The sequence below is a fragment of the Paenibacillus pini JCM 16418 genome (assembly GCF_000576305.1).
GTDB classification, from domain to species: Bacteria; Bacillota; Bacilli; order Paenibacillales; family Paenibacillaceae; genus Paenibacillus_AQ; species Paenibacillus_AQ pini.
In genome coordinates this window covers 1-57,671 of the sequence record NZ_BAVZ01000018.1, presented here as the reverse complement: position 1 = coordinate 57,671, position 57,671 = coordinate 1, and the positions used below count along the sequence as shown (strand labels likewise).

At 43.9% G+C, this 57,671-nt stretch carries 45 protein-coding genes and 2 pseudogenes (1 of these 47 running past the window's edge); 16 read left to right on the top strand and 31 right to left on the bottom strand.

The annotated features are described in order from the left end of the window. The 5 genes from JCM16418_RS19235 to cidR all read right to left on the bottom strand — a co-directional run. Window positions 1-1,091 carry the 5' portion of a 5'-nucleotidase C-terminal domain-containing protein gene (locus JCM16418_RS19235; RefSeq protein ID WP_036652317.1) on the bottom strand. Its footprint begins 1,219 nt before the window's first position, so the window shows 1,091 of its 2,310 coding nt (coding positions 1-1,091); its start codon is at window positions 1,089-1,091; its stop codon lies off the left edge, out of view. Window positions 1,092-1,412: 321 nt separating this feature from the next. After that, window positions 1,413-3,272 carry an ABC transporter ATP-binding protein gene (locus JCM16418_RS19230; protein WP_036652265.1) on the bottom strand — a complete coding sequence of 620 codons (1,860 nt, stop codon included), beginning with the start codon at window positions 3,270-3,272 and terminating at the stop codon, window positions 1,413-1,415. Beyond that, complete coding sequence (locus JCM16418_RS19225; RefSeq protein WP_036652263.1) at window positions 3,269-4,996, bottom strand: ABC transporter ATP-binding protein; 1,728 nt, start codon at window positions 4,994-4,996, stop codon at window positions 3,269-3,271. The genes JCM16418_RS19230 and JCM16418_RS19225 overlap by 4 nt, the downstream gene beginning before the upstream one ends. Beyond that, a complete protein-coding gene (locus JCM16418_RS19220; protein ID WP_081765511.1) occupies window positions 4,993-5,547 on the bottom strand; it encodes a MarR family winged helix-turn-helix transcriptional regulator in 555 nt (184 codons plus the stop codon). Before JCM16418_RS19220 ends, JCM16418_RS19225 begins: the two co-directional genes overlap by 4 nt. Before the next feature lie 90 nt (window positions 5,548-5,637). Further along, window positions 5,638-6,543 (bottom strand): cidABC operon transcriptional activator CidR, encoded by a 906-nt coding sequence (gene cidR / locus JCM16418_RS19215; protein WP_036652262.1) that lies wholly within the window; start codon window positions 6,541-6,543, stop codon window positions 5,638-5,640. Window positions 6,544-6,657: 114 nt separating this feature from the next. On the opposite strand from cidR, the gene JCM16418_RS19210 reads away from it, so the two are divergent. Together JCM16418_RS19210 and JCM16418_RS19205 are read left to right on the top strand one after the other, a co-directional pair. After that, window positions 6,658-7,029: a CidA/LrgA family holin-like protein gene (locus tag JCM16418_RS19210; RefSeq protein WP_036652260.1), complete on the top strand. Its 372-nt coding sequence runs from the start codon at window positions 6,658-6,660 to the stop codon at window positions 7,027-7,029. Beyond that, window positions 7,029-7,709, top strand: coding sequence for a CidB/LrgB family autolysis modulator (locus JCM16418_RS19205; RefSeq protein WP_036652258.1), 681 nt, complete (start codon window positions 7,029-7,031; stop codon window positions 7,707-7,709). Before JCM16418_RS19210 ends, JCM16418_RS19205 begins: the two co-directional genes overlap by 1 nt. Window positions 7,710-7,726: 17 nt before the next feature. Here the strand turns inward: JCM16418_RS19205 and JCM16418_RS19200 are convergent, their stop codons facing one another. Beyond that, the gene (locus JCM16418_RS19200; protein WP_036652255.1) at window positions 7,727-8,710 is read right to left on the bottom strand and encodes a Gfo/Idh/MocA family protein; all 984 of its coding nucleotides are present in this window, start codon (window positions 8,708-8,710) and stop codon (window positions 7,727-7,729) included. A gap of 68 nt (window positions 8,711-8,778) precedes the next feature. Next, the gene (locus tag JCM16418_RS19195; RefSeq protein ID WP_052020551.1) at window positions 8,779-11,127 is read right to left on the bottom strand and encodes an ATP-dependent DNA helicase; all 2,349 of its coding nucleotides are present in this window, start codon (window positions 11,125-11,127) and stop codon (window positions 8,779-8,781) included. 251 nt (window positions 11,128-11,378) lie between these two features. Between JCM16418_RS19195 and gdhA the strand changes: the two genes are divergently transcribed. Next, a complete protein-coding gene (gdhA, locus tag JCM16418_RS19190; RefSeq protein WP_036652250.1) occupies window positions 11,379-12,758 on the top strand; it encodes an NADP-specific glutamate dehydrogenase in 1,380 nt (459 codons plus the stop codon). 215 nt (window positions 12,759-12,973) lie between these two features. After that, window positions 12,974-14,839, top strand: coding sequence for an LTA synthase family protein (locus JCM16418_RS19185; RefSeq protein ID WP_036652248.1), 1,866 nt, complete (start codon window positions 12,974-12,976; stop codon window positions 14,837-14,839). 84 nt (window positions 14,840-14,923) lie between these two features. Here the strand turns inward: JCM16418_RS19185 and JCM16418_RS19180 are convergent, their stop codons facing one another. Both JCM16418_RS19180 and JCM16418_RS19175 read right to left on the bottom strand, forming a co-directional pair. Then, entirely contained in the window at window positions 14,924-15,850 is a 927-nt protein-coding gene (locus JCM16418_RS19180) for an alpha/beta hydrolase (protein WP_036652244.1), read from the bottom strand. A gap of 101 nt (window positions 15,851-15,951) precedes the next feature. Beyond that, entirely contained in the window at window positions 15,952-17,151 is a 1,200-nt protein-coding gene (locus tag JCM16418_RS19175; protein WP_242403915.1) for an alkaline phosphatase, read from the bottom strand. A 259-nt stretch (window positions 17,152-17,410) separates the two neighbouring features. On the opposite strand from JCM16418_RS19175, the gene fumC reads away from it, so the two are divergent. Next, window positions 17,411-18,802, top strand: coding sequence for a class II fumarate hydratase (gene fumC / locus JCM16418_RS19170; RefSeq protein WP_036652239.1), 1,392 nt, complete (start codon window positions 17,411-17,413; stop codon window positions 18,800-18,802). 290 nt (window positions 18,803-19,092) lie between these two features. Continuing rightward, on the top strand, window positions 19,093-19,908 hold the full coding sequence (locus tag JCM16418_RS19165; protein WP_036652236.1) for a metal-dependent hydrolase: 816 nt from the start codon (window positions 19,093-19,095) through the stop codon (window positions 19,906-19,908). Between the two features lie 108 nt (window positions 19,909-20,016). Here JCM16418_RS19165 and JCM16418_RS25340 read toward each other — a convergent pair whose 3' ends face one another. The 7 genes from JCM16418_RS25340 to JCM16418_RS19135 form a co-directional block, all read right to left on the bottom strand. Further along, window positions 20,017-20,172 carry a hypothetical protein gene (locus tag JCM16418_RS25340; RefSeq protein ID WP_162832483.1) on the bottom strand — a complete coding sequence of 52 codons (156 nt, stop codon included), beginning with the start codon at window positions 20,170-20,172 and terminating at the stop codon, window positions 20,017-20,019. 63 nt (window positions 20,173-20,235) lie between these two features. Next, window positions 20,236-21,477, bottom strand: coding sequence for an MFS transporter (locus tag JCM16418_RS19160; RefSeq protein ID WP_081765510.1), 1,242 nt, complete (start codon window positions 21,475-21,477; stop codon window positions 20,236-20,238). 52 nt (window positions 21,478-21,529) lie between these two features. Continuing rightward, entirely contained in the window at window positions 21,530-22,123 is a 594-nt protein-coding gene (locus JCM16418_RS19155; RefSeq protein WP_036652233.1) for a TetR/AcrR family transcriptional regulator, read from the bottom strand. 230 nt (window positions 22,124-22,353) lie between these two features. Continuing rightward, window positions 22,354-24,111, bottom strand: a complete 1,758-nt coding sequence (gene cydC / locus JCM16418_RS19150) for a thiol reductant ABC exporter subunit CydC (RefSeq protein WP_036652230.1) — start codon at window positions 24,109-24,111, stop codon at window positions 22,354-22,356. Beyond that, entirely contained in the window at window positions 24,108-25,853 is a 1,746-nt protein-coding gene (gene cydD, locus JCM16418_RS19145; protein WP_036652227.1) for a thiol reductant ABC exporter subunit CydD, read from the bottom strand. The genes cydC and cydD overlap by 4 nt, the downstream gene beginning before the upstream one ends. After that, on the bottom strand, window positions 25,853-26,872 hold the full coding sequence (gene cydB / locus JCM16418_RS19140; protein ID WP_036652310.1) for a cytochrome d ubiquinol oxidase subunit II: 1,020 nt from the start codon (window positions 26,870-26,872) through the stop codon (window positions 25,853-25,855). The genes cydD and cydB overlap by 1 nt, the downstream gene beginning before the upstream one ends. Beyond that, window positions 26,859-28,262 (bottom strand): cytochrome ubiquinol oxidase subunit I, encoded by a 1,404-nt coding sequence (locus JCM16418_RS19135; RefSeq protein ID WP_036652224.1) that lies wholly within the window; start codon window positions 28,260-28,262, stop codon window positions 26,859-26,861. The genes cydB and JCM16418_RS19135 overlap by 14 nt, the downstream gene beginning before the upstream one ends. A gap of 424 nt (window positions 28,263-28,686) precedes the next feature. Here JCM16418_RS19135 and JCM16418_RS19130 point away from each other — a divergent pair, with 424 nt between their 5' ends. Then, window positions 28,687-30,387: a methyl-accepting chemotaxis protein gene (locus tag JCM16418_RS19130; RefSeq protein ID WP_036652221.1), complete on the top strand. Its 1,701-nt coding sequence runs from the start codon at window positions 28,687-28,689 to the stop codon at window positions 30,385-30,387. A 130-nt stretch (window positions 30,388-30,517) separates the two neighbouring features. On the opposite strand, the gene JCM16418_RS19125 is transcribed toward JCM16418_RS19130, so the two are convergent. The 5 genes and pseudogenes from JCM16418_RS19125 to JCM16418_RS26970 form a co-directional block, all read right to left on the bottom strand. Continuing rightward, window positions 30,518-31,012, bottom strand: coding sequence for a hypothetical protein (locus tag JCM16418_RS19125; RefSeq protein WP_036652218.1), 495 nt, complete (start codon window positions 31,010-31,012; stop codon window positions 30,518-30,520). A 158-nt stretch (window positions 31,013-31,170) separates the two neighbouring features. Continuing rightward, window positions 31,171-31,434: a hypothetical protein gene (locus JCM16418_RS19120; RefSeq protein WP_036652216.1), complete on the bottom strand. Its 264-nt coding sequence runs from the start codon at window positions 31,432-31,434 to the stop codon at window positions 31,171-31,173. Window positions 31,435-31,458: 24 nt separating this feature from the next. After that, window positions 31,459-33,105: a hypothetical protein gene (locus JCM16418_RS19115; RefSeq protein WP_036652214.1), complete on the bottom strand. Its 1,647-nt coding sequence runs from the start codon at window positions 33,103-33,105 to the stop codon at window positions 31,459-31,461. 3 nt (window positions 33,106-33,108) lie between these two features. After that, entirely contained in the window at window positions 33,109-33,888 is a 780-nt protein-coding gene (locus tag JCM16418_RS19110; RefSeq protein WP_036652308.1) for an ABC transporter ATP-binding protein, read from the bottom strand. 173 nt (window positions 33,889-34,061) lie between these two features. Beyond that, window positions 34,062-34,741, bottom strand: a pseudogene (locus JCM16418_RS26970) (YheC/YheD family protein). A gap of 234 nt (window positions 34,742-34,975) precedes the next feature. On the opposite strand from JCM16418_RS26970, the gene JCM16418_RS19100 reads away from it, so the two are divergent. From JCM16418_RS19100 to JCM16418_RS19090, 4 genes are all read left to right on the top strand, one after another. Continuing rightward, the gene (locus JCM16418_RS19100) at window positions 34,976-36,121 is read left to right on the top strand and encodes a glycosyltransferase family 4 protein (protein ID WP_306304811.1); all 1,146 of its coding nucleotides are present in this window, start codon (window positions 34,976-34,978) and stop codon (window positions 36,119-36,121) included. 144 nt (window positions 36,122-36,265) lie between these two features. Beyond that, window positions 36,266-36,403, top strand: a complete 138-nt coding sequence (locus JCM16418_RS24425; RefSeq protein ID WP_081765509.1) for a DUF4023 domain-containing protein — start codon at window positions 36,266-36,268, stop codon at window positions 36,401-36,403. A 350-nt stretch (window positions 36,404-36,753) separates the two neighbouring features. Next, window positions 36,754-37,269 carry a DedA family protein gene (locus tag JCM16418_RS26965; RefSeq protein WP_148298867.1) on the top strand — a complete coding sequence of 172 codons (516 nt, stop codon included), beginning with the start codon at window positions 36,754-36,756 and terminating at the stop codon, window positions 37,267-37,269. 139 nt (window positions 37,270-37,408) lie between these two features. After that, entirely contained in the window at window positions 37,409-38,272 is an 864-nt protein-coding gene (locus JCM16418_RS19090) for an AraC family transcriptional regulator (protein WP_036652211.1), read from the top strand. A 95-nt stretch (window positions 38,273-38,367) separates the two neighbouring features. Here JCM16418_RS19090 and JCM16418_RS24420 read toward each other — a convergent pair whose 3' ends face one another. From JCM16418_RS24420 to JCM16418_RS19060, 5 genes and pseudogenes are all read right to left on the bottom strand, one after another. Continuing rightward, entirely contained in the window at window positions 38,368-42,783 is a 4,416-nt protein-coding gene (locus tag JCM16418_RS24420) for an S-layer homology domain-containing protein (RefSeq protein ID WP_148298866.1), read from the bottom strand. Between the two features lie 185 nt (window positions 42,784-42,968). Continuing rightward, window positions 42,969-44,779, bottom strand: a pseudogene (locus JCM16418_RS19075) (ABC transporter ATP-binding protein). Between the two features lie 72 nt (window positions 44,780-44,851). Then, entirely contained in the window at window positions 44,852-46,630 is a 1,779-nt protein-coding gene (locus JCM16418_RS19070; RefSeq protein WP_036652209.1) for an ABC transporter ATP-binding protein, read from the bottom strand. 261 nt (window positions 46,631-46,891) lie between these two features. Next, window positions 46,892-47,893 (bottom strand): glycosyltransferase, encoded by a 1,002-nt coding sequence (locus JCM16418_RS19065; protein WP_036652301.1) that lies wholly within the window; start codon window positions 47,891-47,893, stop codon window positions 46,892-46,894. 42 nt (window positions 47,894-47,935) lie between these two features. Then, a complete protein-coding gene (locus JCM16418_RS19060) occupies window positions 47,936-49,603 on the bottom strand; it encodes a PucR family transcriptional regulator (protein WP_036652207.1) in 1,668 nt (555 codons plus the stop codon). Window positions 49,604-49,843: 240 nt separating this feature from the next. Here JCM16418_RS19060 and ald point away from each other — a divergent pair, with 240 nt between their 5' ends. After that, the gene (gene ald, locus JCM16418_RS19055) at window positions 49,844-50,971 is read left to right on the top strand and encodes an alanine dehydrogenase (protein WP_036652205.1); all 1,128 of its coding nucleotides are present in this window, start codon (window positions 49,844-49,846) and stop codon (window positions 50,969-50,971) included. Between the two features lie 90 nt (window positions 50,972-51,061). Here the strand turns inward: ald and JCM16418_RS19050 are convergent, their stop codons facing one another. Further along, window positions 51,062-51,976 (bottom strand): LysR family transcriptional regulator, encoded by a 915-nt coding sequence (locus tag JCM16418_RS19050; RefSeq protein WP_052020549.1) that lies wholly within the window; start codon window positions 51,974-51,976, stop codon window positions 51,062-51,064. Between the two features lie 178 nt (window positions 51,977-52,154). Here JCM16418_RS19050 and JCM16418_RS19045 point away from each other — a divergent pair, with 178 nt between their 5' ends. Together JCM16418_RS19045 and JCM16418_RS25265 are read left to right on the top strand one after the other, a co-directional pair. Continuing rightward, window positions 52,155-53,390, top strand: a complete 1,236-nt coding sequence (locus JCM16418_RS19045) for an amidohydrolase (RefSeq protein WP_036652203.1) — start codon at window positions 52,155-52,157, stop codon at window positions 53,388-53,390. Between the two features lie 263 nt (window positions 53,391-53,653). Then, window positions 53,654-53,914, top strand: a complete 261-nt coding sequence (locus tag JCM16418_RS25265) for a hypothetical protein (protein WP_162472263.1) — start codon at window positions 53,654-53,656, stop codon at window positions 53,912-53,914. Between the two features lie 23 nt (window positions 53,915-53,937). Here JCM16418_RS25265 and JCM16418_RS19035 read toward each other — a convergent pair whose 3' ends face one another. The 4 genes from JCM16418_RS19035 to def all read right to left on the bottom strand — a co-directional run bounded on the left by JCM16418_RS19035 (window position 53,938) and on the right by def (window position 56,099). Beyond that, window positions 53,938-54,663 (bottom strand): GNAT family N-acetyltransferase, encoded by a 726-nt coding sequence (locus JCM16418_RS19035; RefSeq protein ID WP_242403907.1) that lies wholly within the window; start codon window positions 54,661-54,663, stop codon window positions 53,938-53,940. A 51-nt stretch (window positions 54,664-54,714) separates the two neighbouring features. After that, window positions 54,715-54,939 (bottom strand): cold-shock protein, encoded by a 225-nt coding sequence (locus JCM16418_RS19030; RefSeq protein WP_036652201.1) that lies wholly within the window; start codon window positions 54,937-54,939, stop codon window positions 54,715-54,717. Between the two features lie 102 nt (window positions 54,940-55,041). Beyond that, window positions 55,042-55,551, bottom strand: coding sequence for a hypothetical protein (locus JCM16418_RS19025; protein ID WP_148298865.1), 510 nt, complete (start codon window positions 55,549-55,551; stop codon window positions 55,042-55,044). Window positions 55,552-55,565: 14 nt separating this feature from the next. Beyond that, window positions 55,566-56,099: a peptide deformylase gene (def, locus tag JCM16418_RS19020; RefSeq protein WP_036652198.1), complete on the bottom strand. Its 534-nt coding sequence runs from the start codon at window positions 56,097-56,099 to the stop codon at window positions 55,566-55,568. Window positions 56,100-56,387: 288 nt separating this feature from the next. On the opposite strand from def, the gene JCM16418_RS19015 reads away from it, so the two are divergent. Together JCM16418_RS19015 and JCM16418_RS19010 are read left to right on the top strand one after the other, a co-directional pair. Continuing rightward, window positions 56,388-57,212 (top strand): methyl-accepting chemotaxis protein, encoded by an 825-nt coding sequence (locus tag JCM16418_RS19015; RefSeq protein ID WP_036652196.1) that lies wholly within the window; start codon window positions 56,388-56,390, stop codon window positions 57,210-57,212. A gap of 131 nt (window positions 57,213-57,343) precedes the next feature. Then, window positions 57,344-57,671: lipoate--protein ligase family protein (locus JCM16418_RS19010; RefSeq protein WP_036652193.1), on the top strand; the 328-nt coding region annotated here is incomplete at its 3' end.

Below are 57,671 nucleotides of genomic sequence, written 5' to 3'. Positions count from 1 at the left end.
TGTACGGCTGGAACACCCTTCATTTCATTCGCTGGAACGAGATTATTTTTCCCTTTAAGCTCGCCCACAACGATGTTCGCATCTTTACGAGCAAACTCATGATATGGTTGTAACTCTTTCTCTAAATCAGCGTCAGAAACAGCAGGCGTTCCGTCTTTACCTTTAACTGGAATTGCTGTTGCTACTTTGTTCTTCAAGACCATCTTGCCATCTTGCTTCACAAAGGTAAGATCGATACGTGAAATATGCGTGCCGTACTTATCAGGTTCGCCAATCAGTACACCGTTCACGGTAGCACTAGTCACCAGCTTATGCATATGACCTGCGAAGATCGCAGTCAATTGTGGCACTGCATTCGCAATGTCAGATACACCTGTACCTGGAAGCGAGTTCTCGTTATCAAGACCCATATGCATCAATCCGATCATGACATCGGCTTTGCCGTCTAGCTCTTGAACTGCTTTCTTTGTCTCTTGAATTGGATCTTTCACAACCAGTCCTTTAAGATGGTCCGTATCCTTCTCAAAATCGGTGATGAGCGGCGTCGTCATACCGATAATCCCTACTTTAACGCCGGCTTTCTCAACAACTTTGGTAGCTGGGAGAAAACGTTCGCCATTTTCTTTATAAACATTACCTGCTAGCTTCGTCGAATTAAATTGTCCTGTTACCTTTTCAAAAATATCTAGTCCGAAGTTGAACTCATGGTTACCCATGGCCCAAGCATCATAACCGATTTCATTCATGGCCACCATCATCGGAGATTTAGGTTGATCATTGAACAATTCAGCTGAATTGTCTTGGATGACATCTCCTGCATCTAGCAAAATCGTATTCGGATTCTCAGCGCGTACTTTTTTGATTAACGTGTACAACTGCGTGAAGCTTCCGTTCGTGTTGGCAGTGTCCATCGCGTAGTCCCAAGGCATGAAACGGCCGTGTACATCCGAAGTCGCAAGAATCGTGATATGCGTCTCTTCTGGCTTCACTTCCTCTGCTTTCACATTCACAGGCTGAACAGTCAAGGCCGCCGAAACGGTTAGTGCCGCCGCTAAGGCAAAGCCTGTCAATTTCTTCAAACTTTTCTTCATCGTAGACATGAAATTTCCCCTTTATCATGTTGTGCAATTATCTAATGGCAATCATTGTTGTGAACGCTACCATCTAAAAAATGCCATTCGCCCATTGTAATCTATTATTTGCCAGTCGTAAACAAACAAATAACCAAACAAAGGAAAACAAAAGGAAAAACACATTCGTTCGAAATCCCTACCATTCATAGCATACTGAGCTCTATAATCGCAAAAAAAGGTTCCCCCTCGAATCGAGGAGGAACCTTCTTATCTCTTGCATGCCGCTCAAGTACTCACCAGTCATAAGCCCTGGGGTACCACTCCATCTTACATTGATGCTTATCCTGCATCCTGTACAATACCACCAGCGAACTGGCTGTTGTAAAGATCAGCATAGAAGCCACCCTGTGCGAGCAGTTCTTCATGGTTACCCTTCTCGATCACGCTACCATTGTTCATCACTAGAATCAGGTCAGCGTCACGGATGGTGGACAAGCGGTGGGCAATGACGAAGCTCGTTCTGCCCTGCATCAGATCATTCATTGCTTTCTGGATATACACTTCCGTCCGCGTATCAACGCTGCTTGTCGCCTCATCCAGAATCAGAATGGAAGGATCGGCTAGAATCGCACGCGCAATGGTGAGAAGCTGCTTTTGACCCTGCGAAATATTCGATGCCTCTTCGTTCAGTACGGTCGAATAGCCTTCCGGTAATGTTCGGATAAAGTGATCCGCATGCGCTGCTTTAGCAGCCTCAACGACATCCGCATCCGTCGCACCTGCACGTCCGTAAGCGATATTCTCCATAATGGTTCCATTAAAGAGCCAAGTATCTTGAAGAACCATGCCGAAGATATTACGCAAATTACCACGTTTCAAGTCCGTAATATTTACGCCATCAATCGTTATCGCTCCATCATTCAGTTCATAGAACCGCATTAACAAATTGATTAGCGTTGTCTTACCTGCACCGGTTGGACCCACAATAGCGATCGTCTGCCCCGGCTGCACGTCAATATTCATATCGTCAATCAGGATAGCGTCTTCCTTGTATCCGAACTTGACGTTCTCAAAGCGAACTGCGCCCTTCGGATCTTCAAGAACCACAGCATTCGTAGTCTCAGGCACTTCTTCCTGCTCATCCAATAGTTCAAATACACGCTCAGCCGATGCAATCGTCGATTGAATGATATTTGCGATATTTGCGGTTTGCATGATTGGTTGCGTAAACTGACGAGCATACTGAATGAAGGCTTGCACGTCACCAATTGTAATCGTCTTCTGTGTTACAAAAATACCTCCAACCACACAGACTAGCACGTAACCAATATTTCCGATAAAGGACATCATTGGCATGATAATACCCGAGATAAACTGAGCTCTCCAACCAGAGTTATACAGTTTATCGTTGATCTCATTAAAAGCCGCCATCGATTCGTCCTCACGGCCGAATGCTTTAACAATCTTATGACCTGTGTACATTTCTTCCACATGACCATTGAGCTCACCTAATGATTTCTGCTGGCCCATGAAATGCTTCTGCGAACGCGAAGCAACCAATTTAATGACGATAAAGCTTAGTGGCAGCGTCACAATAAGGATCAATGTGAGCCACGGGCTGATCGTAAGCATCATAATAATGATACCAACGAGTGTCACAATGGATGTAATCAGCTGTGTAATACTTTGCTGCAACGTTGTACTAATATTGTCCACGTCATTCGTAGCGCGGCTCAAAATTTCACCGTGGGTACGGGAATCAAAATATTTCAGTGGCAGACGTGACAACTTATGATTGATTTGTTGACGCATATCGTATACGACTTTTTGTGCTACTCCAGCCATCAGGTACTGCTGGATATAACCGAATATAGCACTGAAAAGATATAACCCGATCAGTATTAATAAGATTTGAGTAATATAATTAAAATCAATGGATGTTTTGGCCATCACACCTTCAAACAGCTTGGTGGTTGCCTTACCTAAAATCTTAGGACTGACAATACTAAACACCGTACTTAGAATAGCCATGAGAAAAATAATACTTAGCTGAACTCTACGTGGTTTTAGATATCCGAGCAACCGCCGCAGGGAGCCTTTGAAGTCTTTGGCCTTCTCCGCAGGCATCATTTGACCGGGATGGCCACCGGGATGGCGCGGTCCGCCCGCTGGTTTATGACTCTTCTGTTCTTCGCTCATGCGCTCTCCTCCTCTGATAGCTGTGAGGATACAATCTCACGGTACACATCACATGTGTCCATTAGCTCGTGGTGATTGCCAATGCCCGCAATCTTTCCTTCTTCCAGCACAATGATTCGATCTGCATTCATAACCGTGCTGACCCGCTGCGCTACAATGAGGACGGTAGATTGCTCGGTTACATCTTTAAGCGCGGTACGAAGCTTAGAATCCGTCTTGAAGTCCAGCGCAGAGAAGCTGTCATCAAAAACGTAGATTTCTGGATTACGTACCAAGGCGCGGGCAATGGACAAGCGCTGCTTCTGTCCACCCGATACATTGTTACCACCCTGAGCAATCTTGGACTCATATCCATCCTTCATGGTGGCAATAAATTCAGCAGCCTGAGCAATTTCAGCTGCCTTGCGAACCTCTTCGTCCGTTGCATCCTCTTTACCATAGCGGATGTTATCCATAATGGTTCCTGTGAATAGAACTGCCTTCTGTGGAACAAAACCAATTTTGGCTCGCAAAGTCTCTTGCGACATCTGCCTCACATCCACACCGTCAACCAGTACGCTGCCCTTCTCCACATCATAGAAGCGCGGAATCAGGCTAAGTAATGTTGACTTCCCTGAACCTGTACCACCGATGATTGCCGTTGTCTCGCCCGGCTCAGCATGGAATGAAATACCTGAGATTGCAGGATGTTCTGCACCTGGGTAGCTAAACGTAACATCACGGAATTCCAGAAAGCCACGTTCATGCTTGATCGTTTCGGTCTGCACCGGATCTGTAATTTGTGGTTCCATCGCAAGTACTTCATTAATACGAGCCGCAGAGGCCGCAGCCCGGGGAACCATAACGAAGATGATGGATACCATGACCAGTGAGAACATGATCTGCATGGCATATTGAATAAAGGCCATTAAATCACCGACCTGCATATGACCATTACTAATTCGAATACCGCCGAAATAAACAATAGCAATCGTTGCAAAGTTCATGACTAGCATCATAATAGGCATCATGGCAGCCATAATTTTATTTACCTTGATTGCCGTTTGTGTCAAATCAAAGTTAGCTTCATCAAAACGCTTCTGTTCATGTTCGATGCGGTTAAAGGAGCGAACAACCCGAATACCCGTCAAGTTCTCACGTAGTACGCGGTTTAATTTGTCCAACTTAACCTGCATTGCCTTGAACAGGGGTAAGCCCTTCGTTGCGATAATAGCAACGGCACCTACTAGTACAGGAATAACAACGACAATTACCAAAGATAGCTTAGCATCCTTGGATACCGCCATAATGATACCGCCAATACACATCATTGGAGCGCTGATCATCATGCGCAGCATCATCGTAAGTACTTGCTGAATTTGCGTAATATCATTCGTCGTACGTGTAATGAGCGATGCCGTGCCGAGCTTATCAAATTCCTGCAAAGAGAAATGCTGGACATGACTGAACACGCGGCTACGCAAATTTTTACCGAATCCACCTGCTACTTTGGAAGACAAGTAACTCGCAAAGATGGAACAGATCGCGCCGCCTAGTGCAAAGATCAGCATGAAACCACCAATTTTCCAGATATACGGAATATCTCCGTTAACAATACCATCATTGACGATATCAGCCATCAGCGTTGGAAGATACAGATCCGACATCGATTGCAAGAAAACAAGTATAAATACGAACACAATCAGTAGCCGGTAAGGCCGTAAATAACGAAACAATTTCATCATCTTCCATCACCTCCTGTACAGTTCAGATGATCCTCATTCAATTTGTCTTCATTTTCTTCATAATACATATAGGCTTTGGTCAATAGATTAGCAAGTTGGTTGCTATCCTCTTCTCCCATAAACTCAATGAGTCCATCAAAAGATTCCACCATGGCACCCATGACCTTTCGGATAATATGATCACCCTTTTCGGTCAAATTAACACGAACGGCTCTTCGGTCCTCATCGTCCATGGTGCGCTCGATCCATTCTTTGCTCTCGAGCGATTTAATCATTTGAGTCACCGTAGGTGAAGTCACACCCAGCATGGAACTAATTTCGGACACCTTCAAACCTGACGTTCCCTGTTTTTTCGATTTATTGACGATAAACATCAATCTCATTTCACTCATCTTCACACCTTCAATGATGCGTTGACGAAATCCCGCCTTATTAAAGCGCATGATGGCCATCATCAATTTCTTCGCTGTTGTTAATTCTTCTGCTTGTTGTCCATCTGCATCCACAAAGCATCTTGTATTTGGTATGGGCTGCTGATTCTTTTCTTTCATTCTGGATTGATCATCTCCATCCGATTGGTTAGGAAGCCAAATAAATAGGCAACCTATTAAATAGGCTACCTAATTATAAATCCAGACAAATTATGAAGTCAAATGACTACGCTTCGCCATTAGTACCCCTTGCGTAAAAGCAATCCATTCCCTTGCAGCAAAAGATAAATAGCGCTCCTTATGCCATATCACCCCGAGTTGCCACGGGATAGCGGGATCATCTAGCGGCAGTATGCGTATACGCGATTTATTCACTTCACGGCATATTGTCTCAGGCAGCAACGCAATCCCCAGATTAGCGGCTACCATGCCGCTGATCATATCCCACTGCGAGCTTTCATAGATCACATGCGGATGAAAGCCCTCCTTGGCACATTCCGATATAATGCGGCCATGCAGCGTGAAATCCTCCCGAAAGAGCACAAACTTCTCCTCAGCCAGTTCCCGTAACGGAACATTCTCCCGATTAGCCAAACGATGAGAATGATGTACAATCAACATCAAATTCTCCCTGACAAATGAAAACGAATGAAAGATCTGGTCATCCGTCGGCAATACGACCACGCCGATATCTAGTAGGCCATTGCCAACGTCCATCTCCACCTTTTTAGCCCCATCTTCGAAGATTTGCATCGTGACCTGAGGATACTTTTCTCGAAATTGACCGATGACCTCCGGAAAAAAACTGGAGCCCACCATAGGCGGAAGCCCTAAGCGAATATGACCTTTATGTAAATTTTTCAGATCGCCGAGTTCAGCCGATAAGTTCTGAAAGGATTTCACGATAGGCTGAGCTTGCTCAAAAATGATTTGCCCCGCATCGGTCAACACGATCTTTTTGTTTGAGCGATCAAAGAGAATGACACCCAGCTCCTCTTCAATGTTTTTGATCGTTTTGCTAATGGTGGGTTGAGTAATATATAGCGATTCTGCAGCTTTCGTAAAACTTTGAAGCCGAGCGACCTCCATAAAATATTGCAGATGCCTGATGTCCATGCTTACCCCTCCATACTATAGATAAATGGAATACAAACCATTCTATATATGCATTTTACCTATGAAAATAAATGATGTAAAATTTTCATTACTATGAAAGGGGCATGACAACACATGAATACGATGCTGAAAGGAACCCTTCAGGTTGCAGCTTTAATGGTCTTCTCTCTACTCATGAACAGGCTGGCTCTCCTTATACATTCGCCAATACCCGGCAGTATTATGGGAATCATACTTGTGTTTATCCTGCTTGAGACGCATGTCATCCGGCTAGAGTGGATTGAGCTTGGGGCGAGCTGGTTGCTCGCTGAACTGCTGCTATTCTTCATTCCGGCCGCTGTCGGTGTGATGAAGTTTATCCCGATGCTTGAAAGTGATGGGATACGTATCCTGATCGTCGTGATCTTTAGTACATTTATCGTCATGGCCAGCTCCGGACTCATTGCCAAACGCATTGCTAATAGAAAAGAACGGAAGGTGTCATGATGACAGGCCTCATTTGCTTGTTTCTTACGCTTGGAATCTACATGGCAACCAAACGAGTTTACGGTAAATATAACAAAGTTTACTTATCGCCACTGCTGATTACGCCACTTATTGTCGTCGCAGGTTTGATGCTAACGGACATTCCTTATGAATCCTATAATTCGGGTGGTAAATGGCTCAGCAGCTTATTACAACCGGCAACTATAGCATTTGCAGTTCCACTGTATAAAAACTACAAAATATTAAAAAAGCACGCTTACGAAATTTTCGTCAGCGTACTTACAGGATCTTGTATTGCTATGATCTCATCTGCTTTTTTGGCACAACGTCTGCACTTAAGTTCGGCACTCGTCACAAGCCTTGTTCCGCGCTCCGTCACCACACCGATCGCAATGAACGTATCAGAAATCATTGGCGGTGTTCCTAATATGACAGCCGTATTCGTTATTATAACTGGACTTCTAGGTTCGATGATTGGACCACTGGTGATGCGTTTATTCCGAATCGAAAACGAGGTCGCGCGTGGCATCCTATTCGGCACCAGTTCCCATGGTACAGGGACATCGAAAGCTTTTGAATTGAGCTCTATGACCGGAACCATTTCCAGTATTTCTATGATCTTGGCTGCATTATTCACCCTTGGTGTAGCTCCACTGATGATGAACTTGATATTCCATTAGTTCTAATAATCCAAATGTTATATCGTAAGGACTGCAACCGGCATTCCTCGAGTGGCCGATTCAAGCGCAGCACAAGTGACTTGCTGTGTTTTGAACGCATCTGCATAATCTGAACGAATGAGGCTCTTATCTCCTGTGCGCAGCGCATGAATAAACGCCTCATTTTCTTGTATATAAGGTTGATTATTCGCCGTATAGTTCGTTTGTATTCCCGATGCTTGAACGCTAAGTCGCTGTGGACTCCAATCCAGAATCCCCTGATTCGTATAGAAGGATAGGCCAGTCTCGCTGATGTCACTATCGCCTGGTAAGACGCATGTGTTCGAAATATTGGCGATTAAGCCGCTTCGCATCTTAAGTGTTATCGTACCTACATCCGCCACTTCCACGTTGGGTTCAAGCTCATGCTTTACCCGCTTACCATACAACGCATACACCTCATCGACTTCTCCAGCGACATAACGAAGCAAATCAACGACATGTGTCGTCTGTTCAATACATTGCCCACCTGAACCATTTTGCTGTCTCCACCAAGCAACACCGGGCATACTCCCCATCCATTTACCAAGTGCCATGCCAACCTTATGCGTATTAACCATCGCTTTTAATCGGTCTACCGTTTGAGCATATCTAAAATGATATCCTACCGAAGTCAGTATCCCCGTAGCTTCAACTTGTTCAAGAATACGGCGCGGAAGCTCTGCATCTAACCCTAACGGTTTTTCAACGAGAAAAGGGATTCCGCGGCGAATTAGCTCCAATTCGATTTCACCGTGAGACATCGGCGGCACGCAGATGTACACTGCGTCTAGACGCTCTGAATCGAGCATATCCTTCAAATGTCCATATCCCTTAGCTTCATAGTCTTGCGCCATGTGCTCGGCTTTAGAAAGACTTGTACCACAAACAGCCTGAAGCTTGACGCCGTTCATACCCTTAATAATATCGGCATGAACACGGCTAAACCAACCCGTACCGATGATGCCAATGTGCAAAGTCATGAGCATGATCCCACCTCTGAGTGTTTTTTAATTCACTATGCAATATAACGAATCATAACACTTATCAGCTATTTTGAGCGGTTAACAACATAACCTTTCCACTCTTCAGGTAGAAGTCCAAGATATTGGCGCTGTAGGAAGCGGTCATCAATTAGCACCAACACTCCCTCATCTTGTTCCGAGCGGATCAGCCTGCCTCCAGCCTGAAGGACTTTGTTCATACCCGGGTACACATAGGCATAGTCATACCCATTCTTACCCGCCCCATTGAAATAATCCTTAATCAGATTGCGCTCCAGCCCCAGTTGCGGTAGTCCAACTCCAACTACAGCTACACCGTTTAATCGATCTCCTTGCAGGTCAATTCCTTCAGAGAAAATACCGCCCAACACCGCAAAACCTACGAGTGTCTGCTTATTATCAGCCTTGAAGGCCGCTAAAAACCGTTCTCGTTCTTCTTCAGCCATACCTGTATCCTGCACGATGGTGTTCACCTGTGGATACAATTCAGTAAATGGTTCATACACCGCTCGCAAGTACTGATAGGATGGGAAGAAGATCATATAATTACCGCGCCGCTCCTGGATAAGCTCATATAATAGCTCAGTCAGACGATCACGCGTATCCTCTCGGTCACGGTACCGAGTGGACAAAGATTCGATCCGAACATCTAGCTGTTCCTGACGGAAAGGTGAAGGAACCGTAATACTGTAATCCTCCTCACTAGCCCCGAGCATATCCCGGTAATAAGAAAGGGGCGAAAGGGTAGCTGAGAAGAATACCGCTGTGCGAAAACCTTTATCTGCTTTGGCAAGCAAGGCAGAGGGATCTAAACAGAACATTTTGATATAGACGTCATTTCGTTGTACTTCTGCATAGGTAATGTATTGCTCATCATACAACTTAGATGTACGGATGAAATTCTGAGCAGCAAAATAAGTCTCCAGCAGTACTTGTCCCTCCGCTTGGACTCGTCCGGACAATAGCTCCTGCTCTGCCTCACTTACAAACTTTTCAAGCAGTAGTACTAACTCCTCTGGTGACTCCCGTTCAATCTGTTGCCGTTGTTCACCGCAGGCTTTACGTAGAGCGATGAAATATTGATTCACTGCGTCAGACGCTGCTTGTAATCCAGAATTCACACCTTTATACTCACGTTTAAGCTGTAGAAATGCCTGCTTACTTATTCCAGCGGAGAACATTTCCCGTCCACGGTCGACCAAATTATGAGCCTCATCCACGAGTAGTACCGTTCGTTTCTTCTGCTCCTCAAATAAACGTTTAAGTGATACACGCGGATCATATATATAGTTATAATCACAAATAATAACGTCTGCTGCATATGCCGCATCCAGCGAAAATTCAAACGGACAAACGCGGTGCTTTTGGGCATATTGAGTGATGACCGTTCGGTCCATTACCGTTTCATGTGATAAGATATCAATAATTGCTCCGCTAATACGGTCGTAATACCCTTCTCTCAAAGGGCAGTCTTCACGGGTACAGTGATTCTCCTCTTGGAAACAAACCTTATCCTTGGCTGTAATCGTAACCGTCTGTATCCGCAATCCATTAGACTGCATGAGGGCGAATGCCTGCTCCGCAGCCGTACGTGTAATTGTTTTGGCTGTGAGGTAAAAGATTTGCTGTAGCAGCCCCTCTCCTATCGCCTTCACAGATGGGAATAGAGTAGATAGTGTCTTACCGATGCCGGTCGGAGCCTTAGCGAACAGCTTCTTCTTTTCCTTCACCGCCCCATATACCGCACCAGCAAGCTTCCTCTGCCCCTCACGATAGGTGGCAAAGGGAAATTCTAATGCACGTATGCTTTCATCCCTTACAACGGCGTTGTGAAGCCGTAAGGATGCATAAGGGGCATACTGTTCCAGGATCTCCATCACAAATGCCTCAAGTTCAGCTAGCTTAAGCGTACGACGGAACTGCTGCTGTTCACCTGTTGTCGTTCCAACGTAGGTCAGCTGTACATGCATTTGCTCTAGCGCTTGATCCTTGGCATACATATATGCATAGACCTGCGCCTGTGCCCAGTGAACAGCTCGTCCACCCTCTGCCTTCACTTCAGCCAGTGAAACCGTGGATTTAATCTCATCAATCATCCATCCGTCATCTGTCTTGATTAATCCATCGCATCTGCCATCGATGTGGTACACAATGCTACAATAAGGAATGTCCATGCTCAGATATACTTCTTTTTGATCTTCATCTGCATACAGCTTCTGCACCTGCTGATGAATTCTCGTGCCTTCCTGCATGGACGCGTTGGTCCGGAATCCCGTTTCAATACTGCCACTACGGAAAACATATTCAACTAGCGGTCTAACCGGTATTCTAACCTGATTCTGCTTAACAAGGTCTGACAATAAGATCACCCGTTCCCTTTGTATCTTTGATGTCATCTTAACACGCTTAAGGTAAACTACACTAATTTAACCCTTATTTATCCAGTAACATGTCCAATTTGTTGCAAAAACCGTACATTTCATTCATTACCATGCCTATTTAAAGTATTAAAGGGTTGAAGAAAGAGATCGATCTCGTGTATAATTCTTGATTAAATACAGCTTCATGCTTACAGAATGCGTAAGCCTTTCATTTCAAATGCTTCAGCATTCTGTAAGTTTGAAACTAGGAATGGGGAGATAATCCAATGACATTTTTGCATGTAGAACTACCTGCCGAGAAGAAAGCCAAGACTTATGTAAACGAAGTTTTTGAAACTGTATGCAGACGTAACCCTAACGAGAGCGAATTTCACCAAGCAGTCAAAGAGATCCTCGATTCCCTGGTGCCCGTAATCGCTAAGCATCCGAAGTACATGGAGAACAGCATCCTTGAAAGACTAGTTGAGCCTGAAAGACTCATTATGTTCCGAGTACCATGGGTAGACGATCAAGGAACTGTGCGTGTTAACCGCGGCTACCGTGTACAGTTCAACAGCGCAATTGGCCCATACAAGGGCGGTCTTCGCTTTCACCCCTCCGTTAACTCCAGCATTATTAAATTTCTTGGATTTGAACAAATCCTTAAAAACTCACTTACTGGCCAGCCTATCGGTGGCGGTAAAGGTGGATCTGACTTTGATCCTAAAGGAAAAACAGACGGCGAGGTTATGCGTTTCACGCAAAGCTTCATGACGGAGCTATACAAATACATTGGTCCTGATACAGACGTTCCTGCAGGCGATATTGGCGTAGGCGCACGTGAAATTGGCTACCTCTTTGGTCAATATAAACGTATCCGCGGCGGTAATGAAGCTGGCGTTCTAACAGGTAAAGGCATTGGCTACGGCGGAAGCTTGGCACGCCCTGAAGCTACTGGCTACGGAACTGTATATTTTGTAAACGAGATGTTGAAAGCTAAAGGCGAGAGCATGTCTGGCAGCACGGTAGTCGTATCCGGTTCGGGTAACGTAGCTATCTATGCGATCCAAAAGGCAACTCAATTTGGCGCTAAAGTTGTCGCTTGTAGTGATTCCAACGGTTATATCTATGATCCAGAAGGCATCGATTACGAGACCGTTAAACAACTCAAAGAAGTTGAACGCAAACGGATTAGTGAATATGTAAATGAACATCCAAATGCAAAATATATCGAAGGTTGTTCAGATATTTGGACGATTCCTTGTGATATCGCACTTCCTTGCGCTACGCAAAATGAAATTGATGAAGATGCAGCGAAGTTGCTTGTTAAGAATGGCGTAAAAGCTGTTGCTGAAGGTGCTAACATGCCTTCTACACTCGCAGCCATCGACGTCTTCCTAGAAAACAATGTCCTCTTCGGACCTGCTAAAGCAGCTAATGCGGGCGGAGTAGCCGTATCCGCACTGGAAATGTCCCAGAACAGCACACGTTCTGCATGGAGCTTCGATGAAGTGGATTCTAAGCTTCACCAAATTATGATCGACATCTATGAGAACAGTGCCCAAGCGGCTGCTGAATTCGGCTATGAAGGCAATCTCGTTGTAGGTGCTAACATTGCTGGTTTCGTTAAAGTAGCAGATGCTATGATCGCACATGGTGTCATCTAAATTCCAATATAACAAGCAATCCCCAGGCTATATAAAGCCTGGGGATTTTTTTCGGCTTCCCATATCCTCCGAATATCTTCTAACAAGGCTATTTATCTGCTTAGGCACGAATTCCATACTTTTTTGACTTCTCTAATATAGCGGGGCATACTTATTTAAAGAGCATGTTCACCCTATACATGATTCGTTTTTCTACATATGGAGGGAAGGTCAATATGTTGTCATGGTCCTCTTGTAAAAGCTTCATTCAGAAGCCCTTTGTTCTATTTACCCTGCTTTTATTGTTAAAAGGTTATCTAGCCTGGGCTGTAACGTTCGGTGACTGGTTTCCATGGAAGATACTTCTTACTGAAGTTCCTTTTATCTGGTTGCTATTCAGCATCATTGAATGGTTTGCTTCGAAACGTAAGCTCATGTCATACACGATTGTAAATTTACTCATTACGGCCATTTTCTTTGCTGTGATTATGTATTTCAAGTATTACGGTGTCATCGTCACCTATCATGCACTAGAACAGGTAAATCAAGTGACCGCCGTCCGTAACAGTGTTTTCTCACTGATGGATCCATACTATTTACTGATCTTTGTCGATATTATTGTGCTATTCTATCTGCAGATACGTAAACGCAGAGCATATGATTGGAAAAGGAAGATCGCAGCCTACAAAGGTAAACGCGCTGTCGTGTTAGTACTGTTCATTCTGTGCTTGTCCGTCTGCCTATTTAATATTATGCCGAACAGAGCCAGCATGAATGAAATTAAGAAGTCCCAACAGATGGGCATTCTTAATTATGAGGTTTACACCATATTTTCCAAAAATAAAGCACAGATCACTCCGCTACAACATATATCGCAAGCATCTATTAACGAGCTCAAAGGAATTCAAGAACCTGCACTGCCTCTCAGATTCGGGGCCGCTAAAGGTAAGAATGTGATTATTATTCAGCTGGAATCATTCCAGAACTTTTTGATTAACCTCAAATTAGATGGTAAAGAAATGACGCCAAATATGAACAAACTCGCAGCGGATTATGCTTATTTCCCACATTTTTATCAACAAGTTGGACAAGGAAATACCTCTGATGCTGAATATGTGGTGAATACATCGACTTACGTTCCTCGAATAGGAGCTGCGACACAGTCTTACGTAGACAAGGCACTACCCAGCCTGCCGAAACTTATGAAGAATAACGGTTATACAACAGCAACATTCCATACCAACGACGTTGAGTTCTGGAATCGCAAAGAGCTATACTCAGCGCTCGGTTTTGATAAATACTATGATAAGATGTTTTTTGGAAGTGAAGATACGCTTTTCTTCGGTTCATCCGATGAAATCTTGTACGCCAAGACAGCCGAGCAGCTACAGGTGATGGATCAGGCTAGCAAACCCTTTTATACTCAAATTATTTCGATGTCAGCCCATCATCCCTTCACCATATCCGAGGATAAATACCATATGAAGCTTCCTACGCGCTATGAAGGTACGTTTGTGGGTAATTATATTCGCTCACAAAATTATGCGGACTATGCATTAGGACAATTTATAGATGACCTTAAGAAAAAAGGGCTGTGGGATCGTAGTTTGATCGTTATCTACGGGGATCATATGGGGCTACCTATTTACTCCTTGGATCATAAGGATAAGGCGTTAATGAAAGAAATTTACAGTCATGATTACACCTATACTGACATGATGAACGTTCCGTTAATCCTCGCAGGGAGCAGCATTACCCAGCCAGAAGTGTTGAAGCAGATTGGCGGTCAGGTTGATATTCTTCCGACCATTGCCAATCTAATTGGAGCTCCAATCACGAATCAAATCCATTTCGGGCAGGATCTGCTAAATCAGACGAAATATAATCTACTTCCGCAGCGTTATTACTTACCAACTGGTTCTTTCCTGAATAATAAGGCGTTATTCATGTCAGGTGCAGGGTTTGAGGATGGAACACAGTACCTATTGAATGGAATCAACTACGCAAACGCCAGACAAGCCATTACTGAATCGGAATACGATCGTGCACTCAAGCTACTCGGTCTATCCGATAGCTACGTGACACAGCTGCCTAACAAATAAATATATGCTGCACAAAAAACAGCCAAAGTAGGAGCTTATCCCTGCCTTGGCTGTTTTTTTGATTTCATTTTATGATAGAGCGCTCTAGGAAATATACTTGTTCAGAAAGCCACGCAGTTTATTTCCATAAGCCTCTTTATCCGTAAAATAGGCATTACCATGTAGTGCTCCTTTAACCACCAGCAGCTCCTTCTCCCCGGCTGCTGCCCCGTATAGCGTATGCACCATGGGATATGGAACAAATGTATCTTCATCACCATGGATGAACAGGATGGGTAAATGCGTCTTGGCTACTTGAGCTAATGCAGAGGCCTCGCCAAAGTAATAGCCTGCTTTGATTTTGCATACCAGACTCGTTACAGATAGCAGTGGAAAAGGCGGTAATTTATACATTTGCTTCAGTTGATGTGTCAGAATGTCCCTCGCCGATGTATAAGCACAGTCAGATACGACGCATTTTACCTGCTCGGGCAGACTCTCACCACTCGTCATAAGCACCGTAGCCCCGCCCATCGACACGCCTTGCAGCACAATCTGCACTTCCGGCCCATTCTTCTGAATGATGTACTGAATCCACTGCTTGTAATCCAGACGATCATGCCAACCGAAACCAATGTAACTCCCCTCACTATCCCCATGCCCACGATCATCCGGCATCAAAGCATTATAGCCCATGTCCTGATATAATTTAGCGAATGCCGCCATTTCTCTCCCAGCTCCACCGTATCCGTGAGCAAGAATAACGGTCTTCGTTGAGGGTTTCAAAGCTGGCACATAGTACGCCTTCAATAGAAGCCCATCATCTGATTTCATACTTACCACTTCCATCGGCTGATCCTTCAGCCAGCCTTCAGCTGACTCCCATGGATGTTCAATTTTAATCAAGTTCGGGTCAACCTCAAGGAAATCCTTTTTGCTCCTCCGAATCCCCACATTGTAGAAATATAAGCTGATTCCGAGCAGGAAAAGCGCGATGATGATCACACACACAATGATGATTACAGCCCACATCTTAGCGTCGTACCTCCAGTGCCTTTTAATATCATATGTCTAAAATAACATTGAGGAGGCGCGAAGACAAATGGGGCATATGAAAGCGCTCAAGGGACGTTTTATTTCTTGATCCCCCATAGCTGAAGAAGTGCATCATGCACATACGTATTCTCATAAATGCCATGGAATAATTCAGCTCCGCTGCCCATTGCAGTCAGTGGAATATCTACACCCGTATGACCCGAAGTCGTCCAGTCCACCATAAATTGATCCTTGGAGTTTGCAATGCTGAACGGTCCATCTTCCTTGGAAATACCATCGCCTGACTCATCCTTATCATCCACTTCTTCGATCGTAAAACCGCCTGTCTCATGATCAGCCAGTACTAGTACGAGCGTGTCAGGATGTTTCTTGGCAAACGCTTTAGCTACTCCGACTGCTTTATCAAGCTCCTGACCCGATTTAATCGTTAATTTGGCATTGTTTTGATGAGCCATCTCATCGGTTCCTTCTTCCTCAACCATAAGGAAAAACCCCTTTTTGTTACTTGAAAGTGTATCGATGGCTTTCTTCGTCATGTCTTGCAGCGACACGACCGGATTGTACAGGTCCCCTTCGCCTTCCGGCTTCTGCTGAAACATTTCCTCATTCGCGAACAGCCCCAGAATCTTGCCACCTTTGATTTTTTGAAGCTCCGTATTATTCGTAACATATTGATATCCCAGTTTCTTAGCCTTTTCCACTAAATTCCCTTGCGTCCCCTTACTCTCTTCCGTTGTATCCTCTGCAGGATGATCTGGATAAGCTCCCGGCTTTCCTGCCGGATACCAGAAGTCCTCGCCGCCGCCAAGCAGAACATCTACTTTCGTGTTCTCCAAATATTGTTTCGCAATATCACTCTGAGCAGAGCGATTCTCTACATGCGAGGCGAATACAGCTGGTGTAGCATCCGTAATTTGGCTTGTTGTCACAAGGCCTGTTGATTTACCCATGTCTCTGGCTATTTCGAGCACCGTCTTCACAGCTTTCTTATTAGCATCCATGCCTACTGCGCCGTTGTACGTCTTTACACCACTTGCAATGGCTGTTCCCGCGGCAGCCGAATCCGTAATCGGTGCTGTAGAATGAGTTCGAAGCAAGGCAGCATAAGGCATGTCATCCATCTGCAGTTTACCGTTCACACCAACCGTGTTCAGACGAATCGCATCGCGCTGTGCTATACCCATCCCATCACCAACAAATAGAATGACGTTCTTCGCTTTCGTGGACGTATGACTGTTCCCAGTATTCCCCTTAGCACTTACCATACCTGTAAACATAAGACTAACTACTGTACCTACACACAATGCAGCCTGTACCATACTCCGTTTGCTTCTTTTCATGAAATCTACCACCCTTCGGAATGAATTCTCATGCAGAGTATAGAGCCCAAGTATTAAGCTATCGACCGAAATTTGTAAATTCTATTTAAATGTATTTTCAACTCATAGGAAGATTATGATATATTTCATACTATAAAGACGCCATCTTATATCTATGAACAGTTCAATCTGAGCGTCAAATAAGGAGGAAATCTGAGTGGAATTCAGAATTGAGAAAGATACGATTGGTGAGATTCAAGTTCCTGCGGATAAGTTGTGGGCAGCCCAAACACAGCGTAGCTTCGAGAACTTCCCTATTGGTACGGAAAAAATGCCACTAGATTTGATCCGTATGTTTGCTATTTTGAAAAAGAGTGCTGCCCTTGCAAACCGCGAGCTAGGCAAACTGAACTCCGAAAAGGCGGACGCGATTGTCGCTGCTGCTGATGAAGTGATTGAAAGCAAGCTGGACGAGCACTTTCCACTAGCTGTATGGCAAACTGGAAGTGGTACGCAGTCGAATATGAACGTTAATGAGGTTATTGCGAACCGCGCCAACCAAATGCTTAAGGAGCAAGGTAGCGAGCAACGCATTCATCCGAATGACGATGTGAATAAATCACAAAGCTCCAACGATACGTTCCCAACAGCTATGCATATTGCGGCATTGATCGCTGTTGAGGATCATGTCCTACCTGCACTCGATCTGCTCAAAGAAACCTTCCGCGCGAAGAGCGAACAATTCATGGATATTATCAAAATCGGCAGAACACATCTTCAGGATGCCACACCTCTAACACTTGGCCAAGAAATCAGTGGCTGGCACCGTATGCTGGAGAAAACCGAGGGCATGATCCGTGCGAGTATTGAATCACTACGCGAGCTTGCCATTGGCGGAACCGCTGTAGGAACAGGCATTAATGCCCATCCTAAATTTGGTGATATGACGGCTGCAGAAATCAGCAAGCTGACAGGCAAAACATTCACATCCGCTTCGAACAAGTTCCATGCACTTACAAGCCACGATGAGCTGGTGTATGTTCATGGAGCCTTGAAGGCGCTTGCTGCTGATCTCATGAAGATCGCAAACGATGTGCGCTGGCTCGCAAGTGGACCACGCTGTGGTATCGGCGAGTTGATTATTCCTGCGAACGAGCCAGGCAGCTCGATCATGCCAGGTAAAGTAAACCCTACACAAAGTGAAGCTTTGACTATGGTTGTATGCCAAGTCATGGGTAATGATGCAGCAATCGGCTTTGCAGCCAGCCAAGGAAACTTCGAGCTGAACGTATTCAAGCCGGTTATCATCTATAACTTCTTACAAACGACACGCCTACTTGGCGATGCTATGCGTTCATTCAATGATAACTGTGCGATTGGCATCGAGCCAGACCGCGCAGCGATCCAAGCAAACCTACAAAAATCGCTGATGCTAGTCACAGCTCTTAACCCACACATCGGTTATGAGAACGCAGCTGCTGTAGCTAAAATGGCGCATAAAGAAGGACTTACACTGAAAGAAGCAGCGCTGAAGAGTGGCCTCCTGACTGAAGAGCAATTCGATGCCGTTGTTCGTCCAGAGCAAATGATTCATCCAACAGAAGACTAAGAATTCTTCCACATTCAAAGAGTGCACCATTCAATTTGGATTGGATAACTTCAAAGTTGTATAGGGAGAAAAAGGCTGGCGATATGTTTCTCGCCAGCCTTTTTCTCTGCTCAAATATATTAATACTACTCAAAATGAAGTTTAACTTTCTGTATTTTCAGTTTTATAGTAATTAGCACTAAAAACTAATAATATCCATTTTTTTAAGTATATAATTAATAAAGCAATATATTCTATGCGAATACGAAGGGAGCTAAACTGGCAATTTGTAATTAAAGGAGAATAAAACAATGATTAATGATATTTTGCATCACGCATTTATGGGCGCAGCTTTAGCTTTATTGATTAGTCCTAATAATAGAAAACTATTCTATTATATAATCGGTGCTTTCGCCGGCTTAGTTCCAGATGTAACTAAATTTATATTTCATGATCAATATTTACACTCACTTCTCATCGTTCCATTTATCTGCATAGGCTTAGCTTTTATTGTTAAATTAGTATATTCATCCGAGAAATACATACACCTATTATTGTTATTTTTGTTGCCTATGCTAGCACATCTGTTCATGGATTTTATAGATGACGGTAACCTTTTATTCTATCCGTTAAGCACAACAGACTTTAACTACAGTTTGTTAAATCGATCTACACCTGTGATTTGGGTCGTAATATTAGTTATATCTATCATAGGAATTATCATCAAAAAAGCAAAATTAATGAATAAGATCGCCTTAGCACTAATTGCTCTGTTTCTTATATTTCAATGCAGTTCAAAAATAATGATTTCTAAGGAACTTCATTCGGATTATCCGCTCGTAAATGCTAATTACTATGTAATCCCTGCAAGTCAATGGCCTTGGGAAGCGCACACATGGAGATATATGATCAACTCTGATCTTTTTAAAATTGACGGATTTGTTGAAAACTCTTTAACTCGAAAAGAAACATCATTTTATTTTACGCCGCAAATAAAATTGCAATACGAAGTAAAAAAGTGGGAACAGCACGGTAATGTCTACGAAATCTTGTGTTATGATCTTTTCAATAATAATAAAGAAGTTACGTTTCAATCAAAAGATAGAATAGTCTGGGTTCAAAAATAGTGTATATATTTACGATTATTGAGCCGATGGAGTATTAGTCTCATTCAAAAAGCAGCTCCTCCCTTTGTAGGGTCGGAGCTGCTTTTGATTTAGATCACGATTATATTACTACTGATCCTGTGACTGTTTCTGATTAAATGCTTCCTTCGCATCTTCAGCAACTTCTTTCGCAAATTCCGTATCTTGCTTATCTGGAACTGGCATTTTGTTCAGCTCCGTTGTTTGCACTTCATATTTGCTTGGTTCCTTAGCATCCTGACTCATTGCATTGCACCTCCTTCGGTTTCCTATATACCCAAATTATAGAATTTACCTAAATCAAGAAAATTATGCATTATTGGCTTGAGCAGAAGATTGCAGATCCGTGTTCTCTTGAGATAAGCGCTCATGTTCAGCGTAATATTTTGCGAATGTAATGGAATACAGCAACATATACAGCACGAGCAAGGAAGCTAGCACATTTAAAATAACAAGTGATGTGTTCAGATCAAAGAATCGCGATAACACACCAACACCTACGGTTGGGACAATAAATCCGGCGTAACCAGCCAAATACGTTGTTGATATCACCTGTGCTCGTTCATGCTGCTTCGATAACTGTCCAGCGAGGCGTAGACTGGTCTGGAACATCCACCCGCTCCCCAAAGCCTGTATGAACATCCCGCTCCATAGAAGAACGAGGCTCGCTGATTGCCCGGAAGCAACAACGAACCATGAGCCTGTGATGATCAGAATGACACCAATCCGCATCCGAATAACGGGATGTGCAGGCCAAGGAATGAGCTGCATACACCCTCCTCCCCCTAAAAGGAGCAAAATTAAGAATCCAGATACCGACAGATTGGATGTATGGATGACCGTTTTGGCAAACGTCGGAATAAGAGATAGGACAATTCCGTTCAGTGTAAATACCGTGAAGATGGACAAGGCAATCATGGACCAGAATGGAGAACGTAACCGTGCTGGAATCCCGAGAGAAATGGGCGTTGCCTTCTGCTTATGGATGTCATCAGCGTCCCTATTACGGCGATCGGGATCTATAATGGTTTCCAGCACAATGAGTGAACTCAAGAGCATCAACAGCAATACCCAGAAGGGCAGCCTGAGTGGCTGAATATGAATATATTGAATAACAATCCCCGTAATTGCAGGTCCGAGGCCAAATCCAATAGATACCGTCATACCCGAGAGCTTAACGGCCGTGCTGACCTGACGTGCAGAGCATAGCTTTAGTAAATAAGCCGATGCAGCCCCTGTAAATGCACCATATCCAACCCCCTCTACGATTCTAGCAGCATACAGCCAAATGGAATGGTGGCCGATCAGGAAAGTTAGCGTTGAAATCATGGATAAGATGATACTTAGGCGAAGTACTTTTTTCAGCCCCCAGCTTTCCCCCTTTGAACCCGTGATCAGAAGTGTCGGCAATAGAAACAAAGCATATACAGCGAACAAAATCGTGATTTGCAGACTACTCAGCTGATAGTGATCCTGAAATAAAGGAAACAGTGGGGATGCAAAGGTAGCTCCTACAGCCATCATAAGCATGACAAAGATCATTCTTTTCATTTCATCATCTCCTTTTTTGGAACGATCATTCAAGAAAAAGGTAAAAGAAAGGCTATTCTGTCTCCAAAATAGCCATTGCCACGTGACAAGCATCCTCCAGAACGCCACGTTCTGTCGCCGTATTGGCTAGTACGCTGAGTCCCTGCTTCGTATTCACGAGGAACCGAGCGACTTCTCGCGGGCTGAGCCCCTTCTTTAAGTGACCGCTTTGCTGAGCACGTATGACAAACTGATAATATACCTGTTCAGTAAAATCATAATGCGCCTCTACCCGGCTGGCTACTTCCGGTTCCCGAGCGACAGCTCCAAGCGTCGTATTGGCAAAGAAACAGCCTCTATTTAAAGATGCATTATTCATGGAGTTATCAATCACAGCTTCGAAAAATTGCTTCAATTGCTGCTTCGGATCTGTCGTATTCTTGCTGAGAATTGAATACATATCGTCATCCGTGATCTGTCGGAACCGATCCAAACAACGAATAAATAAGGCCTTCTTATCGCCAAAGGTATCATATAAGCTTCCACGGTGAATGCCCATATGGTCGCATAAATCCTGAATCGATGTGCTTTCGTACCCTTTAGCCCAGAACAGCTCGAGTGCCTGTTCTACCGCTAGGCCTTCATCAAATTCTTTATGTCTTCCCATGCTGCATTCCCTCCCTTAGTGTGTTTACTATATATTTTCTGGAATGATCAGTCAAGTATTATATTACCGAAAGAATGGATAGGTGCAGGGAAGCAAAAACCATTCATTTTACGAGGATCAACAAATTTTTTCACTAAATAAAATAACGTATCATTGGAATCCTCAGAAAATACAAAAACAGCGCCCCATATCAGGGCGCTGTTAACGAAAAAGCATCATTTTCTAGTGTACTATTCCACTACATAGGCTTCTGGGTGATCCAAAAGATATAGATTCCGATAACGTGCTGATTTCTCCATCAATTCAGCGTGAGTTCCGCGCATCGCAATCGCGCCGTTATCCATAAAGATAATTTCATCCATATGCTCAGCTGCTACTAAATGATGGGTTACCCAGATCAACGTCTTGCCCTGCATCGTGTCCAGCATCGTCCGCACGAGTTCATTCTCTGTGCTTGGATCTAGGCCGACCGTCGGTTCGTCAAGAATAACGACTGGCGTGTTTTGCAGCAAAACCCGTGCGAGGGCAATCCGCTGGCGCTCACCACCAGAGAAGCGCTGTCCCGTCTCATGCATATGCGTCTTGTATCCTAGTGGCAGTGATTCAATCAATTGATCCAGCTTCACCTGCTGCACTACACGGCGGATATCCTCATCCGCTGCTTCGCGGTCGCCGAGCCGGATATTGTTCTCAACTGTTGTATCGAACAAATGCGGGCTTTGATTTAGTACCGAAATTACATGTGGCATTTGATCGCCAATCTGATAGGCTTCTTTACCGCTAAGCTGAACGGTTCCTGATGTAGGTGCAAGTGCTCCTTCGATCAGCTTAAGCAGCGTAGATTTGCCAGCTCCACTCCGTCCAATAATCGCAATTTTCTTCCCTTGGGGAATATCTAGCGTTAAGTCCTGCACAGACCATGGAGATTGTTCGCTATATCTAAAGCTAGCATGCTCTACCTTCAGATCTACACCTTCACTTGCTAGAGCCTGCGCTTCTGCAGTAGTCAATGTCGATACCTCGACGCTATCTCTCTCTCCGCTACTAATCTCAGCGAGTCTTGATAGCGAGTCTTGATAGCGTGGAATCTTCTCGATAGCTTCCGATACAGGCATAAACGCATCCATAATTGGAAAGACAACGAGTACAAAAGCGGCAATGAGCGTTGCCGAGATATGCTGATCTGCGAACTGCTGACCTGCCCATATGACCATCGATACTACGCTTAGACCAATGACACACTGACCGATAAGCTGTCTCCAGCGGCCCCAACTTTTGATTTGCCCTTCAATATGGGCTACCTCGCGTTCATCCGCTTCATATGTGCTCAGAAACTGTGCAGGTCTGCCGCTAATGACCCAATCACTCATGCCGAGCACAGCGTCTGTTAACTTATGATAGAGTTGTCCACGCTGTTGTTTAGCAAGTTTCGTTTTGGTCTTCGTAATTAGTAGAGAGACCCACGGTAATACCGCGACTAACACGAAGATGTACAGGGCCATGACGAGTGCAAACTGGATATCAAAGCTTCCTAGAGCCACAATCGTAAATACATACATCACTAAGGCTACAACTGTTGGAAATACCGTCCGCAGATATACATCCTGCAAATACTCAATATCATCGGACAGGACGCCTAGCACATCTCCCGTACGAAAGCGTGATGAGATAAACAGCGCCTGCGGTTCGAGGATCTGATACAATCTAGTACGCATCTTCGATACAATTCTCAGCACCGCATCATGGCTTACTAAACGCTCCACGTAGTGAATCACGGCACGGCTAATTCCGAACGTGCGCACCAAGACAATCGGCACATAGACCATCAGAATATTTTCTGGCCGTAATGCCGCTTTGGAAATCAAGAATCCTGATGTAAACATCAACATAGATGCGGTCAGGAGGGTGAGTGAGCCTAGCACAATGATCAGTAGAAATCTTCCAAAGTATGTCCGTACGTACGGACGCAGCCATGATTCACTATTCATTGCACTCCCTCCATTTGCGATGTAATAAGACTGTAATAGGCACCTTTGCGTGCAATCAACTCTTGATGTGTGCCCACCTCGGCCACTTGCCCATGATCCAGAACGATGATCTTATCCATATCCGGCATCCAGTGCAGACGATGTGTTGCTAGAAATACGAGTTTATCGTTAAAAAGAGACAGCATGGTCTGTTTCAGTTCATACTCGGTTTCAATATCTAAATGTGCAGTTGGTTCATCAAGCAACATGATCGGCCGTTCACTGAGAAAAGCCCGCGCAAGCGCGACTCTTTGCTCCTGTCCACCACTGAGTGGCCGCCCGCCGCCGCCAATCATTTCGTCCATGCCTTGCGGGAGGCTACGGACAAGCTCTGATAACCCGGCCGCGGTAGCAGCCTGTTCTACTTCAACTGCCGACGCCTCCGGCGAATAGAAGCGGATATTATCCGCAAGCGAGCTGCTGAATAAATACGGCTGCTGCGGGATATACGTGGTCAGCTGCCGCCAAGCCTCATGTATAAGCGAGTTTACTGCACTGCCATCCAGCTCAAATTGCCCTGCGGTTGGCTGTAGAAATCCACCCAGCACGTCGATCAGTGTTGATTTACCGGCACCGCTGGCCCCAATAATACCGATCTTCTGCATTCCTTGGATATGCGCTGAGACGTTGTTCAAAGAAGGATTAGCATCTACTTGATGCTGAACACAAACTCCGCTTAGCACCAGCTTGCTCTCTGCTGTCCACTGTACACCAGCGGCTTCCCTTTGCTTCGCAGACCCTTTGAGTTCCGCCTCTTGCTGCATTGGCTCATCAATAATGGACTTCATTGCAGCTCCGGCTTCCTTACCATCTAATGTGGCGTGAAAATCAGCGCCTACCATTCGTACAGGTAGGAAATACTCTGGTGCGAGAATGAGTACGGTGAGTCCTGTAACGAGTGCCATATTGCCATCGACTAACCTTAGTCCAAGTCCAACAGCTACCGTAGCTACGGATAACATTGTGAAGAAGTCCAGTGCAAAGGATGATAAGAACGCCACTCGCAGTGTCCGCATGGTTGCTGAGCGATACCGATCACTAACGCGACTAATGGAATGTCCATGTGCTCGGCTTTGCCCAAGAAATTTCAGCGTTTCTAATCCACGAAGCGAGTCTACGAAATGATTTGAAAGTGTACGGTACGTATCTAGCTGCCGCTCCGTATGCTTACGCGCCGCGAGCCCAATCAAGATCATAAATACAATCAGAATCGGCATCGACACAAGCAGAATAATACCTGATGTGATATCCTGCATGAACACATAAACCAGAATCACCCATGGCAGAATCGACATCCCCACCATGCGGGGAATAATCAGCTCAAGGTAATTCCGGAACTTGGTAACACCCTCCAGAACGAGGGTGACCAGATTGCCCGTTCCTGCTGTCTTGGCGAAACGGGGACCCAGCTCAAACAGCTTATTCATTAGCTGTTTACGAAGACTCGCACCTGTCGCCTCAGCAAAGGCATAGGTCACCTTTTGCTGGATAAAGTTAATGATATGTCGTACTAAAAAAGCTCCGAGGAACATGTAAATCTTACTGTACTGCTGATGCAAGGATTCACCGGCAAAGAGGGCGGAAATGACTTCCGCCAGCCACGTTGCAAACATGATGATAGATGCGCTCTGCACCAGTGTCAGTAGGATGACGATTGCAAGAACAGGCTTTATCCCTTTGTAGCCCAGTAAATTCTTATCCATTAATACTCCAGATGCTCCTTCTCATGCACGCGTTTGTGGAAGACAAAGTAGCTCCAAATTTGATAGCCTAGCACGAAAGGTAGCAGGGATATAGCCACAATCGTCATAACTTTCAATGAATAATGACCAGAAGCAGCATTCGTAATCGTCAAATTAAAAGCCGTATCAATCGAGCTAATCATGACATTCGGGAACAATCCGATGAATACGGACGTTATGGTAAGCGCAATAACTGCACCCGTCATACCGAATGCCCAGCCATCTCTTTGTTTACTCATGAATATATATGCAAGCACTAGAGCAACAACAATGACAACAACCGTAATCGCCATAAGTCCTCCATGAGCCTCAAATACATCAGTCATGAAGTAAGTCATGATTTCAAATACGACTAATAAAGCAGCTAATGGAATCAGAAGCAGTTTGCCCATCTTGCGAGCACGCTCTTGTAAGTCTCCTATTGTACGTAATGTCGTAAACATAAGCCCATGCACCAGGCAGAGCATCACAACGGTAATACCACCTACTACAGAATAGATATTAACGATATCACCAAAGAATGAAGCTCTCATCTCCATGTCCTGGCCAATAGGTAATCCTTTGATCAGATCTGCAAACACCACACCAAGTAGCAGTGGAGGTAGTAAACTGCCTATGAAGATGACGACATCCCATGTTTTTTTCCAAGATGGTGTCTCAACCTTACCTCTGAACTCAAACGCCACACCGCGGCCAATCAGAGCAAGTAAGAGTAATACGAGCGGCGTATAGAAACCGCTGAACAGTGTTGCATACCAGTTAGGGAAAGCAGCGAACATCGCGCCACCCGCTGTGATTAGCCATACTTCGTTAGCATCCCAGAAAGGGCCGATTGAATTGATTAGGACCCGCCGTTCTGTATCATTTTTGGCTAGAATACCCGTCGACATGCCTACACCAAAGTCAAATCCTTCAAGGAAGAAAAATCCGACAAACAGCACTGCGACGAGGACAAACCATAGCTCATTAAGAGACATGATGGTAACCCTCCTTATCAAATGGATCGCTTGATTCGTCATGTTCATTGTCTACTGCATATGGACCTTTTTTAATAACACGAATGAAAAGGAATACGAGCACAGCTGCAAGAATCGCATAAATGGTTGTAAAAGCGATAATTGAGAACAACACTTGACCGCTGGTTACGCTTGGTGATACCCCATCAGCCGTTGTCATAAGTCCAAATACCGTCCACGGTTGGCGACCGAATTCCGTCATCACCCATCCCGACGTGTTCGCAATCAGCGGTAGTGAAATGGAGAACAACATGATTCGCATAAACCATTTATTATTGTTTTCAAGTTTCTTACGTGCAGCTAGGTATACGCCGTACATACTAAGCAGAATCATAAGCGATCCAGCAGCTACCATGATACGGAAGCTCCAGAACGTAGTCCGTACAGGCGGAATATAATTCCCAGGACCATATTTTTCTTCATATTGAGCTTGTAATTCTTTCATACCAATAACTTCACCTGAAAATTTACTATACGACAGAAAACTTAGCAGATAGGGAATTTGAAACTCCCCGCTATTGGTCTGATTCTTTGTATCGATGAATGCCGTTACGGTCCAAGGCGCTGGATCGGAACTAGTTTCCCATAATGCTTCCGTTGCTGCCATCTTCATAGGCTGTGTTTTGACTAAGTATTGAGCTTGTTGGTGACCCACTAGCGCAACAGCTATGGATGACACCAAGGCAACAATAATAGCAACAGTAAAGGATTTTTTGAAAAATTGAACATCTTTCTTCTTTAGAAGCTTGTAAGCGCTAATACCTGTAATGAGGAATGCACCTGTCATAAAAGCACCCAAAATCGTATGCGGGAACTCCAATAACAACTGACCATTCGTAATCAGAGCGAGGAAATCATTCATTTCAGCGCGTCCATTATTAATTTCGAAGCCGACAGGTCTTTGCATGAATGAGTTAGCTGCCAGAATCCAGAACGCAGACATAATGGTACCGATCGCAACGAGCCAGATACAGATCATGTGAACTTTTTTAGATAAACGGTCCCATCCAAAGATCCATATCCCGATAAAGGTAGACTCTAGGAAGAAGGCCAATAGAGCTTCAACCGCGAGCGGTGCTCCGAACACATCCCCTACAAATCTAGAATACGCTGACCAGTTCATTCCGAACTGAAATTCTTGAAGAATACCTGTTACTACACCGACAGCAAAGTTAATCAGAAATAATTTACCCCAGAATTTAGCCATTTGTTTGTACTCTTCTTTACCTTTGACGACATACATCGTTTCCAGAATTGCGATCAGTAAAGCTAGACCGATCGAAATTGGAACAAAGAAAAAGTGAAAAATTGTCGTAGCTGCGAACTGAAATCTTGACAGCGTTACTATATCCATCGCTTCTTTCCCTCTTTCATAAGTTATTCTTAGAATCCTGCCGGAGCAGCTTCTTGATAACGTGATTAGCTATTTCATAATCGTATTCTCGCAGACCCAACGTCATTGCAATGTGATAAATGTCACATTCAGAGGCCCAGAAATGAGCTAATGTGAATTATGTCACAAAATAGTAAAAATTTAAGGCAATGTTACGCTTTTCCTCCAGAGTCCCTACTCAAATCATGAAGCTCCATTGCCTAGCTGCATTTTACTGTAGTGACCCCCGATTTACCCCAATCGGTGGTATCGTTGCTATGTATTACCCCAAGGCAACCCATTTATATCCATCTTTTTCTTGGAAATTCCTTTTATTTCGTCACACCGTCAAAAAAGTTAACCCTGTACAACAGCAATGAATTTTTAAATGTGGAGGTTGTCGTCTATGAGATTAGCTCAAAAAATCACACTCTCAATGTTTGCTCTTCTAATGATGATTGGCATGACCATTGGGATATTCGGTTACCGCATGGCCTACAGGCAGGTTGAACAATCTGTGGGGGTAGAACTTGTAGGATGTGCGAATATTACGACAGGACTGATTGATCCTGCGGATATTGAAGCTTTGCTAAGGGGAAATGCAGCTTCTAAAACCAAGGTCGAACAGCAAATTAACTCTATTGTCGAGCTTAAACCGATTTTTAAAGAGGCCTTCATCCTATCATTAGAAGGAAAAATTCTCGCGGCTGATCAGCAGCTTCAGAAAAGAGGTTATCACGCAGGAGATACCTTTTATTTCAACCAGACGGATCAAGCAATGATTCGCAGCATGAAACATTCCTTATACTCCAACGTGTATACATACAAGCAAGTTCGTTTGAAGACAGGCTACGGCCCTATTTACAAAAATAATGATCCATCACAGGAAATCGTTGGCCTCATGGCGATCAACTTCGATGCCTCAATCATTCAGCAGCGAACGCTGGATATGATTCTTAAACCGTATGTGGCAGGTGGCATCCTTCTCACAGCAGCAGCCGTAGCGGTATACTTCATCATTAGCCGAATGACCCGTCCCCTGACCCTGCTCACACAGCGGGTTGAACAAATTGCTGCTGGCGACTTAACGCAAGAACCCTTGATGTTTACCGGACGTGATGAGGTTGGGCGGCTTGCAGTAAGCTTTGATCAAATGACTTCTAATCTTAGGAAGGTCATTTCTGAAGTACATGATACCTCCCTGTATGTGTCTTCTTACTCGCAAGAACTGTCTGCTAGTGCAAAAGAAACCGGGAGCGCTGGTGAGCATCATGTACTGGTTATGGTAGAACTCGCCGATGGAGCGGATAAACAGCTCCAAATTCTCGGACAGGGCGCACAGCTCGTATCCGAAATGTCCCAGTTTATCTCTAACATCTCCATCAGCGCAGAACACGCCATGCACTCTGCTTCTGAAAATTATGAGCAAGCCCGAAATGGCAGCCTCTCCATGCGCCAGACAGCGGAACAAATGAAATTAGCCAATGATAATATGTTGGAGCTAGGCCAGATTATCGATAACTTACGAAACCAATCACAGGAAATTAAAAATGTACTAGACGTCATCTCTGAAATTTCGAAAGAAACGAATCTGTTAGCCCTGAATGCTTCTATAGAAGCAGCCCGTGCCGGCGTGCATGGCAAAGGGTTCTCCGTAGTAGCTGCATCGGTCCGTAAGCTAGCAGAGCGTTCAGCGAAATCCGCGCTGCAAATCGATGAAATCGTGCAGCACACCTTATCTCTAATGGAGATTGCAGGTAGCAGCATGCATCGTACGACTAACCAGGTAAATCAAGGTAGCGAGATGATAACAGCCGCAGGTATAACCTTTAGCCAGATTGAAGAAGCCGCGGAGCAAATGACCTTGCAAAGCGAGGATATTTCCACAGCGGTGCGTAGACTAGGTAAACGAGCTAGTAATCTAGTGGAGTCCATCCAGACCATTGTAGAGGTGGCTAATCAGAACAGTGATATTGCCCAGACTATGTCGGCCTCCTCGGAAGAGCAGCTTGCAGCTATGGAAGAGGTGGATCGTTCTGCTCACTCTCTCTCCTCCTTGTCTGAGAAGCTCCATTTATTAATCGAACAATTCAAAATTGTTAAGTAGTGCTTTGATTCAGCATCGTTAAACAAGAAAAGGGGCGGCAGCACCATAGTGTGCTGCCGCCCTGTCTTATCCAGAATCGCAAGGATTCTAGCTTTTCAGTAAGGCTTCCAATTAAATTTATATGCTCATGCTAGTCACGGGCTACGAAATATTTGTTAGTCATATACCATGCTTCGCCCTTATCTGTAGGAACCTTGCCCTTCTTCTTGTCCATAAAGACAATCTCTTTACACTTGGAACAGAACCATTTAGTCGTATAATATTGCGAGAAGGTCGTGTAGGTCGTGCCGCATTTGCAATCGACTTTGAAGAACACGCGGTTTTCCTCATACGCCTTGGATAACTGATCCGTTTCATCTGCTTCCACAGATTCAACAGCGCCACCACCGATCGGTCTGATCAGTTCTGCGTAGTTCGAAAAACGGTTGTGCACTTTAAAGTCAGCAACCAATCCTGGATTAAGACCAAAAAACTCCTTGCCGATGGCCGTAATAAATCGGGCCTCCTGCCGGTAGCACTCAATCCATTCTTGAATTTGCTTATTCGATAAAGGTACAGTTCCTTTAATGCCACTGTTCAAGGTGTAGGTCATGATGCTCAAATTCTCATTGTCTTCGTAGAACATTAATTTAGAAACCTCCTTATGATTTCAATATTAAATGTACTACTTCTTCCGCATATAATCAAAGTGAGAAATATAGCCAGCCGCAATTTATAGCAAAAAACCCCCTTTTGGGGGCTTAAGGTCTAGCGGAGATGGTAATTCCTCTCATTATCTTAATTTTAGTAGAAGCGTCTGCGAAAGGGTCTACGTCTTGTATCGAGCAGGACAATAGCGAGCAAATCGAATAAAACCAAGGGAAGTATAAACGGAAAAAATGAGATTTGCACCTGCTTATGATTTTTAACGGAGGATACCTTTAAATAGACTCTATTTTTGCTAACCTTAACGATATGACCATAAAACGTGCTGCCGAACTTTGTTGTTACTTTAACCTGTTTATTCATATATTTCTTAGCTTGCTGATAGTGCTGTGTGTTTGGCATTTGACAAACCTCCCTCATCCCAGTCTATGCCTTGAAGGACTTAGGGTGTGGGCTACGAAAGGCCAGTTTCCATGTCACTACGTTTGCAACAATCATGACAATTAATAGTACTAAGACGCCATAGGTGAACTGTGCACACACCAGATGTATCCCCGCAAAGGCAGCCAAGATGAACATCAGCAAAAGGGTGACTCCGAACTGATTGTGTTGAGCGGTCTGGAACGGTTCAGAGAACGGTAGCGCTTTGCGCATCATTTTGTAACTAACGACCGTGTATAGCATCATCGTCACCCAGACCACAAAGAGATCAGGTATGATTCTTACACCGAATAAAATGATAAATACAATGCTTTCAATAAGATAAATGGGAACCATCAGACGCATAATAGACGCTTTGAGTGTTCCTTTAAAGATAGATGACTGATCCTGCAGAGGAATTGTATTGTAAATCCATGCCCCTTTATGATTTCCTGAGAATTTCAGCATCATGACGATGGTTGGAATCATCATGCCACAAAAGTAAATAAACAAGTATGATGAACCAGACATCATATTCTGCCATCCCCCGTTATGCAATCCGTTAAACATAAAGATAAAGGGAAATATGAACGCGAGGCCGAGTGAAGGATACACCTTCAGTTTGAAGTCTCGCTCATTCTTCATCATATTGGAGGCAAATCGGTAGAATAAGCTCTCTTCCCGAGTGGTGCAAAAAATACCTCCCATCCACGCTGCAATACTAAACCGACTAGGCTCTCGCACACTGCTAATCTGAGACAGCTTCTGTAAATGATGTTCGAATGAAGGCATCATAGCCATATAGAGCCTCACAGCGAGCACAGGGACAACCAACGCAAGTATACTAAATAGAATAATGGATGGTTGGCTATTCCCATTGAATAACCATTCAAAGGGAGCTGCAAACCATGCAGGAAAGATCATGAATTGCCACCATTCCGGCTTAAACTCAATCTTAAAATTGGTCACACTAAACATTCTCGAAACAACCTGATATCCAATCGTCATTCCAATCGTAAGACCAATTTGTACATAGTTAATGATATCTTTGAGCTTCTCCCCATCGAAGAAGCGGAGCACGAACCAATAGAGTACGGCTGTTAGAACAACGATAAATAGATCCATGAGAACAATGGTTATGAGAAACAATAGTAGAAACAGAATACCATGACGAACTAAACCTGCTACAAGTGGAGCTATCGTCAATGATCCCGTAATAAAAAATAAATAGATTCCGATATGTATTGCCTTGGCCATATTGATCGTAAGGCCATTCACTGGCTTGGAATATAAAATATTGCGATCCCGTATATCCAGTAACACCGAAGAAAAATCAGAGATTAGTGCCGTGGTAATCATAAATATAAGGATGCCGAATATTAGACTCATTTGAAACATATAGTTCTGACCCATCACGACAAACGGCACCAAAATGATACTGAGTACTACATAAAGCCACAGTGAGCGAATAAAGTTGTTACGATCTGGATTTTCGGGCTTATTCGATGATTTACCAACCAAGGTGGGAACGCGACGTCCATCCATCATCAGCTTTACTTCTAAAATCCGCCGCATGACTTTATAATCCACACCGCCTCGTTCGAACAATCTCTCAAACCGATCTAGTAGCATCAAACTCTTAAAGTCCCTCATGAGCTACACCTCTTGCACAATCGAAACAAATTTCTCAGCCACAGCCTTATGCTCATGGAAGCCTGTAAGCTCGTTAAAAATATCTTCCAGTGTTCCTTCATGCGATTGCGAGCGCAGCTCTTGGAAGCTACCATCGGCTACAATATATCCACCATTCAGTAGTATAATGCGGCTACTAATCTTCTCTACGACATCCATAATATGCGATGAATAAAAAATAGTTTTGCCTTCTGCAGCAAGGCAGGCGAGAATCTCTTTAACGACCATTACACTATTCGCATCCAGTCCACTTAGTGGCTCATCTAGAAAGAGGATATCTGGATTATGCAGGAGGCTTGAGATGAGCATCACTTTCTGGCGCATACCTTTACTAAAGGATGAAATGCGATTGAAGTACACCTCCTCGAGGCCAAACTTATCCATTAAACGTCTCGCTTTGTGATCAGCCTTTCGTTGCTCCAAGCCATATAACTCTCCGATAAATGTTAAATACTCCTGCGCGGTGAGGCTATCATAGAGTTCAGCCACTTCAGGAACATAACCAATACGGCGTTTATAATCGATATTTTCATCGGCTATATCCTTGCCGAATATGCGTACTTCTCCTCTGTAGCCCTCTACAAGTCCTAACATAATTTTAACTGTCGTACTCTTTCCCGCCCCGTTCGGACCGATATAGCCGATAATTTGTCCTGCGTAAACTTCCAGATCAACGCCTCGTAGAACAGGCTTATTTCCATAACTCATCTCAAGCTTGCGCATAGAAATGACTGGTTCCCTCATATGTTCTGTCAAGACGACACCCACCTTCAAAGTTTTGAATACACATCCTCATTTTCCAAATACTAGCATACATAGTCGGTCATTTCTATTACAAATCAGGCTCAATAGTTGTCCTCAATGCATAAAAAAAGAGACCTTAGGCCCCTATTCATGTAGTACATATATGCTCAGGCCTACTTCGCAGCCCGTTTATATTTCATAACCTTATGATACATCGACTTGTCTGTTAGTTGGTTAAATATATACGGATCTGGATTCGTATTCACTTCAATAATCCAAGGTGTCCATGTACGGTCAAAACCAATGTCTAGCCCAATTTGTCTGAATCCAGGATATTTGTTATGAAGAAATTTTCCGGTTCCTTCACCTAAATCATTCAAGGTGCGAATTACTTTCTCCATTTCACTCGATGAAAGATGCGTGGCGAGTAGTCGCTTTACATCCATAGGTTTACCGCCGCTGTGATAATTAGTCACAATTTTACCTGGATGAGCCACTCTCCCGATTAACCCTGTTGTTTCCCATTTCCCTTCGGGCTCAGCTGTACCATTACACGAATATCAAAACAACGCTTATTGTACTTAACCAAATGAATTCCCTTCTGTATAAGGTAGCTTTTCTTTCTCGTAATTTGTTGAAGAGAACTGTGAAGTGAATCGTAATCCTTGAACTTACTGACCTTCGTCTCAAGCTGATACGTATATCCTCCAGATTTTATTTGTTCCACGCGAATGACTCCGTTGCCAAAGGTTCCAACTTCTGGTTTTACATAGACCATACTGTAAGAATTCAGCATCATTCTCAAGGTGGATTTATTGAATCTACGTGTATCCGGTATAAATGGCCTCGCCATCTTGCTGCCAAGCAGCACCTTCGTCTTTGTCCATTTGCTCATTAATACCGTACGTGGCTTCTTTTCCCTCATCTCATCCGTCTCTCCCTCAGACTATCCTTGATTTCATTGCAGCTTTGAAAAGTCTGTACATCCTATGCTGTATTTCTCCATTCGGAAAGGACATTCATACATTTCACACCATAATAGGCATCTTATGAAGATGAGAGACTATACTCTCTCAGAGCGTATTGCATAAATAGTAGAGCGGTCCGAATATATGAACGAACTGGAGAGCAGGAGGAGAAAGAAATATTAAATATATTAATTGTTGCACCTGAGCAAATCCCTGTTCCAGGTAGTGGATCCGTTGAAATTTGCATTCTAGCTATCGCTAAGCAGCTCGCCAAACATCACAAAGTAACTGTCCTGAGCAGGGCATCAAAGGGACTACCCATGCGTAGTATGGAATCTAGTGTAACCATCGAAAGAATCCCCTCGGGGAGCTCCCAAGTGTATATTGCGTCTGTGCTGCGTTTTATAAAAGGAAAATCATATGATGTAATTCAAGTAGACAATCGCCCCCACTACATGGCATCAATTCAAAAAGCAAATCCGCGTATGATGGTGATCCTTTACCTCCATTCACTCACATTCGTGCCCAAAACCAGTCTTGTGGACAGCAGCTTGAAGCATGCCAAACTTATCATCGCTAACAGCAGCTCACTGAAGTACAAATTAACTAGCCGTTTCCCGACTCAGGCTCACAAAATTCGAACGGCTGAACTTGGAGTAGATATCAACAGATTCCACGTCCCAAATGCATCAGAGCGTTTAAGCGCTCGGCAAAAACATGGTATTCGTCAAGTCTTTACCGTCCTGTTCGTAGGTCGGATTATACCTCGTAAGGGGGTTCCTGTACTATTGAGGGCCGCATCCCTTGCCCATAAGCAGATACCCCTCCACCTTATCATTGCTGGCCAAGGAAGTACCTCTTATATGAAGAAGCTGCGCACACAAGCAGCACAGCTAGGCGTGCCTGTAACATGGGTCGGTAAGAAACAGCATTCTGAAATTCACAACATTTACCGGATGGCGGATTGCTTTGTTTGCCCTTCACAACAACATGAGGCCTTTGGACTAGTCAATGTAGAAGCGATGGCAACAGGCCTGCCCGTTATAGCTTCAAGAATTGGTGGAATTCCTGAGATCGTGAAGCACGGTAGCAATGGTTATCTGGTGAATGCTTACCAGAGTCCTGATCGGTTTGCGGAGTATCTGATTAAATTAGGACGGAGCAAGGAACTGCGACGTACCATGGGTGAGCGCGGCCGCAGCAGTGTACTTCAGCATTTTACGTGGAGTCAGGCTGCAGCCCGACTAACTTCCCTATATTCGTGATTATTCGATACGAATGAATGATCTTCTATTAGCAAAAAGCAAATGAAAGGCCCTTATATCTCACCTCTACGTGCATTCCAATAGGACTTGTTGGTCATAGTAACAAGGTATGACTACTTGCTATGATAAGGAGGATGGAAAGCAATGACGGATACACATGAGTTCGTAGAGAAGGTCCACGAGACCCAAGAGAAAGATCGTAAGAACAAAGAGCATAATGGCAAAGGTCAGCCTAATTCAGTCTGCCAACTAAGCAACATGGTACGAATAAATAAACAATAAACAAGTAACCAGACAAGACAAGGCATCTTTTTTTCCTTATGGGAAGGAAGATGCCTCTTTTATGTGGTAGAGGGTCATTCCAAGCTCAAACACCCTAGTCATGTCCATATGACATATGTAAATAAACCTTCCAAGACCAAGGTCTAGGGCTTCACTAGACTACAGTCAGTTACCGTTACTCTGTGTTTGTTATACGATGTAACAGGATGAGTAACTTACCCTAACCAATACTTATGAGGAGTTTAAAGCATGGAATGGATTAGCAGTCTTTTTGAACAATACGGATATTTAGTTTTATTCTTTGGATTATTTTCTGAATCCTTGGCTATACCTTTCCTGGGGAACTAGCTATGGCCGTTTCTGGCCACCTATCTACAATCGGAAATTTCAACATCCTACATATCATCTTTTTCTCTTATATTGGAGCAATCATTGGAACAACGATTACATATTATATTGGCTTTAAACTGGGCACTCCATTCTTTGAAAAGTACGGAAAATACTTTTTTATGAATCAGAATCGAATCACGAAAATTACGATATGGTTTGATACATATGGGACCAAATTGATTTTTGTCAGCTATTTCATTCCCGGATTGAGACATTTCACTGGCTATGTATCTGGTATTCTCCAAGTACAAAAACGCATATTTTTTATATACAATTGTATCGGTGGAATGCTATGGGTTATTGTGTATGTCTCAATTGGAAGGATTTTTGGTACAAAAATAGAACACTTGCTACATATCATTTCTCAATATTCTTTCACTGCTATCATCATCTTGACGGTAGGATGTATAATCGTATTCCTCATTAGAAGAAATAAAGAAGCGATTTATAAGAGGATACGAAAGCTATATCGCTGATTCACTTAACTTAAAATGAATCCTTTTATTGTTCATTCCAGTCCATGCATTTCGGTGATTAGAAAGGTCTAAACAAAGCACAGATAGACAGGATTTAGCAAAACAAAGATAGTAAGATTTCATCAAGGGAGTGAGCAACATGGGCTGGGTTGAATCGTTACAGAAGGCTATTGAATACATGGAGGAGCATTTACTGGAAGATATCTCGATTGAAAGTATCGCTGAACAAGCGAATTCATCGGCATTCCAATTTCAAAGAGTATTCGCGCTATTAACGGACACCTCAGTTGGTGAATACATTCGTCGTAGGCGATTAACGCTGGTTGCACAAGAGTTAATCAATACGGATCGCAAAATCATTGACCTCGCCTATACTTATGGCTACGACACTCCCGAGGCTTTTTCTAAAGCCTTTCGTAAACAACATGGCGTGTCACCTAGTGAAGTCCGAAAGAATATAGGAAAGCTGAATTCTTATAACCGCCTGGTTATTCAGGTGAGTCTGAAAGGGGCAGAACCCATGAAGTACAATATTGTTGAAAGAGCAGGTTTCAGCGTTGTCGGAATTAAACGAGAATTCTCATTAGTTAATGGAGCGAACCTTAAAGGTATACCCCAGATGTGGGATGAAGTTAATGCAGATGGTACAGACGACAAGCTATTCAAGCTAAATAATGGTGAAATTAAAGGCGTAGTAGGGGTATGTGTTGATACGAGAGGGGCAACCTCTAGTCAACACATGGATTATTGGATAGCTACCGAATATGTGGGTGAAACACCTATAGGTTTATTAAGTCTTGAAATTCCTGCATCCAAATGGGCCATATTCGAAGTTCACGGGCCTATGCCGGACACGATGCAAAACGTATGGAAACAAATATTCTCGGAATGGTTTCCCTCCAATTCCTATGAGCATGCGGGTACGCCCGAGCTGGAAGTCTATTCAAACGCTGATCCTACTAGTCTCGATCTATATTCAGAAATCTGGATTCCTGTAAAATAAATAAAGTTATTTAAAAAAAACAAGACGAACGACTGCAATTGCAGAGGTTCGTCTTATTTTTAATGTATATCCTTGTCCATGTTAGTGCCTAAATGTTATTTCAAATTATCTAACAGCTTGTTCAATTCTGGATGAAGCTTCATTACATTTAGAATCGTCGTGAGCGCCTCAGCACGTGTGGCATTGCCTTGCGGATCAAATGCACCGTTATTGCGGCCGCTGATAATACCAGCCTGTCCTGCATCCTTAATTGCATTTACTGCATAGGAGCTTGCGCTAGATATATCCGTGAATTTACCTTTAGTAACGTCTTTACTTACTTTCTCCAAGGAGACAATACGCGATAGAATTGAAACTATTTCTTCACGCGAAATCGTCTTATCCGGCTTAAAGGTACCGTCACTATATCCGGTAAGTATTCCCGAGCTAGCAAGCTTCACAATATTCTCTTGAGCCCAGTGGCTCTTAATATCTTTCAGAGCTACGGACTGATTCGTAGCACCACTAATATTGAATACACGAGAAATCATCGTAGCAAACTCAGCACGTGTGATATTACTATTCGGATTTACCTTGCCATTATAACCTTCCACAATGCTAAGCTTCACAAAGGTATCCATAGTCTTCTCTGCCCAATGCCCTTGTATATCCTTTAATTCATTCTTAACGTTCGTTTTATTGGCTTCTGCTATCTTCGCCTCAAAAGCATGAACTACGTTTGCTGTATTTACAACATCACTCTTGAAGACATCAACCACTGGTGTCGGCGTTGGTACTGTTGGTGTCGTTGGTACCGTCGGCGTTGTTGTCGGCGGTGTCGTCGGTGATGTTGATGGACTTGACGTTGACGGCGTTGACGTTGACGGATTAGATGTTGATGGCGTTGTTGGATTTGTCGGTGTTAAAGACCCAATCGGTCTAACCTTCGCAGATGCCGCTGATGAAACCGAGTTCCCCTTCGCATTCGTTGCAATCACGGTAAACGTATAATCCGTGCCATTCGTTAAGCCAGTGATACGTATAGGGCTTCCGCTGCCTGTCGCTGTAATGCCGCCAGGACTTGAGGTCACTTTATAGCCCGTAATTGGACTTCCACCATTGTTCACTGGTGCGGTGAAGCTCACTGTCGCTGATGCGTTTCCAGCAACAGCTACTACATTTGTTGGTGCATTTGGCACAGTAATTGCTGCTTGTGGTGTTACTGCATTCGATGCAACCGAAGAAACCGAGTTCCCCTTCGCATTCGTTGCAATCACAGTAAATGTATATGCCGTACCATTCGTTAAGCCCGTAATCTGTATAGGACTTCCACTTCCTGTCGCTGTAATGCCGCCAGGACTTGAGATCACTTTGTAACTCGTAATTGCACTTCCACCATTGTTCAAAGGTGCGTTGAAGCTCACTGTCGCTGATGCATTTCCAGCAACGGCTACTACATTTGTTGGTGCATTAGGCACGGTAATCGCTGCTTGTGGTGTTACCGTTACACCAGTGGATGACATGCTGCCACTGACCGATTTGATCACGAACTCATAGTTCTTAGTCAAGTCTATACTACTCGTAATATCATACGTATAAGACTCTTTTGTAGCATTATGAGGAATCGTAACATTCCAATTCGCGCCTAACTTATCATTTTTCTCATAAATACGATATTTGCTAACCTGCGGGCCACTCGTTGGAGCTTTCCAAGCTAAAGTAAGTTTTCCATCCGATGTGATGTTGGCTTTTGCTTCTTTTACAGGTTCCGGACTTGGAGAAGTCTTCTTAATACTATAGGAATCGAAAAGGTCCGTCGTTCCTGTCTCTGTGGTTGTGTACATCTTGAAAGAAAGAGTATCATCTGTCACGGTTACGCCTGTAAACATTTCCTTGTTAGGCTGACCGTACTTAGCCGCATAAGGGAAAGGACCAGCTTTAGGCGTATACCTCTTGTCGCCAGCAGCGTTGCTAACCAAATACAAGGTACCTTTAGGATTCACCACATTACCATTTGCATCAACCTCGTTATCTTTCTGAGGAACACCGCCAAGCATTTGATATGTTCTTGTATACGTATGATCATGTCCGCTTAATACAACGTCGATGCCCAACTCATCAAATAAGGCTGTTAGCTTTTCTTGAAAAAATAACACATCAGTATCCTTATAATGGTTTGCTACGGAGTAAGGTGACTTATGGAACATTACAAATTTCCACTTCTTATCTGATTTAGCAACGTCATTTCTTAGCCATTCGACCTGTTGTTGATAAACCGTATCGGTTCCTTTGGCTTCATTATATTCAGTGTTAATCACCATATAGTGAGCAGCGCCGTAATCAAATGAATACACAGATCCGTCAGGCTTAGCACCCGTATACGAAATATTAGGAAGATTAAAATGATACCAGAAATTATTGTTAGCCTTACTTTCATGATTACCCAATGCAGGTACTAATGGGAGATTCGGTATAATATCCTTTGGTGTATTTAATAGCCATTTCCATTGATTCTCAAGATCACCGTTATCTACTAAGTCCCCGGTAATTGTCATGAAGGATAATGCCGGGAATTTAGCTACTGCCTCTTGAAGAGTATGACGCCAAGTTACATATTCAGCTTCTGTTGTACCCTGAGGATCCGTCGTATATAAGAACGTATACTCTTCATTATTAGCAGCCGCTGTCTTAAACGTTCCGATTTCGCTCCATTGTCCGTCGACACCGCTACCTAATCGGTACTTATAAGATGTACCTGGCTTAAGTCCTGTTGCTATTACTTTATGGTCAGCGTATGCCGTATATTTACCACTACTTTTATCCGTGCTGGATTGATAAACACTAATTGGGCTCGAGCTACCTTGATAAGCGTTTGCCCCAGCGGTTGGGAAGGTATTTCCTGTAACCTTGGATGCCTCTACAACTTCTACCGTTGTTCCCGTAACTGCTGGATCAGAGTACCATGCAAATCCCATTCTAGTTGTCGTATCACCGTTATATGTCAATGAGATGGCAGTAGGCAATGTTCCTCCCGAAGGCGTGCCCGGATTACCCGGTGTACCTGTTCCTGTATCTGCTGGATTTGCGATCAGCTGCATATCCCAATATACATCTGAGCTAGATAGACTGCGCTGATGAACTTCAGCCGCAATAACATTAGAACCCTCAACCAGTTTACCGCTAAGCGCTGTTGTCAGATCCTGTCCAACGGTCTCAGGCGAATTGATGGTAGTAGCGCTCAATGTTTGGTAATTGGCCTCTCCATCAGGCATGTTATACCGATAAGCTTCTACACCGTTTACATATAGAATGAGTCCATCATCAATACCAAACGTGCCTACGATTTTCTTAAAGCTTGCTAGGTTGCTGATAGTGAGTGTCTTACGGAAATACGACGTAATATACTTCTTCGTACTATCTGCCCCGTAGCTTATTGTCTTTTGAATAGGACCGAATGTGTCCGTTGTAATTGCAGGATAGCCGAGCGGGGCTTTTCCTGCGCTCCAGCTGGAATCATCAAATGAAGACGCGCGCCAAGCTGTTCCTTGATCTGTTCCATTATCGAGATACTTCCATGTATCATTTTTGGAAAGAATCGTTGTAGGTGCATCTGTTTGTCCACTTCCGCTGCCTGCACCTGGAGTTTCTGTTCCAGTACCTCCACCCGTTGATGGTTCTGTCCCTGTTCCGCCACCCTCGGTTTGCTTCGGTGAAGCAGTGAGCCACATGTCAAAATATAAATCCGAACTCTTCAGCGTCTGCTGATGAATTTCGGCAGAGATGACATTGCTTCCATTATGAAGATATTGCTTTAACAAACTTGAGAAATTAGGAATATCCGCAGAGTTGTAGATCACGGGTAAATCTTTACCTGAAAGTGCAAAAGTATTATAGCTAATCGGGTCAGTTGTACCCATCCCAGCTCGATATACTTCCGAACCATTCACATAAAAGACCATACCGTCATCTACAGCAAACTTAGCCGTAAATGTATCCAGATCTTCTAATTTGTCGATGTTGATTGTTTTTGTAAAGTAACTAGTTATGTATTTATTGTTCGCATCTGCACCAAAACTTGTAATGGTATTCACCTGTGTAAAATCGGTATCCGTCGGCGCCACCTTATTCGTTGTGTCCACACCACTCACCTTATAGCCGAATGGAGCTAAACCCGGAGTCCATTTTGTTTCATCATATACCTTAGAGGTAAATTCGCCTTGATGGTCTTTACCATCGGCAGCATATTTCCACTCCGATCCAGCTTGGATGAGTTTGATCGGCTCTGCTACTGACAAGGTGCTTATAGCTGCATCTGTATCTGCATCTGCACCTAAATCTTGAGTATTTACATTATCTTCTTTATCTATAGCAACTTCAGTATTTATATCTCCCGTCTCAGGAGCACTTATCACAACGCCTTCGTTGTCAGTAGTTGGTTCTGCATTCGCAACTCCATAGCCCATACTTGCCGGAAAAACCAAGCTCGTCATCAGTAATATGCTAGCAAAGTTGGTTGTCCATTTCTTGATCATATTCCCTCTCATCCCTACACCCCTTAATTCAACATAGTTAACCTAGGATTAATTATATTAATTAAAAGTTTGCAGAGTATTTCCGGAGGATTAAGAGAATGTAAATCTACTAATTTACAATTTAATATAGCCATGACAAAAAAAGCCCCGAATCCAACATGAGTTAGGATTCAGGACCTATTCTTTCAATCGTTATCTTCACTTTCGAGATTTTTAAACTGGCTCTCAAACATCTGCGCGTAGAATCCCTTTTGACCGATAAGATTGTCATGGCTACCTTTCTCCACGATTTCCCCATGATCGATGACCATAATCGTATCCGCATCACGTATCGTATTCAGACGATGGGCAATGATGAAGCTTGTTCGGCCCTTCATCATCGTCAGAAGTGCATCTTGGATATGGAGCTCCGTTCGCGTATCAATACTGCTCGTAGCCTCATCAAGAATAAGAATGGATGGATCAGATAGAATGACACGTGCGATGGCGAGCAATTGGCGTTGCCCTTGGCTTAGATTACCACCGTTCTCTGCCAGCAGCGTATCATACTGATGCGGAAGACGGCGAATAAAGACATCGGCATTCGCCATTGCCGCTGCTTCCTGCACCTGCGCATCTGTAGCATCTGGTTTGCCGTACTTGATGTTCTCTTTAATAGTACCCGAGAACAGATACGTGTCCTGAAGTACGATACCGAAGCATTGGCGGAGACTGTCCCGTGTATAATTGCGAATATCCACGCCGTCGATATAAATCGTACCGCCCGTCACATCGTAAAATCGAGTAAGTAAATTTACAATGGTCGTCTTACCCGCCCCCGTTGGTCCAACCAATGCCGTACTGCTACCTGCTTCAGCGGTAAAGCTGACCTTTTTCAAAATGGGCACTTCTGGGCGGTATCCAAAGCTAACCTGTTCAAAGACCACCTGTCCGCGTGTAGATTTCAGTTCGATTGCTTGCGGTAAATCATCCTTCTCTTCAGCTTCATCTAGCACCTCAAATACTCGCTCCGCTCCTGCTACACCAGACTGTAACAGATTATAAATATTCGCTAGATCATTCAGCGGCCTTACGAACTGCCGTGAATAGCTGAGAAAACTAGCGATAATTCCGACTGTAATGAGACCTTTTACGGCTAGCACACCGCCAACCATAGCAACCGCTGCAAAACCAATATTGTTGATTACATTCATGAGTGGCATCATAAATCCAGAACGAATTTGCGCTTTTAACCCCACCTCGAACAATCGGGCATTCACCGCTTCAAATTCCGCAATGGCCTTCTCCTCATGATTAAATGCCTTAACCACTTCCATACCGGATATGGTCTCTTCAATATGTCCGTTAAGCTGGCCTAGCTCCACCTGTTGCTGCTTAAAGAGTGGTCCAGTTCTGCGTGTGACCATACGCGTTAATAGATACAAGATGGGTACCGTAATTAAACTTGCAAGCGTTAGCGTCGGGCTGAGGATCAGCATCATTACCAGTGAGCCTATGATGGTTATTGCGCCAGACATGAGCTGTGTCGTCGACTGTGAAATCGTCGTACTTACATTATCAATATCATTGGTAAGCCGGCTCATAATTTCCCCATGGAACGGGCATCGAAATAAGATACAGGTAGCTTTTGCAGCTTGCCAAATAATGAACGCCTTAGACTGGCAACGATTCGTTGTGACACGCCCGCCATTAGCCAGCCCTGTAGGAAAACAAGTACCGCATCCGTCACATAAGCAACAAGCAGGACAATAATAAGAATTTTGAGTAATTTAAAGTTGACGATGCCCATGCCAGCAAGTCCATTACTGGACATGGCATCAATGGAATGACCTATTAAATACGGAGCCGTTAACGTTACTCCTGCATCCACTATAATTAGAAGTAAGATGAAAGATAAGAGCTTACGTTCATGCCCAAAATACTGCCAGAGCCGATGCAAAGTGCCCTTGAAATTTTTAGGTTTTGGAGCTGTCGCTTTTCCCAATAGACCTCTCATGGTCCTCCGGGGCCTGAAGGACCCGCCACTGACGGTGCTGCAGAACTTGCCTTGGACTGTGAACGAGCAGGATCATTGTGCGGCATGGGACTGTACCTCCTTCCCTAACTGAGACTGGAAGATTTCACGGTATACCTGACAGGATTGGAGCAACTCGTCATGTGAACCTGTACCTACCATGCGTCCGCGGTCCATGACCACAATTTGGTCTGCATCCATCACCGAAGTAATACGCTGTGCAATGAGAATACAAGTCAGCCCACGTGCGTAGGTACGCAGCCCCTTCTTAATTCGCGCCTCTGTAGCTACGTCTACCGCACTCGTACAATCATCTAGAATAAGAATTTCCGGTTTACGTACTAGTGCTCTTGCAATGGACATCCTCTGTTTTTGACCACCTGAGAAGTTCACACCACCTTGACCGATTCGGCTCTCATATCCTTCAGGCGATGCCATAATAAAATCATGAGCCTCTGCGATCTTAGCAGCCTCCATAAGCTCTGCCTCCGTCGCATCATCCCGGCCCCATTGAAGATTTTCCTTCACAGTACCTGTGAACAACATCATTTTCTGTGGTACTACCGCAATCTTTTCACGTAGCTGCTTCGGATCAAGATCGCGTACATCTACTCCATTTACTTTAACCGTACCTGAATGTACATCATAGAATCTCGGGATTAAGCTGACTAGCGTGCTCTTGCCGGAACCTGTTGAACCGATGATACCAATGGTTTCACCTGGCATACAGGTGAGTGAGAGATTGTGAATAACGGGATCTCCCTGTGAGCCGGCATAAGTAAACGTCACTTCATTGAAGTCAATGCGTCCGCGCTCGACTGCGTTTTTTGTAACCACTACAGGAATTGCGCGGACCCTATCAGTAGCCACATCCGCACCCGTATTCATCGTATCTGTCTCCACCAGTACTTCCCCAATTCTCCCAGCAGAGGCCTTCGCACGCACAAACATGTTAAACACATTTGAAATCATCATTAGAGAGAATAGAATTTGAGTCATATAGTTGATAAAAGCAATAATACTACCCACCTGCATTTGCCCACCGTCAACACGCAGGCCACCCATCCACAATACGGCGATAATGCCGAAGTTTAGAAACAGCGATATCCCTGGACCAAAAATAGACATCACTCGCATTGAAGTTGCAGACCGGTTCGCCAAATCATCATTTGCAGAACCGAACTTATCCACTTCATAATCGAAGCGATTAAATGCCTTCACAACTCGAACACCCGACAAATACTCGCGCATCACCAGATTCACATGATCAAGCGCCTTCTGTACCTTCATGAAGAATGGGAAACTGACCTTCACATTGAGCATAATCACAAGAGCTACCAGCGGTACAACCACCGCCAAGACAATAGATAAATGTACATCGAGACGAATGGCCATGATTAAACTACCGATCGCAATCAGTGGTGCTTTTACAAAAATTCTCATGAGTCCATTCACGAAATTCTGTACTTGCGTCACATCATTTGTCAGCCTCGTCACAAGTGAAGCCCTGTCAAATCGGTCGATTTGCTCAAAGGAAAGAGTCTGAATTTTACGGAACAAATCCGATCTAAGCTCAGTCCCAAACCTCTGTGATACATGGCTGGATATAATATTTCGAATAATCGCACTCAGTGCGCCAAAAGCCGTCACAAGCAGCATTAGCCCTCCAAGCGAAAGCACCTTGTCTAAATCCCGATGAGCCACGCCCATATCTATCACTTTCGACATAATCGTCGGTTGCATGAGATCACAAAATGTTTCTACGGTCAGGAACAGCACCGCCACGGTAAAAAGCTTCCAATACTTCTTCACGTATTTATGATAAAAGGACATCCATAGCTCACCTTCAGTATGTTCATATTTTATTAAAATAGCATCAATCCATATGTATAAAAATACATAATAAACTATTCATCGAGATTACTCCTCTTTCAATAAAAAGTCACGAACTTATTATAAACGGATTTACACATAAATCCCAATCTATTTACTCAGGTATGAATTATTTGAGACATACATTCTTATTAAAAAGAAAAGGCGTTCCAGGTTCCCCAGAAACACCTTTTTAGAAGATTACGTTCCTTATGGCTAGTCCTACTCTCTCAACCAACCATCAAAGAAATCCTTATATCCCTCTTTCATCACCCGGCTCGAAAACTGATCGAAGGCATAATAACGATTGTCCATGGAATGAGACATAGGTGACGCAGCGGCCATGTTCACAAGCTCAAACCAATTCTTCTCATTACCCGCAAAAGAGTGCCGTGAGCTGATGTGATTGTAGCAAGGATGCTCTGGCTTCACGACGATTTTACCCATGGCTAACGCCTCCGTCAGCGGCATTGCAAACGTGTCGAACTTGGAACAGCTCCAATATACTTTGGATGAGTTCATAAGAGCGAAGATCTCATCTTGCGACAGGGCAAATTGTAGCTTCACATTACTCGGAATATCATATTTCTTCATGCTCTCCCGGTAGCGTTCGCCGCCAAACACCATATATATTTCCTTGTCCGGATTAAGCCGGGCATAATTCAGTACGAGATCAGGGCGACGATTCTCTTCATCTCGTCCAATCCATAGGATTCGGTTATGCACGATCTGCGATGGATCGAAGTGCCTCTCTGCTAACGCTTCGCTGAACCCAATTGGAATCACATCTACATCATTCACACCAAAATTACGGCTAAGTTCTGTCTTCAGAAATTCAGTCTGTACAATTGCTTTATCTACAATTTGATAAAAGGGCTTCATCATTTCATATCCCGTCAGAGCAGGGTCAGGGAAACTATGTGGGAACAGCACGCTGTTCTTTAAGAACATTTTCAAATACGTAAATCCCGATACTGTATAGATCACATGATCAATACGGTGCTTTTCGATTTGTTCGAGCACGATATCATAATTGACTAAATCACCTTTCTCATGCTCAAATCCTGGCAGCCAGTCATGTCCGCTCACATGCCGCTCAGGTGAAATAAACACGATATCCACACCTAACTCACGCCCAATTTGCTGCAAACGATCAGCGAACACGCGTGGCCCTTGATTCTCTGTAAACTGAATTTTCCTCATCACTAAGCCAACTTTTCTCAACACGAATCATCCTCTTCCAGCCTTAACAGCCCGTTCTATATATTATTTCATCGTATCATATGAACGCATTGAATGGGCAAGCAGCGCCATTTCCAAACATATCCGCCGCTGTGGCTCGAGGTAATCATCTCCTAGAATTTCAGTCAGCTTATCGAGCCGGTTATACAGCGTTTGACGGTGAATGAACAGCGCTTTCGCTGTATCATTCTTGGAGCCCATACTCTGCAAATACACTTTAAGCGTTTGAATTAAATGAAGATGATGCTCCTGATCGAAAGCAAGCAGCAGCCCTAAATGATCTTTGATAAAAGAGGTAAGCACTTCCTTGTCTGAAATCGCTTGGATCAGTCGATAAATACCAAGCTGATCATACAATATAACGCCGCCCATCGAATCCACTGCTCGCGATACATCCAGTACCTGCTCTGCTTCCCGAAAACTGATGTGCATATCGATCATATTCGGACGGATCTTACCAAACCCAGCGTGAAGTCGTAATCCAAATGAGGTTTGGCGCTCTGCTTCTTTCAGCCTCTCTATAATGGAGCTTATCGCGTTATTCATATGGAGCAATACGTCTCCTTGTGCCTTTTCACGTGCACAAAGCACATAAATCCGCTGATCCTTCATCATCAGCAGATTGGGCAGGTCATGCTTCCTCAGTAGAGCACGAAGTTGCACCAGCAGATCCTGCAAATCTGTCTCAATACGATCGCGATCTTGAACTAGTCCATCTGCATATTCCGCTTCCACAATTCCCGCAATGCAAGATATCGCATGCTTCTTCGCCAGCCTTAGTCCCATGCGTCCACGAGCTTCTGCCTCATCCTCCACCTGCTGCTGAATAATATCCATAATAAGCTGGTTCTGGTCGCGTAGCTTCTTTTCCTCTAGAAACAGCATTCTCAGTAGCAGTGAAGCAAGCGATCTTGCTGCATAATCGAGCAGTAGCTTCGCGGTGTCAGCTTGATTTCGTTCAGGCAGAATGAGTCCTACATACGCAAGGGTCTGACCTAAACAAATGACAGGCTGTGACAGCAGGCATCGCTCTTCTGGCATGGCAAAGGTAACTGCCTCAGCCGCTGCTCGCGCGCTGCCCTCGACTTGTCCCTTGAAGAAGGACACAATCGGGTCGCTGGCTTCCGCCGAGAGTCGCGGATGAAATTTATTCGATTCTATGGAAGAATAGTACACAATTTGTTGTCCAGTATATTCATATAATACATGGAGGATAGCGCCAATATCGGTGCTTTGCAGCGTGATTTGCTGCAGCCTGCGTGAGAACGTTTCCAAATCTTTGAGCAGTTGATGCTGCTGATTAATAAGAAGACCATGAATGTCTTGTGTGATTTCCACAAATCGGACAGGTCTGTCGAACACAATGAGCGGAAAATCATTTTTCTCAGCTAGGTCAATCAGATCTTTCGGTATCCGCTCAATGCTTGTTCCTAGCTCTACGCATAGCCCCGCTGCCTGTTGATTAATCAGCTGCTGCATGTACGAGATCCGTTCTTGCTGTTCATCACGTAACCATAGACCTGTTGAAAGGATGAGATCATTACGCGTCACATAAGGCGATACATGCGTAATTTCCACAATATGTACCCATCCCACTTGCCGATCCATACCCTTGGCCCCTGCCATTAGCTTGGCCCTACGAAAAATCGGACGCTCTAGCACATCTTTTATATAGAGGGTGAAACCGTTCATCAAGCGTCATTCCCATCTCAGTCTCAAGTATTCATTAATGTTGACATTATATGGTTTGTACCCGTCTTTTACAATACACCTCCCCTGTTACAGACTAAACATTATGTCCTACGATATATTGAATTCGATTGACATGACGTATGATGCATACGAGCTCGCTAGATTGTAAAATGTGAATATATTGTGAACAACATGCATGGCAAGCGATCATTCGAAAATACGCATACGAGGTGGTTCATCATGAACATTGGTATCCCTAAAGAAATTAAAAATAATGAAAACCGTGTAGCAGTAACTCCATCAGGAGCAGCCGACTTTATTCGTCAAGGGCACACGGTATATGTAGAACATGACGCAGGACTTGAAAGCGGATTCACTAATGAAGCATATCAACAAGCTGGGGCAACCGTCCTTCCACTAGCGGCAGATGTATGGAAGAAATCCGATATGATCATGAAAGTCAAAGAACCACTCGCTAGTGAATATGTTTACTTCCGCAAGGGGCTCCTCCTCTTCACTTATTTACATCTTGCTGCTGAACCTGAATTGGCTAAGGCACTCGTCGAATCTGGCGTCAATGCCATTGCCTATGAAACGGTTAATGTACAAGGCACCCTTCCTCTGCTCACACCCATGAGCGAGGTGGCTGGCCGTATGGCTGCGCAAATCGGTGCACAGCTGCTAGAGCGTCCTCATGGCGGCAAAGGTATCTTATTATCCGGCGTTCCAGGTGTCTCCCGTGGTAAAGTTACCGTTATTGGTGGGGGCATTGTCGGCATGAATGCGGCCAAACTCGCTGTCGGTCTTGGCGCAGATGTTACATTACTAGATCTTAGCATCCCAAGACTGCGCCAATTGGATGATATTTTTGGCAACCAAATCAAGACGCTTGTCTCTAGTCCTTCCAATATCGCAGCAGCAGTTGAATCCTCAGATCTATTAATCTGCGCTGTGCTTATTCCAGGGGCAAAGGCACCTCGCCTTGTAACCGAGGACATGGTTAAAACGATGAGTCCGGGCTCTGTTATCGTAGATGTTGCCATTGATCAGGGTGGTATTGTAGAAACCATTGATCACATTACTACGCATGATAACCCAACATACGTCAGACATGGTGTCGTTCACTATGCCGTAGCTAATATGCCGGGCGCTGTGCCGCAAACATCGACTCTCGCTTTGACGAACGCAACGATGCCTTTCGCCTTGAAGCTTGCGAGTCAAGAGCTGCAACTATTGCTCGCGACAAACGAAGCCATTCGTAGCGGTGCCAATGTACTAAACGGCTGTATTACCTATGAAGCTGTTGCCCGTGATTTAGGTTACGATTATGTACCTGCGGAAAAAGCACTGACTCGTATCAAGGCATAATTAAGATCAGATGCCTCCGAGCAGCTACAACAATGGATCACCCTCGGGTGATCCATTGTTGTTTCATATGAGGAATTATTCATATATTCATCATTCGGACGTATCGTATTCTTTTGCCATACGTATTACATTACTTCTCCCTTGTAATAAATCCACAAAGTTTTGAGCAGCCTTCGATAAGTAATGATTCTTCTGCCATATGACTCCAACCGAGGAGGATAACGTAGCATTCGTAATTTTGTGCGACTGTACCTGATATCCTGTATGGCGTTTTAGTATCGTTTCTGGAACAATGGATGCGCCAAAGTCCGAGGAGATTAAATCCATCAACAGCGTGATATCAGAACATTCTCCAACAATGTTAGGTTGTAGCTGGAATCGAGAAAATGCCTCCAAAATCAAATAATGTACCCCTAATCCTTCCGTACTCGGTAAAAGAAGGGGGTAGCTTTGAATATCAGCAAGTGAGACTTCACCATTAAACTCGTTCTGTTTGTTCGAAGTAATAAAATAGAAGGGTTCCGTATATAGGTGAAGCACCGAGAAATGGTCCAACTCGAGTGGTAATCGTATGATCGCCAGCTCCACAACCCGATCTCTTACTAATTTACATAAATATGAGGATTCATTTTGCTGAATTTTATAAGTTACCTTCGGGTACTCCTTGTGGAATTGATGAAGGATGTCAGGTAACTCAACTGCCGAAAATGTGTTAATGCCTATCGTTAGTCTCCCATTGGCTCCGTTCCCCACTTCCTTAACTTCCATTTTGGCCTCTTCCATTAACTGCGTCATCTGCAAGGCATATTTATATAAAGCCTTTCCGGCTTCCGTCACTTCTAAGAATTTTCCTGTTCTCTCCACTAATTGTGATCCTAGTTCCTCTTCCATGTGCTTCAATTGTTGACTTAAGGGGGGCTGAGAAATATGCATTCTTTCGGCTGCAGCAGAAATTTGTCTTTCCTCTACAATCGCTATAAAATATCGCAGCTGTCTGATGTCCATTTTTGATAACACTCTCCCACTAATATACGATAAACATATCTGAAACTTATTTTTTATATATTTTTCATATAGCTATTCCCATGTTAGCATATTGCAGATGGAAGATAATCGATACTTTTATTATTGGCTGCATTTTGCTGGAACAATTTCATTTATATAAAAGAGAGGTTGATCTGATATGAGTTCTGCATTTTGGATAACAAATGCTAGGTTGGAAAGCGGCTATCACACTGAAAATGGCATGATCACAGGTACAAAGACAGAATGCTCGCATCTTTTAATTGAGGAAGGTAAGATCACGAAAATCACTTCTTCGAGCGAAACCATAACCGATACCCTCCCTCAAAAAGATGCAAAGCAATTATTGATTCTTCCATCCTTGATCGAAAAGCATTGTCATTTAGATAAAACGTTACTTGGTGACCGCTGGCGTTCAGTAAACCCTGTCAACAGCATTTTTGAACGTTTTGAAACCGAGAAGGAGGTCATGCCTTCGCTTAAGACGACTACACAAGAACGGGCCGAGAAGCTACTCGAAATGTATCTAAAGTCTGGAGTTACTCATGTTCGTACACATGTGGATATTTATCCTGAGGTGGGACTTAAGAATCTAGAGGAAGTGCAAAAGGCACTGCAAACCTTTGAAGGAAAGTTATCTTATGAAATTGTAGCATTTCCGCAACACGGATTATTACGCTCGAACACAAAAGAATTAGTACGAGAGGCGCTTCGCCAAGGGGCAAGCTTAGTAGGGGGTGTGGACCCAGCAACAGTGGAAGGAAATATTGAAGTTGCTTTAAACGAAATCATTGAACTTGCTGTTGATGCTAATGCCGGAATTGACCTCCATTTACATGATGCAGATCACCTAGGTATTTTTACGATGAAAAGATTGGCCCAGTTAACCAAAGCAGCTGGTTTACAAAATAAAGTTGCGATTAGCCATGCATTTAGCCTTGGGGATGTCTCTTTAGCGCAAGCAGCAGGTACTGCTGAAATATTAGCCGATGCAGGAATCACCATTATTACGAGCGTGCCCATTAATCGAAAGTGTCCACCTGTTGGCTTATTACACGAAAAAGGCGTATCAGTCGCCGTCGGATGCGATAATATTGTTGATGTTTGGTCTCCATTTGGAAATGGAGATATTCTAGAACGTGCTGGTCGGTTAGCAGAATTGTCTGGATGGACTAATGAACAATCTTTAGCACAAACTCTCCGCTATATTACCAATGGGCAGACCCCTCTTGACTCAGAAGGAAACCGAGTCTGGCCACAAGTTGGTAATGAAGCAAGCATAGTGTTTGTTGAAGCCTCCTGTTCCGCTGAAGCCATTGCAAGAAGATCGAACCGAGTAGCTACGATGTTCAAAGGAAAGATCGTCGCAGGTTCACTTCAACAATGTAATGAATAACCTTATGTAATGAATAAAGGGGCTGTCCCATAAGTAGATATTCCTACAACAGATACAGGATTTTATCATCTTAAAATTGTAAAAAAGACAGCAAAGCAGCGATCCTCCGGTTATTGGAGGATCGCTGCTTTGCGTTTTTGGTCATTTGCAGCTTGCTTCAATAGATTGTGAGCAAGGGAACGCCAACCTACCTCAAGCGTCACTTTTTCCATGCCGCGAAGCAGAAATCGCCGAAACCCCCGGTTGTTCAGGATTTCCCGAGCTTGCTTCTGGTTTTGGGATGGTTGGTCGTACTTCCATTTTACCAAAAAACGATTTCTTTTTTTGTGTTTTTGAAGAGTGAAGTTCCTCTCCCGCTTAAACAGCGGAGAGGACGGGATGATTGTGGAGAAGCGAATGCGTTCACCTTGATCTCCGGATTTTCACCGCTAAGGGAAATGAAAAAAAATCTGGAGAACACAGCGATTGGAACAACGGCCCGTTCGCGTAGCGTCTACCCAAGTGCTCACGTTGATCCTACTTAAAAAACAGAGGTAAGAAGCATCCATTAAGGTCGGCATAACATACAATACTGTTTCAATGCACTACCCTGCAAGGGTATGACTTCTACGGTTTGAAAACCGTAATGTCCGTAGATACTAACGTTTCGCTCGCTTTGTGTCTCTAGCGTGCATGCCTTCTGCTGTTTACGGCATTCACTAAGCAGCTCCCCCATCACATGAGAAACCACGCCTTGTCCCCGGTATGCTTGCTGCACGATTAGCATATCGAGGTGCATATAGTTCTTATCCTCGAGATTGGCTAGCCACGCTGAGCTCATACTATTTAATGTACGAACACCTCGTACAAATGCTTTGAATCCAATATAACGAGATATCCCTACAGAGCGTACGATGGCTTGGACAATATCAGCGCTATACTTCAGCCTCGATAACGAAGTCTGCATTCGCTCGGGATGAAAGACGACCGCAATCCCTTCCATTCGTTCCGATGTGACTAACAAATCTGAGCTGTCATACATCATATACAAATAATTCGTAAAAAAGATCGTGAGTACACTTAGCCTTGTCTCTTCATCTGGGAGAATGTGTACATAGAGTGGATCCTCCGTAAAATTTTCGGCTAAGATTCTTCCTGCTTGAGCAATGTCCTGGCGTCCTAACTTGTGTAGCTGCCGGGTATCAATAATTCCACCTGCCTGACTAAGTTGATGTTGTGAGGTTACGGTTAAAGTATAGCCCTCGCAGACAATTTCGCGCAAATCACAATACAAAGAAGAAGGAAGCAGCGATACATCTCGCCACTCCCTTCTCCCTTTACCGTACTATATCAATGTGCCTTTTCTCAGCATCTTCGTCTGATGATCATTGATCACAAGCGGCAGTGTCTTCACACTACTGACCATTGTTGATTGGCACTGGGTACAAATCGGCTCCTGTTCAAAAGCGAAATTATCGCGCATCCATCCGTTGCATCCCTCATTTTCACAGGACCAGATTACGGTCTCAGCCTCTGGGATTTCTTCAATTACTTTTTTACCGAAATACATGAACGAAACACTCCTTCATTGCAAAATGTTCATCAGCTACAAGCTGTTAATGGACGCTGTACAACAACATTGTACGATTCCTGTCCCCTTAGTATGACCTTTTTACTCAGAATTATGATGGAAACATTTCTGTTCTATGGTAAGGGCAAAGGCAGCTGGCTCATCCATTGCCAAATAGATCGTACTAACCTGCCTATTCATCAGTAATATCGTCTCGACTTGAAGCGGATATTTCAGCGTAATCCGGACATTAGGTGTAAGCATCGGCATCGCAGCCTGCTTGATTTCTTCTTTATCCGGATTAAATTCCAGTGCGCTCGACACCTCTTGTATATTGCTTAATGGGAGACTAGCCTGAATCCGTAACCCATATCGGATATGTAATACATCCCCTTCATTACGGATCGGGTGTATAAATGCTGCACGGCAATCGGCCCAAATAAGCGATAGAATCCATAGATCGCCTATATTTAGCAACCATGCATACCCCATTAAAGTAGAAGGCCCAGAAAGAACAGTGTCCCTGCGCGTGACAAAAATATCGGCGGATACGATGATCAGCAAACAGCAGATAAATAAGTAAGTTGATCTCTGAATATTTCGAAATGGCATTCGATTACTCCCTTTCATTCGACCATTCTCATGGGCCTATGCTTACTGAGATTAATGGCGTCAGCCAGACTCATTTTATCGCCCGAGGTTCGGCTGTAAATCCAATTCCCCTCGGCAAAATCCACAAATAACTTCCCATCCAAATGATCCATCTCGTGCTGAATACATCGAGCAATTAGGCCTGTACCTTCTATAATGATATGCTCTCCATGCCTGTTCATTGCTCTAACTTTGACATATTCCGCTCTTTTTACGGCGCCAATATAATGGGGTAAAGACAAACAAGCCTCAGGCCCCTTCTGCTCTCCTCGCATATCGAGGATTTGCGGATTAATCAGTTCCATGAGCCCTTGGCCGCAATCCATCACAATCATCCGCCGTAATATGCCAATCTGAGGTGCAGCTAGACCCGCACGGCCTTCTACCGCATACAACGTATCCACTAAGTCATTCAGAATACGAATCATTCTTGGGGTGATGGATATGACGTGCTTTGCCTTTTTACGCAATAAAATGTCTCCAAACGAGACAATCGATTGAACAGCCATCATACCGCACCTTTCGTACATCATTTTGGAAATAAATCTGTTTAATCATTGAATGTTGCCCCTATAATCGCTACATATTTCCTATATAATATACTATTTGTTGAATATATTCCCATCTAAAATGAAGTAAAAGGTTCATGTTTATGAATTTTATCATTGCATTCCAGAAATTGGACGGTTTATAGGCCTGTTTGTACTTTCAAGTTAGTGCTTAATTGTCGATAAATTAAATAGACAAATCACCTTTTCACCTTACAATAACCCCAATCATTATAGTAGGAGGAACATATGCACAGCATCATTGACACACTAATTCAAGCCGTTCCGTATCTCAAACTTATGACCCGTGGAGATATTATGATCGGAATCACTGACCGGGAAAAATTTCTGCTTTATGAGCCTTCAAACACCATTGATTTCGCTATTACCCCAGGCATGCCGATTCCAAGTGATGATCAGAATTTATGGGCCGCCTTACGCGGCGAGCATTCATCTACAGTCGTTCCTCCTGAAATATACGGGTATCATATTTCCGCCTCGGCTATACCCATCCGTGATGAGCATGGGAACATTGTCGGAGCACTGGCTACAGCACAAAGCTTCGAGAAACAACAACAACTTGAAGAGTACATGCAGCAGCTGGATGAAATTACGAACCGGCTTGTGGATATGGTACAGAACGTAGCCGCCCATTCTCAGCAGCTATCTGCAACAAGTGAACATATTCTTGAGAACTCCAAGCAAACGGTGCAGCAGTCAACAAGTATGAACAAGACCGTCGGACTCATTCAGAATATATCGAGCCAGACCAATATTCTAGGTCTAAACGCTTCCATTGAAGCTGCACGTGCTGGTCAGCTGGGAGCTGGCTTTAATGTCGTCGCCAAAGAAGTTCGCAAATTATCTGAGGACACCAAGCGAGCTACGCTGAATATTTCTGAGACTCTAGGAAACGTTCAAGCATCCATCAAACAAATGGAGACTGAATTCTCCCAAATTGCTTCATCCTCGCAAGAGCAAGCCATACTAGTCACTGAATTTATGCAAGTCATCGAACAGCTGAATACAACAGGAGCCAGTATGAAGGAGTATATCCATAAGTTAATAGGCTGATCAAAGCTAATTTAAAAATACCCTTGGAACCTCTTATTTGTTAGGGATTTGGGTATTTTTCATTCATACATGGGCCATAGAATGATATATTTAAGGACAGAATCGATACCGGAAAAAGGAGCGTAGTTCAGATGATTGATCCACATGAGGAAATGTATAAACACATGTTGATCCTAGATCGGATGCATGAGTTTACACAACAAGATGCACTCTACCCCTTCGCGATGGATGAGCTTCTGTGCAAATATACTGGACAAGGTGGACCACCGATCTGTCATATATGGCGTCACCCACGCGCCTTTATTATTGGGCTGCGCGACAGCAGGCTACCAAGTACAGCTAAGGCACGGATATGGCTTGAATCCCTTGGATACCACACAGCCATTCGTAACTCTGGTGGTGCAGCTGTTCCCCTTGATGAGGGCGTAGTGAACATTTCACTAATTCTGCCAAAAGCCG

Bases quoted from the DNA above. Each gene is read 5' to 3' on its own strand.
- JCM16418_RS19175 (WP_242403915.1), bottom strand. From the start codon at position 17,151: ATGTTTACAGGTATGGTAAGTGCTAAGGGGAATACTGGGAACAGTCAT.
- JCM16418_RS19030 (WP_036652201.1), bottom strand. From the start codon at position 54,939: ATGTATTTCGGTAAAAAAGTAATTGAAGAAATCCCAGAGGCTGAGACC.
- cidR (WP_036652262.1), bottom strand. From the start codon at position 6,543: ATGGACATCAGGCATCTGCAATATTTTATGGAGGTCGCTCGGCTTCAA.
- JCM16418_RS19200 (WP_036652255.1), bottom strand. From the start codon at position 8,710: ATGACTTTGCACATTGGCATCATCGGTACGGGTTGGTTTAGCCGTGTT.
- JCM16418_RS19110 (WP_036652308.1), bottom strand. From the start codon at position 33,888: ATGAGGGAACCAGTCATTTCTATGCGCAAGCTTGAGATGAGTTATGGA.
- JCM16418_RS19070 (WP_036652209.1), bottom strand. From the start codon at position 46,630: ATGTCCTTTTATCATAAATACGTGAAGAAGTATTGGAAGCTTTTTACC.
- JCM16418_RS19220 (WP_081765511.1), bottom strand. From the start codon at position 5,547: ATGAAAGAAAAGAATCAGCAGCCCATACCAAATACAAGATGCTTTGTG.
- JCM16418_RS19120 (WP_036652216.1), bottom strand. From the start codon at position 31,434: ATGCCAAACACACAGCACTATCAGCAAGCTAAGAAATATATGAATAAA.
- JCM16418_RS24420 (WP_148298866.1), bottom strand. From the start codon at position 42,783: ATGATCAAGAAATGGACAACCAACTTTGCTAGCATATTACTGATGACG.
- JCM16418_RS19060 (WP_036652207.1), bottom strand. From the start codon at position 49,603: ATGAACGGTTTCACCCTCTATATAAAAGATGTGCTAGAGCGTCCGATT.
- JCM16418_RS19205 (WP_036652258.1), top strand. From the start codon at position 7,029: ATGACAGGCCTCATTTGCTTGTTTCTTACGCTTGGAATCTACATGGCA.
- JCM16418_RS19210 (WP_036652260.1), top strand. From the start codon at position 6,658: ATGAATACGATGCTGAAAGGAACCCTTCAGGTTGCAGCTTTAATGGTC.
- JCM16418_RS19050 (WP_052020549.1), bottom strand. From the start codon at position 51,976: ATGGACATCAGACAGCTGCGATATTTTATAGCGATTGTAGAGGAAAGA.
- JCM16418_RS19185 (WP_036652248.1), top strand. From the start codon at position 12,974: ATGTTGTCATGGTCCTCTTGTAAAAGCTTCATTCAGAAGCCCTTTGTT.
- ald (WP_036652205.1), top strand. From the start codon at position 49,844: ATGAACATTGGTATCCCTAAAGAAATTAAAAATAATGAAAACCGTGTA.
- JCM16418_RS19230 (WP_036652265.1), bottom strand. From the start codon at position 3,272: ATGAGCGAAGAACAGAAGAGTCATAAACCAGCGGGCGGACCGCGCCAT.
- gdhA (WP_036652250.1), top strand. From the start codon at position 11,379: ATGACATTTTTGCATGTAGAACTACCTGCCGAGAAGAAAGCCAAGACT.
- JCM16418_RS25340 (WP_162832483.1), bottom strand. From the start codon at position 20,172: ATGAGTCAGGATGCTAAGGAACCAAGCAAATATGAAGTGCAAACAACG.
- JCM16418_RS24425 (WP_081765509.1), top strand. From the start codon at position 36,266: ATGACGGATACACATGAGTTCGTAGAGAAGGTCCACGAGACCCAAGAG.
- JCM16418_RS19180 (WP_036652244.1), bottom strand. From the start codon at position 15,850: ATGTGGGCTGTAATCATCATTGTGTGTGTGATCATCATCGCGCTTTTC.
- JCM16418_RS19115 (WP_036652214.1), bottom strand. From the start codon at position 33,105: ATGAGGGACTTTAAGAGTTTGATGCTACTAGATCGGTTTGAGAGATTG.
- JCM16418_RS19025 (WP_148298865.1), bottom strand. From the start codon at position 55,551: ATGCCATTTCGAAATATTCAGAGATCAACTTACTTATTTATCTGCTGT.
- JCM16418_RS26965 (WP_148298867.1), top strand. From the start codon at position 36,754: ATGGCCGTTTCTGGCCACCTATCTACAATCGGAAATTTCAACATCCTA.
- JCM16418_RS19090 (WP_036652211.1), top strand. From the start codon at position 37,409: ATGGGCTGGGTTGAATCGTTACAGAAGGCTATTGAATACATGGAGGAG.
- JCM16418_RS19045 (WP_036652203.1), top strand. From the start codon at position 52,155: ATGAGTTCTGCATTTTGGATAACAAATGCTAGGTTGGAAAGCGGCTAT.
- JCM16418_RS19165 (WP_036652236.1), top strand. From the start codon at position 19,093: ATGATTAATGATATTTTGCATCACGCATTTATGGGCGCAGCTTTAGCT.
- JCM16418_RS19130 (WP_036652221.1), top strand. From the start codon at position 28,687: ATGAGATTAGCTCAAAAAATCACACTCTCAATGTTTGCTCTTCTAATG.
- JCM16418_RS19155 (WP_036652233.1), bottom strand. From the start codon at position 22,123: ATGGGAAGACATAAAGAATTTGATGAAGGCCTAGCGGTAGAACAGGCA.
- JCM16418_RS19135 (WP_036652224.1), bottom strand. From the start codon at position 28,262: ATGGATATAGTAACGCTGTCAAGATTTCAGTTCGCAGCTACGACAATT.
- JCM16418_RS19195 (WP_052020551.1), bottom strand. From the start codon at position 11,127: ATGACATCAAAGATACAAAGGGAACGGGTGATCTTATTGTCAGACCTT.
- JCM16418_RS19225 (WP_036652263.1), bottom strand. From the start codon at position 4,996: ATGATGAAATTGTTTCGTTATTTACGGCCTTACCGGCTACTGATTGTG.
- def (WP_036652198.1), bottom strand. From the start codon at position 56,099: ATGGCTGTTCAATCGATTGTCTCGTTTGGAGACATTTTATTGCGTAAA.
- cydD (WP_036652227.1), bottom strand. From the start codon at position 25,853: ATGGATAAGAATTTACTGGGCTACAAAGGGATAAAGCCTGTTCTTGCA.
- JCM16418_RS19125 (WP_036652218.1), bottom strand. From the start codon at position 31,012: ATGTTCTACGAAGACAATGAGAATTTGAGCATCATGACCTACACCTTG.
- JCM16418_RS19160 (WP_081765510.1), bottom strand. From the start codon at position 21,477: ATGAAAAGAATGATCTTTGTCATGCTTATGATGGCTGTAGGAGCTACC.
- JCM16418_RS19015 (WP_036652196.1), top strand. From the start codon at position 56,388: ATGCACAGCATCATTGACACACTAATTCAAGCCGTTCCGTATCTCAAA.
- cydC (WP_036652230.1), bottom strand. From the start codon at position 24,111: ATGAATAGTGAATCATGGCTGCGTCCGTACGTACGGACATACTTTGGA.